Genomic DNA, 57671 nt, shown 5'->3' on the forward strand with positions numbered 1-57671 from the left:
GGTAATAGCTGTGACAATAATACCAGAATAACCTGCTCCAACCCAAATAATTATAATAGGTGCCAAGGCAGTTTTAGGAAGACTATTTAGCATAACTAGATATGGATCTAATACTTTTGCCCAAAAATCTGACCACCAAAGCCCAACGGCAACAACCATGCCTAATAATGTGCCTCCCAAAAAGCCTACTATAGTTTCAAACACTGAAATTCCCACATGATAAAATAGATTTCCTTGCTTAGTATAATTTAAAAATAGTCTCCATATTTGCGATGGGTAACTGGTTAGAAAGGTATCTATCCATTTAAAGTGTGCAGCTATTTCCCATAAACAAAGAATTAAGACTAAAATACTTATTTGAGTTAATAATATATTTCTATTTTTCCTTTTTACACTAATTAGGTAATTCTCGTGCTCTTCAGAAATATTTTTATTAGACATGAACATCCAGCTCCTTCCATATTTTATTGAAATAGTGTCTAAACTCTGGAGCTTCTCTACACTTCAGCGGTGTTCTACATCCATCAGGACAAGTTAGATTTATATCAATTATTTCCTTAATATGTGCAGGTCTCTTTGAAAGAATAACTACCCTATCTGACAAACTAATGGCTTCAGCTATATCATGAGTTATCAATAGACAAGTTTTTTTCTCTCTTTTTAATATAATTCCAATTTCATCTGCTATGGCAAGTCTTGTCTGATAATCTAAAGCAGAAAAAGGTTCATCCAGAAGAAGTAAATCAGGCTCTAGTAAAAGAGTTCTAATAAGAGCAACTCTTTGTCTCATGCCTCCTGATAATTGGCTTGGATAACTATTGATAAAATCACCTAATCCATAATTTTCTAGCATTTCCTTTGCTGCTTTGTAATCTTCAGGAGTTAATTTACCTTGAATCTCCAGTCCAAGTATTACATTTTGCATAATAGTTCTCCACTCTAAGAGTTGATCTTTTTGAAACATATAACCGATATTTCTATTAGATTTAGTTACTTTCTTGCCATTTATCAGGACACTTCCGGTACTTGGCTGGATAAGCCCAGCTATTATTGAAAGTAAGGTAGATTTTCCACATCCACTTGGTCCAACTATTCCAACGATTTCTCCCTCTAATATATTTAAATCTATATTTTTAATAGCTACAGTTTCTCCCTCTAGGCTGTGGTAAGTCATTCCAATATTTTTAATTTCTACTATAATTTTCTCATCCATAGTATCCCTCCCAAAAGTAATATATAGTACTTTATTGTATTCTCAAGCAAAGGAATATGTGAGATTACAAAAAAATATTAATTTTGTAGAAAGTAAGAAAAGATGATATAATATTGCAGTAATAATCTTAAGGGGGAATTATTTTGCATCAGTACAAAGGAAAATTGATTATACATACAGGATCTATGTTTTCTGGCAAAACTTCTAGTCTAGAAAAGGACATAAAAAGATTCAATATAGCAGGATATAAAACTGTAGCTTTCAAGCCGGCAGTAGACACTAGATATCCTAAATCTGAAATAAGAACGCATGATAATACAACATTAAATGCAGTAATGGTAAACAATATATCTGAAATATATGAATACTGCAGGATTCACAATCCAGATGTTATAGCTATAGATGAGGTACAATTTTTAGGTGGTAAAATAGAAGATATAGTGAAAGCTATCACTAAGTTTCTAGAAAAGGATGTAACAGTTGTATTAGCAGGTCTGGATATGGATTTTAGCGGACAGGCATTTGAAATAGTAAAGGAATTAATGCCTATGGCAGATTATCTATATAAACATCATGCAGTATGTGCTAAATGTGGAACAGATGCTTGGGTGAGTCATAGAAAGACTAAAGCACAAGAAAGAATAGTTATAGGAGCAACAGATGAATATGAGCCTCTTTGCAGAAAATGCTTCCTAGAAGAACAAAATGATTAGGTGAGAGAAGATATGGAAAGATATATAAAATTTGAACCTTCAAAACAGCCACTATATGATGAATATAATAAGGATTATATGTATTTATTTAATGAAGACAGACTTATGGTAGAAGTTAAGGATGGAGAGTATACTATACCTAATAGAGAAGGCTTAGAGAGATTTAAACCACATATAAACTATCTACAGTGTTTAGGTGCTTATAATGGAATAAATTGTTACTGTGGCGAAATAGAAGAACTTACAGCAGATAATTATAAGTTTATAGATTTGAGGGCATACTCGAAAAATATAAGTCACGACGATTTTTTAATATCAGCCAAAGCACTACTTTTACTAGATTATGTGAGGACTAATCAAAGATGTGGAATTTGTGGTTCTAAGATGATTATGAAAGTTAGTGGAAATGATAGAGCTATGATCTGCACAAACTGTGATCATATGGTATGGCCTAAAACGGCACCTGCAATAATCGTAGCAATTACCAAAGAAGATAAACTACTATTAGCACATAATAAAATGTTTCCAGAGGGAATGTATAGCATATTAGCAGGGTTTGTTGAGATGGGAGAGACATTCGAGGATTGTGTAAAGAGAGAAGTATTCGAAGAAACGGGAATAAAAGTGCATAATATAAAATACTTTGGTTCACAACCTTGGCCATTTCCAAATTCAATGATGATAGGATTTACAGCAGAATATCTTGAAGGTGAGATAAAGGTAGATAATGATGAAATAGTTGATGCAAAATGGTTTTCAAAAGAGGAAATACCAGGAAAATATAGGAAATCTATTAGCATTAGCACAGAATTAATAGAGTGGTTTTTGAATAGGTAAGCTAGAAGGAGACAGAGTACATTTCTTCTGTCCTTTTGATGATTTTGTTGATTTCTTATTGAAAAACTAGATAAGCTATGGTATCATTTAATTAATTAAAATAATATAAAAGGATGGAAATTGCAATAATGAGAATATAATTCACTTAATTTAAAGGAACAATTTGAGCTTAGAAAAATAATACCTATTTGATAGGTTTGTTTTTGGTGTAAAAATGTTCTGAAGTGGATTATTAATCGTTTATTATTTATTTAAATTAACCATGCTATTTGGTTGGTTTATTCCTTTTTGTAATAATAAAAGATATTTAGTCCCTTCAGATTTTAGGAGGGATTTTTTTATGTTGATTTTAGATATTAATAATTTAAAAAAATATTATGGATATAGGCTTATATTAGATATTAAAGATTTAAAAGTATATTCAGGTGATAAAATAGGTTTAGTTGGGCTAAACGGATCTGGAAAAACCACATTACTAAACTTAATTTCAAAAGAAATCAATCCTGAGGAAGGAACAATTAGGACCACCATGGAACCATTCTATATTAAACAGCTAGAAGACAGCCCTAATAAAGAAGTAGATAAGGAGTATATGAGTAAATTTGGGCTAAAAGATAAAAATGAGCAATTTATGAGTGGTGGAGAATTGACTAGATTAAAAATTGCTAAGTTCTTGACTGATGATAGAAAATTTCTTCTTGCAGATGAGCCAACTTCCAATCTTGATTTTGAAGGAATAAATTTATTAATAGAAAAATTATCTAAATTTGATGGAAGTATGATTATCACTTCTCATGATAGAGATTTACTAGATAAAGTATGCAATAAGATAATAGAAATCGAGGATGGAAAAATTAAAATATATGAGGGCAATTATTCTGACTATAAAGCTCAAAAAGAACTAGAGAAAAAGACTCAAGAACTAGAGTATGAGAAATATATTAGAGAAAAGGAGAGATTGCAGAAGGCTCTAATTGATACAAAACAGAATTTGGAGAAAATTAGAACGACACCTAAAAGAATGGGAAACTCAGAAGCAAGACTCCATAAGATGGGGGGGCAGGTAAATAGGAAAAAACAAGATAATAAAGTTAAAGCAATAGCTAAAAGAATAGAAAAATTAGAAGTAAAAGATAAAGTGAAAGAACTAGAAAAAATAAATCTAGATATTAGAGGTAAAGAGATTTTTTCAAAAATAGTAATTGAAGGTAAGGATATTACTAAGGCTTTTGGAAAGAGAATATTATTCAAGAACTCAGATTTTCAAATATATAATAAATCCAAGGTAGGATTAATTGGTGATAATGGTACTGGAAAGACTACATTATTGAAAATGATACTAGAGAATGCACCTAATATTAATATCTCTAAGAAAGCCAATATAGGCTATTTTAGTCAAAATTTAAATATTCTAGATGAAAATAAAAGTATAATAGAAAATCTTCTTGAATTAAGTTGTCTAGAGCAAGAGGCAAGAGATATTTTAGCAAGATTTCTATTTAAGAGGGACGATGTATACAAAAAGGTTAGTGTGTTAAGTGGTGGAGAAAAAGTAAAAGTATCTTTGGCAAAAATACTATTGAATAATTTTAATATATTAATATTAGATGAGCCAACTAATTATTTGGATATATATTCAATTGAAGCGGTAGAAGAAGCTTTAATAGATTATGATGGTACATTATTATTTGTATCACATGATAGGAGATTAATTGAAAAAGTAGCAGATACAATAATGGTAATTGAGAATAATAAAATCAATACATTTCAAGGAACTTTCAATGAATATAATAATAAAGCTTTAGTTAATGATTCTAATGACAAAGATTTGCTCTATAGGAGGGCAATATTAGAAAATAAACTAAGTGAGGTAATAGGACTTCTTTCTATTTCCAAAAATGATGAAGAGAAGGAGAAGCTTGATTTAGAGTATCAAAAAATATTGAAGGAATTAAACGAAATTAAATAAAAGGAGACAGAGAAAAATATAGAAAATCTATTAGCATTAGTATAGAACTAGTAGAGTAGTTTATAAATAGGTAAAGACGGAATAAAATATTTCCGGTTTTTACCTATTTATTATTAATTAGGACCTTGTATTAGGTAGGATAGTATATAATATAGTCAACAATATTTAATAATATAAAAATACAGGGGGGATATTGGTGAATAGAAATTTTGTTGTTTCATTAATTTTATTGTTTATCTTAATTGTCATTATTGCAACTGGATGTAATCAAGCAAAAACTTGTATAGCTAGAGATATAAGCTTAATGGAAACAATAACTGAATCGAAAAATTCTATTAATGTTTCTGTTGATCCAAGAATAGAGCTTTTGTCTATTGTTCAAATTTTAAGTAATTATCCAGAAAAATTTCCAACGCTAATTACTAAAGAGAAATTTGATTACAAAGATAAAGTAATGGATTATTTTGGTGAGTTTAAAGAACATAAGGCAATAAAGACTTTAGAAGGAATGATGCCAGATTTTAGCTATGATGTACCTCCAGGACTGATGCTTTTTATGGATAAAAACTTTAATGTTAGAGAAGATGTTGAATTGACAGAATATATAATTGAGAGGGCTGATGGAAAAAATAATATAAATGAATTATTTGAATCTCTTAAAGAGTTTTGTATAGATACCAATTTTATTGATTTCTTCAATGATAATAGTAATTATTATAATAGAATAATTAATAGCACTCTTGAATTAATTCCTTCTGATTCTAATATTATCGAAGATTTAGAAGAATACTATGGAATGAAGCAGAAAAGTTATAATGTTGTATTAGTGTCTCTATATGGAAATGGAGCATTTGGACCTAACATTGACACTAAAGAAGATGATACAGAAATATATAGTGTTTTAGGTTGTATCGGGATTGATATGATGGACCTACCAATGTTTGGTGGTTGGAGTTTCTTTACTGGATTACAGCAACATGAATTTAGCCATTCATTTATCAATCCTATAACAGACAAAAATCATAATTTGGCTTATTCTTACGAAGAATTATTCATACCGATAAAAGGCAAAATGAGAAGTATGGCATATACTAATTGGAGCACTTGTCTAAATGAACATATAATTCGTGCACTAACGTCAAGATTTGCCTATCATGAAGATAATCTTGATGGAATTAGAGCTCTTGAAATGGAAAAAGAAACTGGTTTTATTTATGTTGAAGCCCTATTTAATAAACTAGAAGAATATGAAAATAATAGAGATAAATATTCTACAATAGAAGATTTTTATCCAGAGCTTCTAAAATCATTAGATGAATTTATGGATAAAAACTAAAAATTTAAAACCTACGAAAGTGAGTTTTTTATACGGAATAAGTTGTGTATTTAGTTTTAATTTCACCTCTTTATGTTATAATATTAATATTAACTAAGAGCGAATCTAAAACACCAAGGAGATGTAATAGGATATGAAATATGTAACTAGTGATATACACGGCAGATTAGATAGGTTAAAGAAACTTATTGAAACTATAGAGCTTCGAGAAAATGATATACTCTATATAATTGGAGATTTAGTAGATAGAGGGGAAAAGCCTATTGAAACTATCGAATTTGTCATGAATCATCCACAGATAGAAGTAATTATGGGAAACCATGATGAGATGATGCTCTATGCATTAAAGTATAAAGATGAGAAACAAATAGAAAGATGGGGGAGAAATGGATGTGAGCCTACTATAGAAGGCTTTTCCAAAAGAACTTTGGAGGAACAAGAAAATATATTATCTTATATAGAAGGGTTACCATATTTTAAGATAATAGATAACAAATATTTACTTATTCATGCTGGATTTGAACCTTCAAGATTATTTGAACATATGATAGACAAGCCTTTAAAAGATGCTTTGATTGAACAAAAAGATAGACTTGTTTGGGTAAGAGATGACTTTATAAAGAATAAAGCCTTAGATAATCTAATAACAGTATTTGGGCATTCTCCTAGAATATATATAGATAAGTTATTTGAAAGAGAGTCGAAGTTACCTTATGAAATTTGGATTGATAATGTTTATAATGATAAAATAGGTATCGATACGGGCAATTGCTATGAAGGTGGTAGAATGGCCTGCCTGAGGTTAGATGATCATGAGGTATTTTATATTGAATAGTAGCATACTCTATTTATATTGAAAAAACAAGAGTGCTGTTTAAGCACTCTTGTTTTAATCATTTATAACAAACTGTATCGTTTTATCATTCTCATAACTATATCCGATAGCAGAATCTACCTCTATATCAGGAGGAGTTTGTACTTCCTCATTTATAGTTCCGTCTCCATTTAAAGCTAATAGACTACTAAACCTTATTACTATACCACTATTAGGTAAAGAGAAGAACAATGGATCAATTCCAATCCCATCTCCACCAGTAGTTGTACCTACTAGAGTTGCAAGACCACTATCCTTACAGAAAGCAGCAAAACTTTCTGAAGAAGAATATACACCTTTATCTACCAATAAATATATTTTTCCATCAAAATCTATAGGGTTTTTTGGTTGTATAGTTCTGTTGGATATGTGATAATAATCAAAATCCATCTTTATTTCTTGAGGGAAATTTTCTAAGATATTTTTATCTAATTTTGATATTGGAGATTGTTTCATCCCTCTTGCTTTATAGAAAGGTTTTCCATAGTTACCCCTTGTGAAGATATAATTACCTACAGATATTTTTTCCTTGGTTAAAGGTTCTATAACATTTTTCATCCAATATAGATCATCGCCACCACTATTACCTCTAATGTCTATTATTAACTTATTATAATCTTTGACTTCTTCATAAAACTTTCTTATTTCTTTTCCGTCTTCTTCAACTCTTTCACCGTTCATTTGACTAATCTTCAAATAAGCTACCTCATCAGGTATAATAATGTCTGAATGAAAAGCAGGGGCATTAGAGCCAAAAAATCCTTGGCTTTTTATATTTTCAAATTCATCTTCGTTAAATCCATACCATTTTAGAACAGTTTTGTCTTTAAAGACTTTAGACCAAGGTTTGTTAGATTTTTTATATTTAGGATTTGTGTATACAGTATAATACCATTTAAAGCTTTCTTTATCTATCACATGGGTATGACCATTGTTTAAATCTTTTACTATAGCAGATATATTATTCATAAAGATTGTATCATTATTGGAGTTTTCAACCAATTTTATATACTTTTCTTTTTGTTCTAGCCAATTAATACCATTAACTCTTTCATTAACCTTTAAAAAAGGATAATTCTCTGAAATGATTTTATACAGATATTCAAAATCTTCTAATCTATCTTCCATAGATAATGTTGTAGAAGTATCTGTAGTATTTGCTTCTTTTGCACATCCAATTAGGCTACTAAATATTAGTGTAATTAACAAAGAATATACTAAAAACCTTTTGCTAGTAAACTTCAAAATTATCTCTCCCTTTTGAATCTATATATTTTATTCAGGGGAAGCTCATATGCAAATGAGTCCCCTTTATATGAATTTTCTTGTATTTCTATCTTTATCTGAATTCAACATCTCCAGATGAAGTACTAATATCAATAGATTTTTCCCCTGAACCTATTGTAGCTCTAAATCTGCCTTTTTCATTTTCTTTTATATTCATATCTACGGATGAACTGAAATCGCCAGAAGAAGCTGAGCCTTTTATATTATAACTGGCATCATCACTAAGGTTGATGGAAACATCGCCAGAACTAGTAGAGATTTTCATATTTCCACTTACTTTCTCATTACCTAAAGAAATATCTCCAGAACTGGAAGTTACACTGATTTCACCTATAAATTTATCTAATTCGATATCACCGGAAGAAGTAGATAATTTTAATGATTTTCCTTCTAAATTTTCTAATTCCAAATCACCAGAACTAGAGGAGATATTTATATCTTTTCCAATTAAATTCTTCATATAGATATCTCCAGAAGAAGTAGAAGTATTAAAATCATCTTTGAATGATTTAGGTACAAATACTTCTAGAACAACATCAGATTCTACAACTGAATAACTATTGACGTTTGATTCAAGTTTAATATTTAGCTTATTAGATATTTTTTCAACTTTTAAACTAGGTACTACATTAGTCCTCATTTTGCCATAATAACGAACACGAACATCGTCTCTATCCTCTGAAGTAACTTTAACATCTATAAAGGGAGAAGAGACAACTATATTATTTATTCCGTCTATTTCAGCTAATTTCTCTTCATCAATTGTTTCCCATTTTACATCTTTAGAATTCATTCCAAACCAACCCCAATTCCAATTGTTGTCAATATTAACTCTGGATTTACCATTTTCATTAAATTTTATCCCGTCCCATCCAATTCTGACTTCATCTCCGCCATCATCTACCTTTATTCCATTCCATCCTATAGATACATGTTCATTTCCATCCCTAATTTCGATTCCATCTGTACCTATCTTTACTATCCCATCCCTAGATCTAATATTTAATAAATTGCCAGACTTAGAACTTACAAAGCTATAATTATCATTATATCTTAGGGACAAAAAACCTACTCCAAGAGCAATTAAAGCAACAGCTACTAAAATTGGAACAAATTTTCTCATATTCATTTTTGAAACCTCCTATTTATTAATTGTTTCTACATTCCATTTAATATATTTCATTACAAGTTTATAAAATCCTTTTGTTAGATATACTGACAGTATTATTCCCAATGCGCCTAATGCAAGTAACCCTATACCGAATGATATAGAAGTAAGTATGTGAGGTGATGGTATTGGAGTAAAAATAGTAATTGGAAATCCAAATAAAATTACAATTCCACCGATTACACAACTAACAGAAACGCCATATAATCCAATTAATAAGGCTACTAGAGACATAAAAGGAGCAATTACTACCACTAGGTTAAATCCTATTAACAATAATGTGACCAACAGTTTTCTTGTAGTATCATTGGAGGAATCTGTATTATAACTATTTCTATTATAGTTGGGTCTATACATTGTTCTATAATTACTAGCTACTTCTCTAGGATCTCCTAATTCATTAGATATTTCTTCTTCTGATTTGCCTTTGGAAATACCTATATCAAAATGTTCATTATAGTCTGATAGAATATCTTCTAACTCATCTGTAGGTAAACCTTGTAAAGATATTCTTAATCTATCTAAATATTCTTTTTTACTCATGATAACTCACCCCTTAATATGCTATTTACTCCATCAATAAAACTCTGCCATTCTATTTCTAATTCCTCATAAACTTCCTCGCCTCTATCAGTCAATTTATAGTATTTTCTCGGAGGACCCTCTTGAGATTCCTCTAGATAAGTAGTTACATATCCTTCGGCTCTAAACTTTCTAAGTAAGGGATAGATAGTTCCCTCAGAAATATTTATATATTGTGAGATATGTTCAACCAACTCATAACCATAAAAGTCTTTTCTATCTAGCAAGGAAAGAACACAAAGCTCTAAGACACCTTTTTTAAATTGAATATTCATAAGCTTCTCTCCCTATTATTATATATTGACTATAGTATATCATATGCTACCTTTTAATACAAGGTACTAAAATAAAAAAATAATGATTAAATAGGCGATAAATATAAAGGATGAAAAAGACAGGAGAAACATCTCCTGCCAGCTAAAAACTTAATTCTTCTCTATGAACGCTTACGCTTAATATTATTCCTATACAAATCATATTAGATAATTGGAATGTACCACCATGACTGATAAATGGCAATGGGATTCCTGTTATAGGCATGAGACCCATAGTCATTCCAATATTTTCCCATATATGGAAGAGAAACATGGCTGTAAATCCTACTATCATTAAAGAACCGAACAAATCTTTAGATTTTCTAGCTATTAAAATAAATCTACTAAGTAATATAAAATATAGAAAAATAAGCCCAAGTCCTCCCATAAGCCCAAGTTCTTCTCCTATGACAGAAAATATAAAGTCTGTTTGTTTTTCAGGTATATAGTTAAATTGGGTCTGTGCGCCTTGAAATAAGCCTCTGCCAAAGATTTTGCCAGAACCAATAGCAATTTTGCCCTGATGGGCTTGGAGTCCCGAATCAGCTAAATCTCTCTCAGGGTCTAAGAAATTCAAAATACGATTTTTTTGATAATCACCAAGCTTAAACCATAGTAGAGGAAGACTAAATAGTCCAATTAAAAATGTATAGCCAATATATTTCCACTTGATTCCAGCAATAAATAACATTACAGCTATGAAAAAGATAAAAACCATAGCCGTACCGGCATCAGGCTGAAGAAGTATAAGAACAACTGGAGCAAAAGCGAAGGCCAATATTTTTAGCAAAGTGAAAGGATCATTTATATTTTCTTTATGATTATCTATAAATTTAGCTAAGGAAATAATTAAACCAATTTTTACAAATTCAGCAGGCTGAAAGGTTATAGGACCTACAGTAAGCCATGAGCGAGAACCCCAATCTTTATCACCCGTACCAAATACAAGAACGGCTATAAGTAAAATATTACATACTGCATAAATAGGTATATAAAGTTTCCCTAGAAACTCATAATCTAATAAGACTAATATAATAATGGCAACCAGTCCAATGATAGTAGCTATTCCTTGAGTCTTTACATATGACATAGTTTCTTTGCTTAGAGTTGCACTCTTTATCATAAGTAGACCATAGCCGCAAAGTAATAAAGTGGTTAAAAATAATATATAGTCAAATTTTTTATAAGCTTTCTTTTTAAAGTTGAACATTATACTACTTCCTTTCATCAGATAAGTTACCAGTAAAAACCAAAAATTCTCTATTTTCGCCTTAAATTCAATTATAACATATTTTATTCTTTTGAAATAGTTAAAAATAGGTGACAATATGGTATTATAATATATAAGAAAGGATGATTAGAATGTTAAATATTGGTTGCCATTTGTCTATTTCTAAAGGATTTTATAATGCAGCACTAGATGCAGTATCTATAGGGGCTAATACATTTCAATTTTTCACAAGAAATCCTAGAGGTGGTAAGGCAAAAGAAATTGATATGGAAGATATAAATAAACTTAAAGAGTTAATGATAGAGCATAAATTTGTACCACTTTTTGCTCATGGAGCTTACACTATGAATCTTGCTTCAGATAAGGAAGAAACTAGGGAATTTGCAAATATGATATTAAGGGATGATTTAGAAAGACTTAAGCTAATTCCAAATACCTATTATGTATTTCATCCAGGATCTCATGTAGGACAAGGGAGTGAAAAAGGTATAGAATTTATAGTAAACGCTCTCAATGAAGCAATAGATGAAGATAATGAGACAATAGTATTATTAGAAGGCATGTCAGGTAAAGGTACAGAAATAGGAAGAAATATGGAAGAGCTTAAATCTATAATAGATGGTGTGAAAAATAATAAAAATATTGGAATCTGCATAGATAGCTGCCATTTATATTCAGCTGGTTATGATATAGTCAATAACTTAGATGGGGTATTGGAAGAGATAGACAAAATAATTGGTATAGATAGATTAAAAGCAGTCCATCTTAATGATAGTAAGGTAGAGTTTGGATCTAATAAGGATAGACATGAAGTCATAGGAGAAGGCACTATTGGACTAGATGCAATAATAAATATAATCAATCACCCATTGTTAAGAAATTTGCCTTTTAATCTAGAGACACCAAATGAATTAGATGGCTATAAGAAGGAAATTGAAATGCTTAGAAGGGAATATAGATGAATTCATTAAATCAATATATAATTGATAAATCTAAGGAGTTAAATATAGATATCTGTGGTTTTACAGATTCATTACCATTAGATAAATTACAGGATTATCTTATCTATAGGGAAAAAATCAATATAAAAACTGAATTTGAGGAAAATGATATAGATAAAAGAATTGATCCTAAACTTACTATGCCTAATTGTAGATCTATTATAGTTGTAGGGCTTTCTTATAATGTAGATTATACTGAAAAGCCAGATTATCTATTAAAAGGAAAATTATCAAAATCTACTTATGGTATAGATTATCATAAAGTATTGAAACAAAAAATAGAGGAACTTATTCAAGAGATAAAAAAAGTTGTAGAATTTGAATATAAATATTTTGTAGACACTGGTCCCTTAATAGACCGAGAATTGGCAAAAAAAGCTGGCGTTGGATATTATGGGAAAAATTCTTCCATTATAAATGATGAATATGGATCATTTGTGTTTTTAGGTTATATATTAACTAATTTAGATCTAGAATTCAGCAAAGAAGCATCAAACAAATGCGGAGACTGTGATTTATGTCTAAGAGCATGCCCCACTGGTGCATTGGAAGGTCCTTATAAATTTAATCCTAAGAAATGTATATCATATCTAACTCAAACAAAGAATGATATACCTGTTTCCCTTCGGGAAAAAATGGGAATAAAAATATATGGATGTGATACCTGCCAATTAGTTTGTCCTAAAAATAAAGATATAAAAAAATCTAACCATAAAGAATTTATACCAGAGATAACTAGGGGGTATATGGATATAGAGGAACTGTTATCCATTTCTAATAGAGAGTTTAATAAAAAATATGGGGATATGGCTGGCAGTTGGAGAGGAAAGAACATACTAAAGAGAAATGCAATAATTGCCTTAGGTAATATGAAAAAAGAGGAAAATATACATCTTCTTATACCCATGCTAAAGGATTCTAACCCTATGATAAGAGAGTATGCAGAATGGGCAATAGTTAATATTTTTTTTAACAATTGTATCCACTAAATAATAAATATATGTTATAATAGAATTGTGTTACATATTAGAAAATTTAGGGAGGTCTTACTGTGTCTAATGTTCACGAATTAAGTTTTTTAAAAGAAAAAATTGAGGAATTAAAAAAAGATGGTGTTTATAGGACGTTGCCTGTACTAGGAACTCCAAGCCAAGCAGAGGTAATATTAAATGGAAAAAATGTTATAAATTTATCTTCAAATAACTATCTTGGATTTGCAAATCATCCTAGATTAAAAAGAGCTGCTATTGAAGCTGTTGAAAAATATGGTTGGCAGTCTCAGGTGCAGTTAGAACTATTATAGGAAATATGGACATTCATGAGAACTTAGAAGCCCTTATAGCTAAATTTAAAGGAGACGAGGCAGCATTCTTATATCAATCAGCTTTTAATTGTAATGCAGGTACTATTCAAGCAATAACAGAAGCAGGAGATATAATAATATCTGATGAATTAAATCATGCTTCAATAATAGATGGCTGTAGATTATCAAAGGCTTCAAAGGGTGTTTATAAGCACTCAGATATGGATAGCCTAGAAGCAGTATTAAAAGATGCTAGAGATAAATATAAGAATATCTTAATTATTACTGACGGTGTATTTAGTATGGATGGAGATATAGCAAAGCTCCTGAAATAGTTGAACTAGCAGAAAAATACGAAGCTATGACCTATGTAGATGACTCACATGGTTCAGGAGTATTAGGTAGAAGCGGAAGGGGTACTATTGACCATTTTGGATTACACGGTAGAGTAGATTTTGGAATGGGATGTCTTTCTAAGGCCATAGGTGTAATGGGAGGATATGTAGCTGGTTCCAAGACTGTATATGAATGGTTAAGTCATAGGGCAAGACCAGTATTATTCAGTACATCTTTACCACCAGCAGCTGTTGGAGCAATTACTGAGGCAATAACTATGCTGATGGAATCAACAGAATACACTGATAAGCTATGGGAGAATGCTAAATATTGGAAATCAAAGATTGGCAGTCTTGGATTTGACACAGGACATAGTGAAACTCCAATTACTCCAGTAATTATTGGAGATGAAGCAAAGACTATGGAATTCAGTAGAAAGCTACTTGAAAACGGAGTTTTCGTATCAGGTATTGTATTCCCAACAGTTCCAAGAGGAACAGGAAGAGTTAGATGTATGGTAACTGCGGAACACACAAAGGAACAGCTAGACAGAGCAGCAGCTGTATTTGAAAAAGTAGGAAAAGAAATGAATATATTAAAATAATTGAAAGGGAGAGATATTCTCCCTTTTTCTTTTATAATCCAATAAGAAAGTTCTTATTTATTTATTTTATTTAACTTAACTAGAACTTGCTATGACCCTAATGAGTTTTAAGCAGATTGCCGAAATCTTTGATTTCGTATAAGTCACTTATGCAATGGTCAAAAAAGGCCTCTTTAATATAATAGGTTTTTTATAGAAGATTTTTTTACATAGAATAAGATAAAGGGTAAAATATATACTATAGAGGTGATACTAGTGATAATAGGAGCTTGTAGGGTTAAACTACTAATATATGAATCAAATTCTCTGAAGGATAAAAGACATACTATAAAAAGCATAATAGGAAGGATACAATCAAGATTCAATGTTTCAATAGCAGAGATAGATTTAAATGATAGTTGGAGATCATCTATAATTGGATTTGCTTGTGTGACAAATGATACAAATCTTGCTAACCAAATTTTGTCAAATGTGATAAAATTTATAGATGAGGATGGTAGAGTGGAAATATTAGAATATCAAATAGAAATATTGTAGGTGAGAAAATGAAAAAGATGTTATCAAAAAAAGAAATAAAAATAGTCTTAGAAAAACTTATGGAAAGATTTCCAGATGCAAAGGCAGAATTAGATTTTACAAATTCATTTGAGCTCTTGATAGCAACAATTCTATCAGCGCAATGCACAGATGTTCAAGTGAATAAGACTACATCAACTTTATTTAAAGAGCTTAAAACACCAGAAGATTATATAAAATTATCTGAAGAAGAACTGGGAACAAGAATTAAATCCTGTGGATTTTATAAGACCAAGAGTAAGAATATCTTAGAGACATGCAAGCTTCTTATAGAAAATCATAATAGTCAAGTTCCAGATACTATGGAAAAGCTGACTACTTTACCAGGTGTAGGTAGAAAAACTGCTAATGTAGTCTTGTCTAATGCCTTTGATACTCCAGCAATTGCTGTTGATACTCATGTTTTTAGAGTAGCCAATAGAATAGGATTGGCTAATAGTGCCAATGTCCTAGATACAGAAAGAGATTTAATGGATAATATAGAAAGAGAGATGTGGTCAAAGGCTCATCATTTATTAATTTTTCATGGAAGAAGAATTTGTAAGGCTAGAAAACCCTTATGTGATATATGCCCAATAACTGATTATTGTTTTTATTATAAAAAAGAAGTTAAACAATAGGAAGAAGGTGGTATTGTGAGAGATGAATTAATATTTTCTTTAGACATTGGAACTAGAACTATTATAGGGATAGTAGGAGAATATACTGAAGACGAAAGATTTAAAGTGTTAGCTTATTCCATAAGGGAACATAAGAAAAGAAACATGTACGATGGTCAAATTCATGACATTGATGGAGTAGTAAAGTTAGTTAAGGAAATAGTATTAGAATTAGAAGAAAAGACAGGTGAAAGACTAAAGGTTGTATCCATAGCTGCTGCTGGTCGGGCTCTTAAGACTCATAAAATTAGGATAGAAAAACATATTGATGGCTTAAAAGAGATAACTAAATTTGATGTGGAGGCCCTAGAATTAGAGGCAATACAAAGGGCACAGGATGAAATAAATGAAGTAGAAATAAATAAGCACTTTAAATATTATAGTATAGGATATACTGTATCAGATTATTATTTAGATGAAGATAGAATTGAAAAGTTAGAAGGTCATAAGGGAGAGAGAATAGGCGTAGAACTTTTAGCCACATTCCTGCCTCAAATAGTTATAGAAAGCTTATATTCTGTAATTTCGAGGGTGGGGTTAGAGATAGGGAGTATTACTCTTGAGCCGATCGCTGCAATTAATGTAGCTATAAAGAAAGAGTTAAGACTTCTTAATTTAGCACTGATAGATATTGGTGCAGGGACATCAGATATTGCTATTACCAAAGATGGGCAAATTACTTCCTATGCTATGACTTCCACTGCAGGAGATGAAATAACTGAAAGACTAGCAAAGGCATATTTACTTGATTTTAATAGTAGTGAAAAGCTGAAAGTAAATCTAAGCAAAAAAGAAGAACATGAATTTGTAGATGTAGTAGGCATGCAATATAAATTAACTACTACTGAAATAGTAAATACCATAATAGATATAATTGAAAAGATTGCAGCAGAAGTATCAGAAAGAATACTTGAATTTAATGGAAAATCACCAAATGCAGTATTTTTAATTGGTGGAAGTAGTCAAATGCCTATGTTAAAAGAAAGCATTGCGGAAAAACTTGGATTACCAAAGGAAAGAGTTGCCATAAGAGATGCATCTATCATTGAAAATATAGAGGGGCTAGAAGAGGTTAATGGGCCGGATATGATAACACCTATAGGAATTGCAATAGAAGGCGCCCAAGATAAATATAAAAACTTTATAAAGGTAAATTTTAATGGCGAAGAAATTCGTATATTTAATACTGAAGACATAAAGGTGTCAGATGTTTTAATACTGACAGGATATAATCCCAGAGATTTGCTGCCAAAGAAATCTAATGATTTCATATATTATCTAAATGGAAAGAAGAGAATAATAAAAGGTAAAGAAGGGACTCAACCACAGATAATAGTAGATAAAGAACTTGCTAATTTAAAAACTAAACTTTATGATAAAGCTAATATAGAGATAATCTCTAGTGTAGTAGAACCTTTAGTTATTCCATATCTTTATGATGTAGTGCAAATGGACAAGTCAGTATATTTTGAAGAGAAAGAAATAAACCTTGTTAAAACTATCAAGATAAATGATGAAATAATAAACCATAATATTATTCTGAGTTCAGAAGTATATATTGAGGTTGAAGAAATAAAGACATTGGAAGAGTTAATACTAGAATATAAAAAAGACATATCTATAGATGAATTCTTGGTAAATGGAGCTAAAGTATTTCATACTTATCAATTGAAAAAGGGAGATGTTATTAAAAGAATAGTTGATATTAAAGAATATAATAATATAAGAGATAATGAAAAAAAGATTAAATTAGTAATAAATAATGAGGAAATGGAAATATACTATAAAAAGGATAAGTTTGTTTTTGTAGATATTTTCGACTATATAGATTTTGATTTATCTTCCTTAAGGGGAAAATTAATTCTGAAAGTAAATAATAGAGATGCAGAATACTTAGAAGAATTAAAGGACGGAGATAATATAAAAGTCTATTGGGAATAAAATATTAATACTCTGGGCTGGAGGATTTAAATGAAAAAAGGTGTATTGATTTTATTATTTGTTACTGTAATAGTATTAGCTATAGTTCTAGGATCTGGGACTTATATTTACAAGAATATCCTAAATATAGATACCATCTATAAAGGCGTAAGGATAGATGGATATGATGTAAGTAATAAAACGATGAAACAAGCCTTAGAGTATATAAAAGAGAAAAAAGAAGCAGAAATCCAGAAGAAGTCTATGAATTTAATATATAATGAAAATATATATAAGATTAGATTAAGACAATTAGGATTTTCATATAAATATGATGAAGCAGTTAATATAGCATTTCAGCTAGGCAGGGAAGGAAATTTCATTAAAAGATTGAGGGATATAGCCAAGATTAAATCTGGAGTAGAAATACCACTTGAATTCTTTTATGAAAGTACTAAGTTAGAAGAGGTGGCAAAAAACATTTCCCAAGAAATAAATAAGGAAGCTGTAGACGCAGTTCTCAATTTCAATAACGGTAAAATCACTGTAACAGATGAAACCGTAGGGAAGAGAGTATTAACAGATAAATTAATTGCAAAAATAGATGAAAATATTTATGAATTAAAAGACATAGAAATTCCCGTAGAAGATATACAACCACGAGTTAAAAAAAGCCTACTATCTAGAATAAATGGGGTAATAGGAGAATTCTCTACTTCTTTTAAGGGAAGTAGCAGTGGAAGAATACAAAATATTAAATTATCATCTAAAGCAATTAGTAATAAATTAATTTTACCAGGAGAAGAATTTTCATATAATAATACAACTGGACCTAGGTCTGCCCAATCTGGTTATAAAGAAGCGAATGTGATCATAGGAGGAGAATTAACGCCAGGTCTTGGAGGAGGAGTTTGCCAGACATCAACTACGATGTATAATTCCTTATTACTTGCAGATCTTACTATACTTGAACGTCATCCTCATTCTATACCAGCAAGTTATGTTCCTTATGGCCAAGATGCTGCAGTGTCATATGGTTATTTGGATTTGAAATTCAGGAATGATTTTGATTTTCCAATATATACTTATGCAAAAGTAGTGGGAGACAGAGTTAATATATATATATATGGAGATACAAAGACAAAAAATTATAATGTAAAGATAACTCCAGAGATTATTGAAACGATTCCTCCTAAAACTGAAAAAATATATGATGCAAAATTATCACCAGGTACTACAATAGATATACAAAAAGGCAGAACAGGATATAAAGTTAAGACTTATAAATCTATAATAAAAAATGGGAAAGTAGTATCTAGAACACAGATTACTGTAGATCATTATAGGAAAAAAGATTATATATATAAAGTTGGGCCTGCCTTACCAGCTAGTACTATAATAGAAGAAGAAAAAGATATAATAGAAAGGTGAGTTGCAAATTGACAGAACAAAGTGAACTATTTGACAAAAAGGTAGAGTGCCCAATCTGTAAAAAAGAATTTTCGACTAAAAAAGTAAAGACATCTAGACTAAGGCTTTTAAAAAGAGATGAGGATTTTTTAAATCATTATAGTGCTGAAAATCCCATAAAATATAGTATATTCGTATGTCCTAACTGTGGATATGCTGCATCCGAAAATAAATTCAATGATATAAAAAAAGATCAAATTGGAATAATTATAGATAACATATCATCAAGGTGGAATAAAAGAGACTTTGGTGGAATAAGAGATTTAGACGAGGCAATAGAATCCTATAAATTAGCATTACTTGCTGGAACATTACTTAAAGCTAAAAAATTGGAACAAGGAAATATTTGCTTAAGTTTAGGTTGGCTATATCGTCTAAAGGAAGAAAAAAATGAAGAAGTTAGATTTTTAAAATTAGCTAGAGACCAGTTTATAGAAGCATATAATACAGAGTCCTTGTCAGGTACAAATATGGATGATAGTAAGCTATCTTATTTAATAGGAGAATTATCAAGAAGGTTAAGCGAAAAAGAAGAAGCTTTATCTTGGTTTAATACATGTTTAAACCTTGCTTCCACAAGGATGAATCCTGCATTAAACGATATGGCTAGAGAACAATGGAGATTAGTGAAGGAGATGTAGTGGACAAGTCAGTTATAAATAGAACAAGAAATACAATAAAAGTTACTTTTAGAGAATATAAAAGTAACTTTTATATTCATATGTTATAATAGGAGTAATCACTTTATATCATTCAAAATGGAAAGTGATATTAGGAAATACAATAAATATCGATATTAAAGAATTTTTTAGCAAGAATAAACAACAAGAAATAAGGAGAGGTAAATATGAGCCCTAAATATTACTCATTTGAATCACCCATAGGAAAATTAACAGTATATTTTACTGAAAAAGGAATAATAGCTCTTTCCTTTCAAGAAGAGGACAACCTTAAATATATAGAAAGATACTATGATACTCCTATTAAGGTAGAGGAAAAAGACTATAATTATCATGAGGAAATAATTAAATACCTAGAGGGAGAATTAAAGGAATTTACTATGCCAATTTCCTTTAAGGGAACTCCTTTCCAAGAAAGCGTGTGGAAGGAATTATTAAATATACCTATGGAGAGACAAGAACATATAAGGAACTTGCTGAAAAAATCGGGTGTCCTAAAGGACCGAGGGCAGTTGGTGGGGCATTAAATAAAAATCCAATAGCTATTATAGTTCCGTGTCACAGGGTTATAGGTTCCAATGGAAATTTAGTAGGCTTTGCTAGTGGAGCTGAACTAAAAGATAAACTATTGAAATTAGAAATGAATAACACCATATAAGTAAATTGAATATCCTGATATAAAAGCAGAAAGGAGAATAAACATGGACTATCCTATTGTTTTTATACCAGGACTTTTTGGTTCTATGGGTGATGATATAATAAAGGGGACTGGGGATTTTTCTTTTGGATTGGCAGAAAGGGTTTATAGACCATTTATTGAAATATTAAACTCTATGGGTTATGAAGAAGGAGAAAACTTATTTATTTGCTATTATAATTGGAAAATCCCTGTATTGGAGGCAGTAGATAGGTATCTAGTTCCTAATATAGAAAAATTAAAATTGAAGACAGGTGCGAGAAAAGTAATACTCATCGGCCATAGTTTAGGGGGACTGTTAGGGAGGGCATATATTAATTATTTTAATCCTTCCTATATTGATAAGCTAATTATGTTAGGAACTCCGAATTTAGGAAGTGTAGATGCGTATTGCTTCTGGAGTGGAGGAAAGCTTCCCTATCCGAAAATAGAGGATAATATTCTTTACAATGGACTAAAGCTTGGCTTTATACTTTATTATTATTTGTTTGAAAAAATAAATTATATAGAGGCTTTAAGAAACATATTTCCTGTTGCTAAGGATTTATTGCCAAGTTATAGATATGGAAATTATTTATTTTGGAAAGACAAAGGAGTAAAAAAAGAAATTTCCGTAGAAAATATGTCTATAAATAATTCATTTTTAAATACATTAGAAAAGGAATCTATAAATGAAGATAAATTATTTATTATAAGTGGAAAAGGGATTTATACAAATAAAGAATTTATAGTAGAACTAAAGGGAAAAGAAAAAATCAAATGGGAAGATGGAAAGCCTATAGAGGCATTTAAAACAAATTATGGAGATGGTACTGTAACTACAGCTAGCACATTAGGATATTTGGGCGGAAATAATATAATATTAGAAGGAAATCATACAGAAATTTTATATAAGTCAAAGGATTATCTATCATCAATTCTAAGCAAACCTATAACTAGGGAATTTAAAGACAGAGAAGTAGAAAAGGTATATATTATTTTAGTCGATAACTGTAACAAGATAAATATTAGGACTTCAATATCCAATGAGATATCCAGTCAGTATATGAATATTAACGATAATAGGGTTCAAGCAATAAATCTATCATACAATAGATACTTAGTAATGGTTGCAGGTAATAATAATTTAGATATTAAATTAGATATAAGTCCTACTGAGGTAAAAAAGCCAAAGGTATTTATGGCAATTATCGATAAAGACGGATTTATATTTGAGGATAACCCCTTGAAATATAAATTTTAATTTGATATTATTATTTTACAAAAGAATAGATTTATAGGTGTTCCATATCAATGGAACTTAAAAGGGAAAGTGGTGAGATACCACTACAGCCCCCGCTACTGTGATTGGGTACGAAACCAGCAAAAGCCACTGGGAAACTGGGAAGGTGCTGGGATTAGGATGATCCATGAGTCAGGATACCTGCCTATATTTAAGCCTCGGAGGGAGGGATGAGATAGATTATAAACTTATCCTTTATAAAAGGCATAAGTTTTTTTATTTATCTTTATAACTAAAAGAAAAAACGGGAGGTAAAAAATGAAGAAGTTTAGAAATATCGCATTATTTTTATCATTAATGCTAATAGCATTTACAATTGTTGGATGTACACCAAAGAAGGATTCAAATGAAGGATTAAAAGTAGAAGGTGTAGAATCACAAAACAAAGATGTAGGAGAAAAAACTCAAGAATTCCCAATAGAAATAGAAGATAACTTTGGTAATAAGGTTACTATGGAAAAAGAACCTATGAAAATAGTATCATTAGCACCAAATAACACAGAGGTTTTATTTGCCTTAGGCTTAGGAGATAGAATTGTAGGGGTGACATCTTATTGTGATTATCCAGAAGAAGCTAAGACAAAAGAAATAGTAGGGGATTTTACGGCTACTAATTTAGAGAAAATTATAGAGTTAAATCCAGACCTAGTATTGGTATACGGTGCTGGCAATAAGGAAGATAATAAGGTATTAAAAGATGCTGGGATTAAAGTTCTTGGATTTATGCCCGAAACCATAGATGCTGTGATGGAAGATATTGAAACCGTTGGAAAAGTAACAGGAAAGAATAAAGAAGCAAAAGAACTTGTTGAAGCTATGAATAATAAGAAAAACGATATATTGGAAAAAATAAAGGGGCAAGAAGAAGTGAGAGTATTTTATGAAATATGGCATGATCCACTACAGGCAGCTGGTAAAGGTTCCTTCATGAACGAGCTTATAACATTGTCAGGTGGAATAAATATTGCAGCAGATGAAAAAGATGAAAAGGGTGTAGAAATAGCTTATCCTCAATACGATTTAGAAAAATTAATTGAAAAAGACCCAGAAGTCTATTTAGCATCTCAAGATATGCCAGATAAAACTATTGAATCTATAAAGATGAGACCAGGATTCGAGGCTATATCGGCTATAAAAGATGACAGAGTATATGTATTTGAAGGTAATGAAGCAAATGTAGTGTCTAGACCTGGACCAAGAATAATTGAAGCATTGGAATTAGTGGCAAAGGCTATTCATCCAGAATTATTTAAGTAAAGTTGGGATTTTAATGAAAAAAAGCATAAATAAGGATAAATATGGTTTTATCCTAATAGTGTTGTTCTTAGTATTAATATTATCAATAGGTTTTTTCGCAGTAATAGGTACTGCCAATATTAGTTCTATAGATACCTTTAGGATTGTAGGCTCAAAACTACCTATTATAAAAAATATATAGATGTTTCAGATATAGAGAAATCTTATCAAACTATAATCTGGTCAATAAGACTTCCTAGAGTGTTATTGGGGATTTTAGTCGGTGCTAGTTTATCTATGGCTGGTACTGCATTTCAAGGAATATTTAAAAATCCAATGGCTGATCCTTATGTAATAGGCATATCATCGGGAGCAGCCCTTGGTGCAAGTATTGCAATAATATTAGGAGTTAATATAGCATTTATAAATATATCCACTATTTCGATTTTTGCCTTTATAGGTGCCTTGGCAGCAGTATTTACAGTATATAATATTGCTAGAATAAAGAACAAGGTTCCAGTTACAACCTTACTTCTAGCAGGTATTGCCATAGGCCAATTTTTAACAGCTATAATGTCCTTTCTAATGGTTATATATAGTAAAGATATGGCAAAGATTATATATTGGACCTTAGGTAGTTTAGCAGGTAAGGGGTGGGAGCCTTTAATTAAGATATCAATTCCTGTAATTATTTCAATGATTTTTATAAATTTTTTTGCAAGAGATTTAAATATTATGCTGACTGGAGAGGAGTCAGCTCAAAGTTTAGGAGTAGACGTAGAGAAAACAAAAATATATATATTAATATTGGGAACTTTTATGGTTTCCATGGTAGTATCTATAGCAGGAATTATAGGATTTGTAGGACTTATAATTCCTCATATAGTGAGGATTATACTTGGACCTGATAATAGAATAATTCTTCCTGCATCAGCATTTGTGGGCGGAATATTTATGGTATCAGCAGATACAATAGCAAGAACGATTATCTCACCTGTTGAAATTCCAGTAGGCATTATAACGGCTTTATTTGGAGGACCATTTTTTTTATATTTACTTAGGAAGAGTAAAAGATAGTGAAAATCAATTAACAAATCACAATTAACAAAGAACAAAAATCAATTAAAAGATTAATGATTTCAATCGTTAATCGTTAACTGTTAGTTGTCAATTGAATGGAGTGTTACCATGTATGCATTAGAAGTGAAAAACTTAAAATTTGGATATGCAAAAGATCTAATACTAAAGGATGTATCCTTTAGTATAGAAAAGGGGAAATTTATAAGTATAATAGGACCCAATGGCTCTGGAAAATCAACACTTTTAAAAAATCTCAATCGGATATATACTCCAAAAGGAGGAGAGATAGTTGTAGAAAGTGTTGATATTAACATGATAAAGGCTAAAGAATTAGCTAAGAAAATTGCATTGGTACCACAAAATACCATTATTGATTATGAATTTACCGTAGAAGATATAGTATTAATGGGTAGGCATCCATATAAGGGAAGATTTCAAAGAGAGGATAATAATGATTATGAAATTGTAAAGGAAGCCTTAGAGATGACTAATACATTTCATCTAAAAAATAGAATTATTACAGAGCTTTCTGGTGGCGAACGACAACGAGTTATCATAGCTAAAGCTTTAGCCCAAAATCCTTCTATTATCCTTTTAGATGAGCCAACTTCTCACTTAGATATAAATCATCAAATAGAGATATTAAACCTTTTGAGAAAATTAAATAGAGAGAAAGGAACTACTATAGTGGTTGTAATCCATGATATAAATCTAGCATCTAGATACTCTGATGAGGTAATTATGTTAAATGAAGGACAAATTGTTGGCATAGGAAGTCCAGAAGAGGTCATAACAAAGGAAAATATAGAATTTGCATATAATATAAAAGTTGTTATAGAAAAAATAAATATACTGATGCAATTTATTTAACTGCATTGTAATAATTATAATAAAGTGAAAAATCCTTTTTATTTAATTAATAGAAAGGGTTTTTTATAATTATAGGCAAGCTCTAGCTTGTTTTTAATATTTTAAAAAGAATTTTATATAAATAAATTTCAGAAAAGCTATTTCATATAGAAATTCTTTATTAACATCAAAGGAGATTTTGATATAAAATAACAATAAAAGTTGTTATTATTTAAATTTGTATTTTATTATTTTATTTTTTATGCTATATTAAGTAGTTGAGGAGTGAGAAAAATGAAATATAAATTAGTTGCTATAGATATGGATGGTACACTTTTAAATAGTAATAATCAGGTATCGGAAAGAACAAAAGTAATAATAGAAAAGGCAAAAAACAAAGGTACTCACATTGTTTTATCAACGGGAAGAGTATTAAAATCAGCTTTATCATACTCTAGGTCTTTGAATTTAAAAAATCCGATAGTTGCATGTAATGGAGCGATAATTGTAGATGAGAATGCTAATATTATATATAAAAAGCCTATAGATAATAGTTTAGTTAAAGAAATAGTAAATCTTGCTATGAAGAAAAATATCTATTATCATTTCTATGATGAGTCTAGATTTTATTCTCATGTTAAGGTTGATGAAGTGCTTCAATTTTATAATGAAGGCAATGGAAATACCATTATAGATATAAAGGTATTTCAAGATATAGAGGAAATAATCAAACTAAAGGATTTAAATGTATATAAGTTCTTATTTATTGATGATAATAGAGCGAAACTTCAAGATTTAAGAATGGATTTAGACAAGTTAGGAAATATAGGTACTTCTAGTTCCTGGGCTAATAACATAGAAGCTATGGGCTTAAATGTGTCTAAGGGAGAGGCTTTAAGGGAGTTATGCAATAGACTCAAAATCATGCCGGAAGAAGTTATAGCTATTGGAGATAGCGAGAATGATTTATCGATGTTGACATTTGCAGGATTAGGTGTGGCTATGGGAAATGGTGATAAATTCATAAAGAAAGAAGCAGACTATATTACAGACTCAAATGATGAAGATGGTGTAGCTAAAGTAATAGAGAAATTTGTATTAGAATAGGAGATGGTGACTTAATTATGGCACTACATATAGTACTTGTAGAACCAGAGATACCCTCAAATACAGGAAATATTGCTAGAACTTGTGCCCTTACAGGGACAGTGCTTCATTTAGTAAGACCTTTAGGATTTTCTGTAGATGACAAAGCTCTTAAAAGGGCAGGACTTGATTATTGGAATTTAGTAGAAATACATTATTATAATAGTTTTTTTGAAGTATTGGAAAAGTACCCTAATGGTGAATTTTATTATGCTACTACTAAAGCAAAAAATAATTATGCTGAAAATTGCTATAAGGATGAATCTTTCTTTGTATTTGGAAAGGAAACAAAGGGATTATCTAATGAAATACTAGATGGGAATCTCCATAAGGGTATTAGAATACCAATGAAGAGCAATATAGCGAGATCACTAAATTTAGCAAATTCAGTTAATATTATATTGTATGAAGCTTTAAGACAGTTAGATTTTCCCAATATAGAATAATATTTTATTTGATGATAATAATTGAATAAAATATGATATTATGTATTTAGAATAAATAGTTCAACAAAAGAATAAATAGGTCAATAAATTTGTCTAGGAGGTTAATTATGGATATAGCACTACCAGTACTTGGTGGACTTGGATTATTTTTATATGGAATGAACTTAATGGGAACAGGTCTTCAAAAAGCTGCAGGTGAAAAACTAAAGAAATTGATAGAAGTACTTACTAACAATAGATTAATGGGTGTTATAGTTGGTACATTGGTGACTATGGTTGTTCAAAGTAGTTCTGCTACTACAGTTATGGTAATAGGATTTGTTAATGCAGGTCTTATGTCTTTATATCAAGCAGTTGGTGTTATTATGGGTGCAAATATAGGTACAACTATAACTGCCCAGTTGATTGCATTTAATTTAACAGATTATGCACCCTTAGCAGTAGCTATAGGCGTGGGAATTTGGATTGCAACTTCCAAGAAAAAAGCTAAAAACATGGCTGAAATACTTATTGGGTTTGGTATATTATTTATTGGTATGGATATGATGGGGAGTGGATTGAAACCTTTAGCTGATTTACCAGCCTTTAGTAATATTATGGTTAGTTTAGAAAATCCTGTTCTTGCTATGTTAGTAGGTTTAGGTCTTACAACTATTGTTCAAAGCAGTAGTGCCTCTATAGGTTTATTGCAAGCATTAGCTGGGCAAGGCTTACTAAATATTAATGTTGCTTTTCCAATCCTTTTCGGTGACAATATTGGTACAACTACAACTGCTATGATATCGTCAGTTGGGGCAAATAAGACAGCAAAAAGAGCAGCTATCATACATTTTTTATTTAATTTAGTTGGTACAATTATATTTATGACTGTTTTAAAGACACCAATTCAAAATATAGTAACTAAATTGTCTCCAAATGATGTTCAAAGGCAAATAGCTAATGCTCATACTTTATTTAATCTAATAAATGTATTAATTCAATTGCCTTTTGCTGGACTACTAGTTAAGGCAGCTAAAGCTATAGTTCCAGGGGATGATAAGCTAGAAGGACAGGAAGCAAAATTCCTTGATTTCAGAATCATAGAAACTCCTTCTATAGCATTAGGTCAAGTAAGAAAAGAAATCGCTAGAATGGGTAGTTATGTAGAGGATAACTTAGGAAAAGCCCGAAGAGCCTTTGTGGAAGGGAAATATGATGAAATAGAACCAGCACTAGAGCAGGAACAAAAAATAAATAAGTTGCAAAGAGAAATAACTGATTATCTAGTAAGACTTTCAAATGCACCATTATCAGATGAAGAACATAATCAGGTCAATGTATTCTTCAATAATATAAATGATATAGAGAGAGTTGGAGACCATGCTGAAAATATAATTGAACTTGCCGAAGAAAGAATGGAGGGTAATCTTCAATTTACAGAGGAAGCTATAGATGAGCTACATGAGATATTTGGTAAGTGTCAGCAGGGATTTCAGAAGGCAATGGAAGCATTTAAGACAAATGGCGAAGCTTTAGCTAAGGAAGTTTTAGTTATAGAAGATGAAGTGGATGCATTGGAAACAAAAAATAGAACTAATCATATAGATAGATTAAATAAAGGTTTATGTTCAACAGGACCCGGAATAATATTTTTAGATGCTATATCTAATCTAGAAAGAGTATCAGATCACTGCTCTAATATAGCATTATATGTACTTGATAACTATAAAACAAAGCCTAGGAATATATAAAAAATATTAATATAAAAAGGGGTTGTATAATTATATTTTATATATTATAATGTTAATGAACTGTGAAAAAAGTATCAAAATATTACATTATCTGGATGACTAATGCGGAAGAGACCATGTTATATGGCGCCGAAGGAACAAGTTGATGGGTAGCCGATCCACAATGAAACTCTCAGGCAAAAGGACCGTATTGTGACAGAACTCTGGAAAGCGAAAAGCACCGAAGGAGCAATCCAAATATTGGAGAATCTCTCAGGTAAATGAACAGAGTAAGTAGGCCTACTTAGACCTATTTATTCTGTTTTTTTTATTCTTAAATAATTAAAAGAATTATTTTAAGCTACTACAAATATTTAAATTTTATATTGATTTTCTTAAATCGTTGAGTTTATAATTAGATTTATGTAATTGATAAAAATTATACTAGTTCTTCAATGAAAATGAATAATATTTTAAAATGGAATATTATCAATATAATTTGGCAAAAATGCCATATTAGAGAACTACATAAAAAAATATTTTCAAGGGAGGAAGACAAATGATTTATGATGTAATAATCATAGGAGCAGGTCCAGCAGGTTTAGCAGCAGGTCTATATGCATCAAGAGCAAGACTTAATACTTTGATTATCGAAAAAGAAGGCGAAGGTGGACAAATAAAGACAACTGACGAAGTTGCTAACTATCCAGGTTCTATAGAGCATGCTAGCGGACCATCTTTAATAGCTAGAATGGTAGATCAAGTTAATGAATTTGGTGCAAAAAGAATAATTGATGAAATCAAATCCGTAGAACTAGAAGGCAAAATTAAGGTTTTAAAAGGTGCAAAAGAAGAATATCAAGCAAAAACAGTTATTATTGCAACAGGTGCAACTCCAAGACCAATAGGATGTCCAGGAGAAAAGGAATTAACTGGCAGAGGAGTTTCTTACTGTGCTACATGTGATGCTGCTTTCTTCGAAGACTTAGAAGTGTTTGTAGTAGGTGGAGGAGATTCAGCAGTTGAAGAAGCTATGTATTTGACAAAATTTGCTAGAAAAGTAACTATCGTTCATAGAAGAGATGAGTTAAGAGCAGCCAAATCAATTCAAGAAAAAGCATTTAAAAATGAAAAAATGAATTTCATGTGGGATTCAGTTATCACTGAATTAAAAGGTGATGGTATACTTGAATCAATGATAGTTAAAAATGTTAAAACTAATGAAGAAACAGAAATATTTGCAGATGAAGACGACGGTACATTTGGAGTATTCGTATTCGTAGGATATAATCCAGCAACAAAATTATTTGATGGAATAATTAATATGGAAAATGGGTATATAAAAACTGATGATGATATGAAGACTAATATACCTGGAATTTTTGCTGCTGGAGATAACAGAGTTAAATCACTTAGACAAGTAGTTACAGCTACTGCAGATGGAGCTATAGCTGCTGTTCAAGCTGAAAAATATATAAACGAGCATTTTGAAGACTAATAAATAATGGCAGACTAGTAATGCTTAAAAATAATATTAGGAGGTATAATAAATGTTAGAACTTAATAAGGACAATTTTGAAGCAGAAGTATTACAAGCAGAAGGATATGTATTAGTAGATTACTGGGGACCAACATGTGAACCATGTAAAGCACTTATGCCACATGTTCACGCTTATGAAGAACAATATGGTGATAAAATCAAATTTACATCATTGGATATTACAAAAGCAAGAAGACTTGCAATTGGACAAAAGGTTATGGGATTACCTGTAATCGCTATCTACAAAGGTGGAGAAAGAATAGATGCAGTAGTAGCTGATGAAGCTACAAAAGAATCAGTTGAAGAATTAATTAAAAAATATATTTAATTAATTAAGGTTTTAATTCTGGGCCTTGAGCCCAGAATTGAGATATAGATACTTGCTAAAATAAGAGGAGGTGAATTTATGCGTCTGGAATTAGGCCATGTGCTAATTAAAGATGTTCAATTTGGTAATGAAACCAAAATTGAAAATGGGGTGCTAACTGTTAACAAAGAAGAGTTAATCAGTTTAATTAAAGAAGATGAGCACCTTACATCAGTAGACGTAGATATTGCAAAACCTGGTGAAAGTGTTAGAATTACACCTGTTAAGGACGTAGTAGAACCAAGAGTTAAAGTGGAAGGTCCAGGAGGTGTATTCCCAGGAATATTATCAAAGGTTGATGTTGTAGGTTCAGGAAAAACCAATGTATTAAAAGGTTGTGTTGTTATGACAACTGGTAAAATCGTTGGTTTCCAAGAAGGTATTGTGGACATGACAGGACCTGGAGCAGATTTTACTCCATTCTCTAAAACAATTAACTTAGTATTAAAATGTGAACCTGTAGAAGGATTAAAGCAACACGATCATGAGAGAGCAGTAAGATTCGCAGGATTTAAAGCAGCAGCTTATCTTGCAGAAACCGCAAAATTATTAACACCAGATACAGTAGAAGTATATGAAGTAGACCCATTCTTAAAAGGAATTGAAAAATATCCTAATCTTCCAAAGGTTGGATATGTTCAAATGCTTCAAACACAAGGATTACTTCATGACACTTATGTATATGGAGTAGATGCTAAGCAAATTGTACCAACTATAATGTATCCAACAGAAATTATGGATGGTGCAATTGTAAGTGGTAACTGTGTATCTGCTTGTGATAAGAATACAACTTACCATCAAATGAATAACCCAGTTATTCATGATCTTCTAGCTCAACACGGAAAAACGCTTAACTTTGTAGGTGTTATAATCACAAATGAAAACGTTTATTTAGCTGATAAAGAAAGATCATCAAACTGGACAGCAAAACTTGCTGAATATCTAGGACTTGATGGAGTTATAGTTTCACAAGAAGGTTTCGGTAACCCAGATACTGACCTTATAATGAACACTAAGAAAATAGAAGCAAAAGGCATTGATACTGTAATAATTACTGACGAATATGCAGGTAGAGATGGTGCCAGCCAATCTCTAGCAGATGCTGATCCTTCAGCTAATGCAGTAGTTACAGGTGGTAATGCTAATGAAATCATTGTATTACCAAAGATGGACAAAGTAATCGGGACTTTAGATTATGTTGACATTATAGCTGGTGGATTTGATGGAAGTTTAGCAGCTGATGGTACAATCACAGTTGAGATCCAAGCTATTACAGGTGCAACTAATGAAGTTGGTTTTAATAAAATGTCAGCAAAAGGTTTCTAATTTTATATAAAAATATATGCAAAAAAATTAAAATATAATACAAAAGATTAAAGAATATAACAAAGAAAGGAAGTGGCTAGATGTCAATTTTTAATGAAAACTCAAAAGTTATCATTATTGGAGACAGAGATGGTATACCAGGACCAGCTATGGAAGAATGTATAAAGACCACTCCTGCAGAAGTAGTATTTTCAGCAACAGAATGTTTTGTCTGAACGGCTGCAGGCGCAATGGACTTAGAAAATCAAAAAAGGGTTAAAGATTTAACTGAAAAATACGGTGCAGAAAATATGATCGTATTAATCGGTGGTGCAGAAGCTGAATCAGCAGGATTAGCAGCTGAGACAGTTACAGCAGGAGACCCAACTTTCGCAGGTCCATTAGCAGGAGTTCCGTTGGGACTTAAAGTATATCATGCAGTAGAACCAGAATTCAAAGAATCAGTAGATGCTGATGTATATGATGAGCAAATTGGTATGATGGAAATGGTTCTAGATGTTGATTCAATTATTGAAGAAGTTAAAGCTATGAGAGATGAATTTACAAAATTTTAATGATTAAATAAAATCCCGATACGAAATATATGAGAGGAGGGGAACAAATGGGGAAATTAAAAGTTGTTCATTATATCAACCAATTCTTCGCTGGTATAGGTGGAGAAGAAAAAGCTGACCACAGACCAGAAGTAAGAGAAGAAGTATTAGGGCCAGGTCTAGCTCTTCAAGCAGGATTCGGAGATAATGCTGAAATAGTAGCTACAGTTATTTGTGGTGATAGCTATTTTGGTGAAAATCTAGAAGAGGCTAAAAAAGAAGTATTAGCGATGGTTAAAAAATATAACCCAGACCTATTCATTGCTGGACCAGCATTTAATGCAGGTAGATATGGTGTTGCCGCAGGTACTATAACAGAGGCAGTGCAAAACGAATTAGGTATACCAGCTTTAACTGGTATGTATATAGAAAACCCAGGTGCTGATATGTTCAAGAAAGCAGTTTATGTAGTTTCCACAAGGGACTCAGCGGCTGGAATGAGAGACGCAGTTAAGAAAATGGTTCCATTAGCACTTAAATTAGCTAGAGGGGAAGAAATCGGTTCTCCAGAAGAAGAAGGATACTTAGAAAGAGGTATCAGAAAGAATTACTTCACTGATAAGAGAGGTTCTGAGAGAGCAGTAGAAATGCTTCTAAAGAAAATGGCTAAGGAAGAATACAAAACTGAATTCCCAATGCCAAACTTCGATAGAGTAGATCCTAACCCAGCAGTAAAAGATATTACTAAGGCTACTATTGCTATAGTAACATCAGGTGGGGCAGTTCCAAAAGGAAACCCAGACCATATAGAATCATCCTCAGCTCAAAAATATGGCAAGTATGATATTGAAGGTATCTATGATTTAAATGAAACAAACGGAGAAACAGCTCATGGTGGATATGACCCAGTTTATGCTAATATAGACTTAGACAGAGTTATCCCTGTTGACGTTCTACGTGACTTAGAAAAAGAAGGAAAAATTGGAAAACTACACAGATACTACTATTCAACTGTAGGTAATGGTACAGCTGTAGCGAATTCAAAGAAATTTGCTGAAGAATTCAGTAAAGAACTTAAAGCTGACGGCGTGGATGCAGTTATCTTAACTTCTACCTGAGGCACCTGTACACGTTGCGGTGCAACAATGGTAAAAGAAGTTGAGCGTGCTGGTATTCCAGTAGTTCACATGTGTACAGTAGTTCCAATTTCATTAACAGTAGGAGCTAACAGAATAGTTCCGACAATAGCTATTCCTCACCCATTAGGAGATCCAAAACTAGATCCTAAAGATGAGAAAGCTCTTAGAAGAAAATTAGTTGAAAGAGCATTAGAAGCTCTAACAACTGAAGTAACAGAGCAAACTGTATTTGATGTAAAAAAATAATTAATAAAATTTATAAAAGGGTGATTCTTCTTATCACCCTTTTATAAGCAAAGTTTCTAATAAGCATTAAAAGGAAACTTTGCTTGAAACTCATTTACGAAAAGTTTAAATTTAAAAATAATAAAGAAAAACTTTTCTATTCGTTATAAGCAAAGTTTCTAAAAAACAAAGTACATACCAAAATTTATGGAGGTGGACATATGAATTATTCAGTAGTAAAAGGAACATCTTATGTTTTGATGCAAGCACCAGATATGATTATTCACAATGGTACAACTCAAACAACAGAAAGATTATTACATCCAGATTCAGAATATTTAAAAGAGTTACCAAATCATATACGTAGTTATGAAGAATCAGTTAACTATTTACCAAACCAAGTATATATTGGAAATCATAAGCCAGAGGAACTTAAAACAGTTCAGCAACCATGGTATGATAAGGATGTAGCAGATGCAAAAAGAGATGGAAAGTTTGGTGAAATAATGCCACAAGATGAATTTATAGGTCTAATTAAAATAGTAGACGTATTTGATCTTGTGTTATTATCCAAAGAATTTACAGCACAAATTAAACCAAAATTAGAAGCTCATCCATTAATTAAAGATGAGTTTGTTGCAAAATTAAAAGATGGTGCAGAATTAGCAGATATTGAAAAATATATTAACGAGCAACATGCAGAACCACTATATAATGATAAAAAAGTAGTAGGTTGTGTAAAGAGAGCTCATGATGTAGATGTTAACTTAACAGCTCATGTTATGTTTGAAAACTTAGTTACAAAAGCATCAGGAGTATTAGCAGCATTACATTGCTTAGCTAAAAATGATTTACAACCTGAAGAAGTTGAATATGTAATTGAGTGTTCAGAAGAAGCATGTGGAGATATGAACCAAAGAGGTGGCGGTAACTTTGCTAAAGCAGTTGCTGAAATGGCTGGACTTACAAATGCTACAGGTTCTGACCTAAGAGGTTTCTGTGCTGCACCTGCTCATGCTATTGTGTCAGCAGCTTCATTAGTTCAAGCAGGAACTTATAAAAAAGTAATGGTAGTTGCAGGCGGATGTACAGCTAAATTAGGTATGAATGGTAAAGACCATGTTAAGAAAGGTATGCCTATATTAGAAGACGTTATAGGTGGATTTGCAGTTATAATAGCAGAAAATGATGGAGTAAACCCAGTTCTTAGAACCGACTTAGTTGGTAGACATACTGTAGGTACTGGTTCATCACCACAAGCAGTAGTTACTTCATTAGTTACAGCACCACTTGATAAAGCAGGATTAAAAGTAACTGATATAGATAAGTATTCAGTAGAAATGCAAAACCCAGATGTTACAAAACCAGCAGGAGCAGGAGACGTTCCAGCTGCTAACTATAAGATGATTGCAGCTCTAGGAGTTAAGAGAGGCGAAGTAGAAAGAACTGGTATAGATGCATTTATTGAGAAACATGGTATGGAAGGATGGGCACCAACTCAGGGACATATTCCTTCAGGGGCACCATATATTGGATTTGCTAGAGAAGCTATGTTAGCAGGTGAAATAAATAGAGCGATGATCGTAGGAAAGGGAAGTTTATTCTTAGGTAGAATGACTAATCTATTCGATGGTACATCAATAGTTATGGAAAAGAATACTGGAAAGTTAGATGAAGGTAAAGGTGTATCACAAGAAGAAGTTAGAACACTTGTAGCAGAAGCTATGAGAGATTTTGCTTCTCATCTACTTCAAGATTAGAGGTGATAATATGGCAGATAATAATATAAAAAGCATGATCGGTAAGGTATTTAACGATATCGCTGATGCTATGCAAACTGGCCAATTTGGAGAGAGAGTAAGAGTAGGTATTACCGTAGCTGGCTCAGAGCTAGGTATTGACAATATAGTTAAAGGTGCTGAAATGGCTCAAGCTAGAGACAATAGCATTGAAGTAGTACTAATTGGACCAAAAGTTGATTCAAAACTTACTCAATACAATGTTGAAGGTGAAGATGCTCAGCATAAGAAAATGGAAGAATTACTTGATAGTGGAGAAATAGGAGCATGTGTTACTATGCACTATAACTTCCCAATAGGTGTTTCTACTGTTGGTAGAGTAATAACTCCAGGTAGAGGTAGAGAGATGTTCTTAGCTACAACTACTGGAACATCATCACCACACAGAGTTGAAGCTATGGTTAAGAATGGTATCTATGGAATTATAGCTGCAAAAGCTATGGGAATAGAAAATCCAACTGTAGGTATCTTAAATGTAGATGGTGCAAGACAAGTAGAAAGAGCTTTTAAAGATTTAAGTAGTAAAGGATATCCTGTTAATTTTACTGAATCAGGAAGAGCAGATGGTGGCTCAGTAATGAGAGGTAATGATTTATTAACAGGTACACCAGATATAATGATAACTGATACTTTAACAGGAAATCTTTTAATGAAAGTATTCTCTTCATTTGCAACAGGTGGATCCTATGAAGCTCAAGGCTTTGGATATGGACCTGGTATTGGAGAGGATTATGATAGAACAATCCTTATTCTTTCAAGAGCATCAGGTACTCCAGTAGTTTCTAATGCAATTAGTTATGCTGCATCATTAGTAAGAGGAAATGTAACTAAAATTGCTAAGGAAGAATTTGAAAAAGCTAACAAAGCTGGACTTAAAGATATATTAAAAGGTCTTACAAAGGACACTAAAAAGGCTGAAGCTAAGGAAGAAGAAACTGTAGAAGCACCACCAGCTGAAACTGTAACTGGTACTATTAATGGTATAGATATTATGGAATTAGAAGATGCCGTTCAAGCTTTATGGAAAGCAGGTATCTATGCTGAATCAGGAATGGGTTGTACAGGACCAATAGTAATGGTAAACGAAGCTAAGTTAAACGAAGCTACCAAAGCATTAGCAAAAGCTGGTTATGATGTAGGCGAAGCTGATCCATGCTAGGACTAAAAGCTCCAAGGAAACTTGGAGCTTTTTCTTGCGAAGAATCTTTTATGATGTAATGACTTATCTTCAACAAGGACTTTATTGAGTATAAAATAGTTGTAATTTTGGCTAGGAAAGGTTATAATTAACTCAAAGACGCTAGTCGAATGAATTAATTAAGGGGGGTATAAAATGAAAAAAATATTAACATTTGCTCTGGCAATTATGTTAGTAGTTATGAGTGTAGCCGGATGTGGTAGTCAGAACACAGGTGGCTCAGGAAAAGGTGCTGAAATCGCACTTATTACCGATAAGGGTAATATTGATGACAAATCATTTAACCAAGGATCATGGGAAGGCGTTGTTGCCTTTGCAAAGAAAGAAAAAATTTCACATACTTATATCAAACCTGAAGAGGCCTCAGATGCTGGATATCTAGCAGCTATTGACCTTGCGGTAACAGGTGGAGCAAAGGTTGTAGTAACTCCAGGATTCCTATTCGAAGTTCCAATTTATGAAGCACAAACGAAATATCCAGATGTTAAGTTTATTCTTTTAGATGGGGCACCACATCCAGCTGATAGCAATACTGCAGAGATTAAAGAAAATGTTGCAAGTATATTGTATGCAGAAGAGCAATCAGGATATCTTGCAGGTTATGCTGCAGTTATGGATGGAATGACTAATCTTGGATTCATGGGTGGTATGGCAGTACCAGCTGTTCAAGCTTTTGGCTATGGGTATCTTCAAGGAGCTGAAGATGCTGCTAAAGAGCTAGGACTTTCTGATGGGGCAATAAAAGCAACATACCATTATACTGGAAACTTTGAAGAAAACGATACAAATAAAGCAACTGCTAAAACAATGTACCAAGAAGGTGCAGAAGTAGTATTTGCATGTGGTGGTGCAGTTGGTAAATCTGTTATGTCAGCAGCTAGTGAAGCAGGAGCTAAGGTTATTGGAGTTGACGTTGATCAAAGATATGATAGTGAAACTGTAATTACATCAGCAGCGAAAGGCCTTGCAGCTTCAGTAGTATCTGTTCTTGAGTCTATATATAAAACAAATAGCTGGAATACATTCTCAGGAAAAACAACAGTATTTAATGCAACTAACAATGGTGTAGGGTTACCAACTGTTGTAATAGGAGACGAGAAGGCAGATGCATTTGATAGATTCCAGTCCTTCAACAAAGAAAAATATGATGAAGCATTTGAAAAATTAGTAGATGGCAGTGCTGAACCTATTCGTAAAATTGAGGTTGCAGATGCATCAGGAAATGCAACTGCAGATGAACTTACTAATCAATTAAATCTTAAAAAAGTTGTAGTTACTACTAGGTAGTAAGAAAAATTAAATTACCTGCCATATTGGCTAAGCCTTATGCAAGTAAAGTTCTATTAATGGGGGAAGGCTAATCCCCCATTTTCTATCCCATTTTATATGGGAATTTTGGGGAATAAAAAAATATAATTGATAAGAAGAGGTTAAAGTGGAAAATTATATTGTTGAAATGCTTAATATTACAAAAGAATTTCCGGGTATTATTGCTAACGACAATATTACCCTAAAATTGAAAAGAGGAGAAATACATGCACTTTTAGGAGAAAATGGTGCTGGAAAATCCACCTTATGAGTGTTCTCTTTGGGCTTTATCAGGCTGAAAAGGGAGAGATAAGAAAGAATGAAGAGGTTGTTAAGATTAATAATCCTAATGACGCTAATGCATTAGGAATAGGAATGGTCCATCAGCACTTTAAGTTAGTAGAGATTTTTACTGTGCTTGAAAACATCATTCTTGGTGTTGAACCTAATAAAATGGGGTTCATAGAAAAGAAGGAAGCTAAGAAAAAGGTTATGGAGCTTAGTGAAAAATATGGTCTAATGGTTGACCCAGATGCTTTAATTGAAGATATTACAGTAGGAATGCAGCAAAGAGTTGAAATTCTCAAAATGCTATATAGGAATAATGATATTTTGATATTTGATGAGCCTACGGCTGTTCTGACTCCTCAGGAAATTAAGGAGCTTCTCCAAATTATGAAGGGATTTGCTAAGGAAGGCAAATCAATTCTTTTCATTACTCATAAACTTAATGAAATAATGGAGGTTGCAGACAGATGTACTGTTCTTAGAAAAGGTAAATATATTGGAACTGTAGATGTCAAGGATACAACCAAGGAAGAGCTTTCTAGAATGATGGTGGGCCGTGATATAAACTTTACTGTAGATAAAGAAAAAATGGAAACTGGAGAAGTGATTCTCTCCGTTAGGAATCTTACTGTAGCATCTAAAACGCATAAAAACAACGCAGTAAAAAATGTATCTTTCGATGTTAGGGCAGGTGAAATAGTGTGTCTTGCAGGGATTGATGGAAATGGACAGACAGAATTTGTTAATGCACTTACGGGACTTGAAAAGCCTAGTTCAGGCAGCATTACTCTGTGCGGTAAGAATATAACAAAATCGTCTGTTAGACAGCGATCTATAGCTGGTATGAGTCATATTCCAGAGGATAGACACAAGCATGGTCTTGTATTAGATTACAAACTGGAGGAAAATTTAGTACTTCAGAGATATTGGAAACCTGAATTCCAAAAGAGAGGATTTATAAAATTTGATGCAGTAAGGAAATATGCTGAAAGGCTTATAGAAGGATATGATATTAGATCAGGTCAAGGACCAATAACTATAACTAGAAGCATGTCTGGAGGTAACCAGCAGAAGGCAATAATTGCAAGAGAAATTGATAAGGAGCATGAGCTTCTAATAGCAGTACAACCTACAAGAGGATTAGATGTAGGAGCTATAGAGTATGTACACAAGCAGCTTGTTGCAAGGCGTGATGCAGGTAAAGCCGTATTTCTCGTGTCATTGGAACTGGAAGAAGTCATGAATGTATCTGACCGTATTCTAGTAATATATGAGGGAGAGATAGTGGGAGAGCTTGATCCAAAAATAACAACTGTACAGGAGCTTGGACTTTACATGTCAGGCGCAAAACGTGATATCGTAAAGGAGATTAACGATGCAGGATAATAATAGTTTACCTAATAAAAATAAATCTTATTTAAAAAATATAATACACAGTAGTGGGTTTTCTTCATTTTCATCGGCATTAATGGCTATTTTCCTTGGTTTAGTTTTTGGATTCCTTGTAATGCTCATTGCGGCACCGGGAAATGCATTAGCAGGATTTCAATATGTAGTCTTAGGTGGTTTTAATCGTATAGCTGATGTCTTTTATTTTGCTACTCCAATACTTATGACAGGTCTAGCAGTTGGATTTGCATTTAAGATGGGGTTATTTAATATAGGGGCATCAGGGCAGTATACAATGGGAATGTTTTTTGCTCTCTATGTAGGCTTCATGTGGAAATTGCCAGATAATATACATTGGATTGTAGCTATTTTAGCTGGGATGATAGGGGGAATGCTTTGGGGATTTATACCTGGAATTTTCAAAGCTTTAATGAATGTAAATGAAGTAATTACATCAATAATGTTCAACTATATAGGTATGTATTTGGTGGATATGTTAATTAAGGGGAATTCTGTTATGTATATATCTGACAAAACAAGAACCAAATATTTACCAGCAAGTGCTCAAATTCCATCTCTTGGTATTTCAGGTTCCAATGTAAACCTTGGTATAATACTGGCAATAATCATTGGGATTATTTTGTACATCGTACTTCAGAAAACCACATTTGGTTATGAACTTAAGGCCACAGGCTTTAATAAATATGCCAGTGAATATGCTGGGATGAAAGGTAAAACAAATATAATTATTACCATGACAATAGCTGGAGGTTTAGCAGGACTTGGAGGAGCCTTTGCTATACTTGCACCATCTGCTATTGCAGGAAGCAGCATGACCTATGAACCTATTAATATTATTGCTGCTAATGGATTTAACGGTATAGCTGTTGCACTTTTAGGAAACTCCCATCCTATAGGAATTATTTTTTCATCAGCTTTTATTTCCCATATACAGCGTGGAGGTACACTAGCAAGCCTTGTAGGCTATAAACCGGAAATAATAGATGTTGTCATAGCGGTTATTATTTATTTCTCAGCTTTTGCTATGATAATGAATTCAGCATTAGCTAAGTTTATTAAGGGACGACTTGAAAAGATGCATACTGCTCATGCATCAGAAGATGAACTAGAACACACTGATCTGGATAAGGTGTCTGATAATAATACAAAGGAGGCAGAATAATGGATACTATATATTACTTGATTCAAAATATGCTTCCTGTGGCAATGCCTTTGCTTCTTGTAGCATTGGGCGGTATGTTCAGTGAAATAGGTGGTGTAGTAAATATTGCACTTGAAGGAATAATGCTTTTCGGGGCATTCTTTGGGGCGTTATTTGTTTACTTTGTTCAAAATTCAGGGATAGATCCACAAACTGTTTTACTTTTAGGAATGTTAATTGCTGCAATTGCTGGTTTGATATATTCTCTGCTATTATCCTTTGCAGCAGTTACTATGAAAGCAGATCAAGTTATTACTGGTACTTCCCTTAATATGCTTATTCCTGCGGCAATTTTATTATTTTCAAAAATGTTCTTTAATAGTGATGGTATCACTACAAATATGAACTTTTATATTAGGGAAATACCTGTTTTAGGAAAGATTCCTGTATTAGGGCAGATGTTCTTCCAGAGAACCTATCTGACTGTTATGATTAGTTTTATATTTCTTATAATAGCAATTATCATATTCTATAAAACAAAATTTGGTCTAAGACTTCGAGCATGCGGAGAGCATCCTCATGCTGCTGATTCTGTAGGTATCAACGTTCATAGAATGAGATATGCAGGTACTAGTATTTCTGGAATTTTAGGTGGAATTGGGGGATTTTTCTACTCAGTTGGAGTTATGGATGGAAATGTAAATGGACACACGGGAGTAGCAGGATTTGGATTCTTAGCTTTGGCAGTAATGATTTTTGGACAATGGAAACCAATAAGAATTTTTCTTGCAGCTATGTTCTTTGCATTTTTAAGAACATTAGCATATTCAGTTTCTCTGATACCTTTCCTAGCTAATCTAGGAATTAATCAAACTTACTATAAAATGCTTCCATATTTGGCTACAATGATAGTACTAGCATTTACCTCAAAAAAATCAAGGGCACCTAAGGCAGAAGGTATACCTTATGATAAATCTCAGAGGTAGCAGAATATAATTTAAATAACTAAAAAATAATAAAAAAAATTTAGAAGACAAGGTTGATATAAAAATTCCTTGTCTTTTTATTTTGTACTTTGTCGAATATTTGGTATAATATAGTTAAGACTATATATTAGGAAGGTTGAGCTGGATGAGACTTAGCTATGATTTAACTCTTGAACAGTCACAAAAATTAATAATGACACCAGAACTAAGGCAGGCTATAGAATTGCTTCAATTTAATAGTCTGGAATTAAAGGAATATATAACTAACGAAATGGAACAGAATCCTATGCTTGAGTCATTAAGTTCTTCTGAGGAATTTGAAAACTTAGATAAATATGCTAATGACAATGATGTAGACTGGAAGGAATACTTAGAGAAGTACGACGATATTAGCTATAGACCCCAAGTTGATAAAAATATAAAGGAATATAATTATGAATCCTTTGTTTCTTATGAACCCACATTAAAAGAGCATTTAATGTCACAGCTAAGTCTTATTCCTCTGGATAATAAGGAACATAAAATTGGCGAGAACATTATTCAGAATATTGATGAAAATGGTTATTTAAATATTTCAACAGAAGAAATTGCAAGCTTTATGAAATGCGAGAAAGATGAGGTTGAAATAGTATTAGATATTATTCAAACATTTGAACCAGCAGGAGTCGGTGCAAGAGATTTAAAGGAATGTTTATTAATTCAAGTAAGAAATAAAAAGGATGCTACTAACTATATTATTATAATAATTGAAGACTATTTAGAAGATCTTGGCTATAATAGAATACAAAAAATTGCTAAAGAACTGAATCTTGACTTACAGCAAGTTCAGGATGCCTGTGACTATATAAAGCGATTAGAGCCTAAGCTTGGTAGGTCTTTCAGAGGAAACAATGAAGAAGTAAGATATATTATTCCAGATGCTGAGATCCAATTAATAGATGGAGAATTTGTTGTGGTCATAAATGATGTTACAGGTCCTAGGCTTAACATAAACAATTACTATAAAGGATTAATGAAGTCAGGCGGAGATAAAAACACTATAGATTTTCTTAATGAAAAATTTAACTCTGCAATGTGGATTATTAGAAGCATAGAGCAGAGGAGAAACACGATTAAAAGGGTAATAGAATCTATATTAAAATTTCAAAAAGATTTTTTTATTGAAGGAGAAAAGGCACTAAAGCCTTTAACATTGAAAGATATAGCTGACGATATTGAGATGCATGAGTCAACCATATCTCGAGCAACCAATGGAAAATACGTGCAAACTCCTAGGGGACTGTTCGAACTAAAGTATTTCTTTTCCTCTGGGATATTAGGGGAAGAGGGAGATATATCATCCACTAGCATTAAGGTTACATTAAAAGATATTGTAGATGGTGAAGATACTAAGAAACCTTATAGTGATCAAAAGATATCAGACTTATTAAAAGAACAGGGTATAAACATTTCAAGAAGGACTGTTGCAAAATATAGAGATGAATTAGGCATACCTTCATCTTCAATGAGAAGAAGATATTAATTTGAAAAAAGGATATTTACTTATTGCATAAAAAATAAATATAATATATACTATAGGTGGTGGAATTTATATTCTACCATTTCTTTAATACAACCGGGACAAATAATACATATGTGGGTCGAAAAATGACCAGTTAAGCAATTAAAACTTCTTACTATGAGGTGATTTAATGGAAATACTAGAATTATTGAAAAAGATAACACCAGAAATTATTGAAATAATTGAAAAAAGATATCTTATTTTAAGGGCTATTTCCTATAATCAACCTATAGGGAGAAGAGCTTTGTCAGGAGAATTAGGATTTAAGGAAAGAACTATAAGGGATGAGGTAAGTATACTCAAAAATCAAGGGCTGTTAAATATAGATTTAATGGGTATGTATATCACTGATGATGGAAAAAAAATATTAGAAAATTTACACTCAATCTATGGTAACCTAAAAGGTATCCCAAAGCTAGAAGAAAGATTACAAGAGATATTAGGAATAAAGAAAATGATTATAGTACCTGGAAATTCTGCGGAAAACAGTATGGTTCTGAAGGATATGGGTAAAATTACATCTAGAGTACTGAAGAATATCATTCAACCTAAGGATATAATTGGTATAACTGGTGGAAGTACAATGGCAGTAGTAGCTGAGGAGATTACTCCTGATAATAAATCCAGAGACATAATGGTTATACCTGCAAGGGGAGGTCTGGGACGTGAAGTAGAGACTCAATCCAATTCCATAGCAGCAAAATTAGGACAGCAGTTAGGTGGGTCATATAGATTATTATATGTACCAGATGGATTGGAAGAGAAAGCCCTAGAACTTATGTTAAAAAATGAAGAAATCAGAGAATCTATGGAAATGATAAATAATATGAATACTCTTGTATTTGGAATTGGCAGAGCAGATACCATGGCTAAAAGACGAAATCTATCTGAAGAAAGAATAGAAGAATTAATTAATAAGGGAGCAGTAGCAGAAGCTCTTGGTCATTATTTTGATATTAAAGGAAACGAAATTTGGGAATTTAAGACCATTGGATTATCTCTTGAAAAGTTTAAATCATTAAATAATGTTATTGGAGTTGCAGGGGGAGAGGAAAAGGCAGAATCCATAATCTCTGTATCTACTTTGAACTCAAATATGACATTGATAACAGATGAATCTGCTGCAGAAAAGATATTGGAAATTGTGAATGAAGCTACAAAGTAGCTAAAAATATAAGAACTAAAAAATACAAATAAATAGGAGGAGTTTTTTATGGCAATGAAAGTTGGATTAAGTGGATTTGGTAGAATTGGTAGAGATGTATTAAGAGCTTATGCGGAAAATGGTGTGGATGAATTTGAAATAGTGGCAATAAATGCATCAGGTAGCTTAGAAGATTTAGCCCATTTATTTAAATATGATACTATGTATGGAAAATTTAATGGTACATTAGAAGTAGCAGAGGATGGATTTATTATTAATGGTAAAAAGATTAAAGTTGTAGGTCATAGGGACCAGCTGAGATACCTTGGAAAGACTTAGGAGTTGAATTAGTAATTGACTCAACTGGAGCATTTAGAGATAGATCGGGCTTATCTAAACATATTGAAGCAGGAGCTAAAAAAGTAATTATAACTGCTCCAGCTAAAGATGAAGATATTACTATAGTATTAGGTGTTAATGAAGATAAATATGATCCAGCTAATCATCATATTATTTCAAATGCATCTTGCACAACAAACTGTTTGGCACCAGTAGCTAAGGTAATATTAGAGAAGTTTGGTATCAAAAAAGGTTTAATGACTACAATCCATGCTTATACAAATGATCAACAAATATTAGACAAGAGACACAAGGATCTTAGACGTGCAAGAACAGCAGCACAAAATATTGTTCCTACAACAACAGGGGCTGCAAAGGCTGTAGCATTAGTGCTTCCAGAATTAAAAGGAAAACTTAATGGTTTCTCAGTAAGAGTGCCAGTGCCTACAGTTTCCATGGTAGACGTAGTATTTGAAGTAGAAAAACCAGCTACAGCAGAAGAAATCAATAAGGCATTAAAAGAAGCTAGTGAAGGTGAATTAAAGGGAATATTAGGTTACTCAGATGAGCCGTTAGTATCCTCAGATTATATTGCTGACCCTCGTTCATCAATAGTAGATGGTTTATCAACTATGGTTATTGACAATATGGTTAAAGTAATAGCATGGTATGATAATGAGTGGGGATATTCTGAAAGAGTAGTAGACCTTGCAAAATTAGTAGCTAATAAATAGGCATAAATGATATAAGGTCGGGCATATTTGCCCGACTTCATCAAATTATTATTAAGTCAGCAAATATTGGTGATGGGGGGATTTAAATGCTAAATAAAAAATCATTAAAAGATCTAGACTTTACAGGGAAAAAAGTATTGGTTAGATGTGATTTTAATGTGCCAATGGATGGAAATGGTAAAATTACGGATGATATAAGAATAACATCTTCACTACCAACTATAAATTATTTAATTGAAAAAGATGCTAAGATTATACTTATGTCACATTTAGGTAGACCAAAGGGAGAAGCAAATAAAAAGTATTCATTGAAAGCAGTAGCAGATAGGCTAACAGAACTACTTAACAAAGAAGTTATATTCGCAGAAGATGATAATGTTGTATCTAGTGCGGTGAAAAAACAAATAGATGCTATGGAAGATGGAGATGTTTTATTACTTGAAAACACAAGATTTAGAAAAGAAGAAGAAAAGAATGAAGAAAACTTCGCAAAGGATTTAGCATCATTAGGAGATTTATATGTAAATGACGCTTTTGGAACTTCTCATAGGGCTCATGCATCTAATGTAGGTGTATCCACCTATTTACCTTCTGCTGTAGGGTTTTTAGTGGATAAAGAGATATCTGTAATGGGTAAGGCTTTAGAGTCACCTGAGAGACCTTTTGTAGCCATATTAGGTGGTGCAAAGGTATCAGATAAAATAGGAGTAATAGAAAACCTTATAAATAAGGTAGATACCATAATAGTTGGTGGCGGAATGGCTTATACTTTCTTAAAGGCACAGGGATATGAAATTGGTAAATCCTTACTGGAAGAAGATAAGATTGAGCTAGCAAAGGAACTATTGCAAAAAGCAAAAGACAATAATGTCAAATTAATGTTGCCAGTAGATGTAGTAGCTGCGAGAGAATTTAAAAATGATACTGAATTTAAGACTGTTAAAATAGATAATATATCCGAGGATATGATGGGATTAGATATAGGTGATGAATCTATAAAATTATTCTCAAACCTAATCAAAGAAGCGAAGACGGTAATCTGGAATGGACCTATGGGAGTATTTGAAATGGAAAACTTTGCAAAGGGTACAGATGCCATTGCAAGAGCTATGGCGGAATCAGAAGGTATAACTATAGTTGGTGGTGGAGATTCAGCTTCAGCAGTTGAAAAATCAGGCTATGCAGAAAAAATGACTCATATTTCAACAGGTGGAGGAGCTTCCTTAGAATTTCTTGAAGGAAAAGTTCTACCAGGAATTGAGGCAATATCAGACAATTAACAATGCACAATGCACAATTAGGGAAGCAGCCGAAGGTCGCAAATAAAAGACCCAAAAGCTAGACCCCAACAATTGTGAATTGTGAACCGTGAATTGTGCATTGAATAAAGAGGGGGTAATGTTAATGCGAACTCCTATAATCGCAGGAAATTGGAAAATGAATAATACAATAAGTGAAGGACTACAATTAGTGGGAGGAATAAAATCCCACAATTTAAATCAGGACGTAGAAGCAGTTCTTTGTGTACCCTTTACTATTATCCAAGATGTAAAAAAAGCTGTAGAAAATACTAATATAAAACTGGGTGCCCAAAATATGCACTGGGAAGAAAATGGAGCCTTTACAGGTGAAATTTCTCCAAAGATGTTAAAGGAACTAGGGGTTGATTATGTAATAATTGGCCATTCTGAGAGACGTCAATATTTTAATGAAACAGATATTACAGTAAATAAAAAAATAAAAGCTGCTATTTCCCATGATATTAAGCCAATAGTTTGTGTAGGAGAGACTTTAGAGGAAAGAGAAGCAAATATAGAAAAAGATGTGGTCAAGTCTCAAATCTTAAAAGCTTTTGAGGGAATAGAAGAAAAAGACCTAGATAATATCGTAATTGCATATGAACCGATCTGGGCTATAGGTACAGGCAAGACTGCTTCATCAGATGATGCAAACGATATGATCCTTTTTATAAGGGAAACCATAGGGGAAAAATATGGTGAAAAGAAAAATGTAATTAGAATTCAATATGGTGGATCTGTGAAGCCAAGCAATATAAAAGAATTAATGGATAAATCTGAAATAGACGGTGCCTTAGTTGGAGGAGCTAGTCTAGTTGCTCAAGATTTTGTAGATTTAATAAATTTTTAATTGGAGGATAATATGGTTAAAGCACCAGTTATGCTAATAATACTTGATGGTTTTGGTATAGGAAAGGAATATAAAGGCAATGCCGTTACATTAGCTAATACACCAAATATAGATAGGTTATTTAGAGAATATCCAAATACTATTCTGGAAGCAAGTGGCTTAGCAGTTGGTCTCCCAGAAGGACAAATGGGTAATTCAGAGGTGGGGCATTTAAATATTGGCTCAGGGCGTATAATATATCAGGATTTAACTAAGATATCTAAGTCTGTAGCAGATGGCGATTTCTTCGAAAAAAGAGAATTCTTAGAAGCAATAGAAAATGCTAGAAAGAATAATTCTAAAGTTCATTTAATTGGATTAGTATCATCAGGCGGAGTTCATAGTCACAATACACATTTATATGCGCTGTTGAAACTAATGAAAAAACAGAATTTTAATAATGTTTATATACATGCAATATTAGATGGCAGAGATGTATCACCAACTGCAGGTAAAGCAGATATAAAAGAGCTAATGACCAAAATAGATGAAATAGGTGTAGGAAAAATAGCGACTATATCTGGTAGATACTATGCTATGGATAGAGATAAGAGATGGGATAGGACGAAGCTAGCCTATGATGCTTTTACTCTAGGCAAAGGTAATGAAAATGATAATCCAGTATCAGTCATAGAGAAATCCTATAATGAAGATATTACAGATGAATTTATTATTCCGACTATTATAAAAGAGAATGATGAGCCTGTTACAACTATAGATAATAATGATTCAATTATATTCTTTAATTTTAGACCAGATAGGGCTAGACAAATTACTAGAGCTTTTGTAGATGAGAATTTTGAGGGATTTGAAAGAGAGAAAAAAGTAAATACCTTTTATGTCACCATGACAGAATATGATAAAACCATAGAAAATGTAGAAGTGGCTTATACAGATGAATCACCTAGAAACACTTTGGGAGAATATATTAGCAATAAGGGATTATCTCAACTTAGAATTGCTGAAACTGAAAAATATGCCCATGTAACATTTTTCTTCAATGGAGGCATAGAAGAACCTTATGCAAACGAAGATAGGGCATTGATTCCATCTCCAAAGGTGGCGACCTATGATTTGCAGCCAGAAATGAGTGCCATAGAAGTAAAGAATGAAGTATTAAATAGATTAGGAATGGATAAATATGATTTAATCATATTAAACTTTGCAAATCCAGATATGGTAGGTCATACGGGAGTAGTATCTGCCACAGTAAAGGCTATAGAAACGGTAGATAGCTGTTTAGGAGAAATAATAGAGCTCCTTATAGAGAAGGGTGGTAAGGCACTAATTACAGCAGACCATGGAAATGCAGAAATGCTAATAAATGAAGATGGTAGTCCTGTAACATCTCATACAAGTAACAAGGTACCATTAATTCTTGTGGGATATAAGGATGTAGAACTACAAGAAGGTATTCTGGCAGATTTAGCGCCAACTATATTAGAACTGATGGGGCTAGAAAAACCAGAAGAAATGACGGGGAAATCAATTATAGTGAAAAATTAATAGTGAATAGTGAATAGTTTCGGGTAAGGACTTTAAGGTTTTAAACTATTAGTTATTCACTCTTCACTATTCGCTAAATATAAGGAGGAGTTAAATTTGAGTATAATAGTAGATGTTTATGCAAGAGAAGTATTAGATTCAAGAGGCAATCCTACAGTTGAAGTAGAAGTATGGACAGAAGATGGTGCTTTTGGAAGAGCTCTAGTTCCATCAGGAGCATCTACAGGTGCATTTGAAGCTGTAGAGTTAAGAGACGGAGATAAAGGAAGATTTCTAGGCAAGGGTGTTATGAATGCCGTAGATAATGTTAACAATATAATAGCAGAAGAAGTAATAGGAATGGATGTGTTTGAGCAAACTGCAATAGATAAATTGATGATTCAATTAGATGGTACACCCAATAAAGGAAAACTAGGTGCTAATGCAATCCTTGGAGTATCCCTAGCAGTAGCCAGAGCAGCGGCAGATGAATTAGGAATGCCTTTATATCAATATGTAGGTGGAGTTAATGCTAAAACATTACCGGTTCCTATGATGAATATACTAAATGGTGGAGAACATGCTGATAATAATGTGGATATTCAAGAATTCATGGTAATGCCTGTAGGGGCAAAAAGCTTTAGAGAAGCTCTTAGAATGGGTGCAGAAATATTCCACAATCTAAAGTCTGTTCTTAAATCTAAAGGTCTAAATACAGCAGTAGGTGATGAAGGCGGATTTGCTCCAAATTTATCTAGTAATGAAGAAGCATTAAAAACTATAGTAGAAGCTATAGAAAAAGCAGGGTATAAACCAGGGGAAGAAATAGCGCTGGCACTAGATGTAGCAGCTACAGAAATGTATGATGAAGAAAAGAAGGTTTATAATTTAGCTGGAGAGGGCAGAATTCTTACTGTAGATGAGATGATAAATTATTATGAGGAATTAGTAAACAAATATCCGATTATTTCCATAGAAGATGGTTTAGCTGAAGATGATTGGGATGGATGGAAACAGCTGACAGAAAGATTAGGGAAGAAGATTCAATTAGTGGGAGACGATTTGTTTGTTACAAATACTGAGAGATTGAACAAAGGTATAGACTTAGGAATTTCCAATTCAGTATTGGTTAAATTAAATCAAATAGGTACATTAACTGAAACATTAGATACAATTGAAATGGCAAAGATAAATGGATATACTGCAGTTATATCTCATAGATCAGGTGAGACTGAAGATACTACTATAGCAGATTTAGCAGTAGCAATGAACGCAGGACAAATTAAAACAGGAGCTCCTTCAAGAACGGATAGAGTGGCAAAATACAATCAATTACTTAGAATAGAAGATATGTTGGGAGAAGAAGCAATTTATAAAGGAAGAAAAACATTTTATAATATAAAGAAATAATATTTAGATATAAAAAGATTCTATTGCATGCAATAGAATCTTTTTATATCTAATAGGAAAAATTTGCTTTTTTTATTTCTCATTTGGGAGCTTGCTATGACCCAATGAGTTTTAAGCAGATTACCGAAATCTTTGATTTCATCCAAGTAGCTTAGGCAGTGACCCAAAAAAGGCTTCCTTATAATACTTATTTAGAAGCCTTTTTTATATTTAAGAGAAGATTTAGAAACAAATAAGAGGACTTAAATTTGACAATTCATATTGCCTATGATATATTCTACTTAAAATTTAATATTTTATTCATTGGTATAATCTTATATATAAGATTATTTAAAAGGGAAGTTCGGTTTAAATCCGACACGGTCCCGCCACTGTGATAGATAGAGCCTTGCAGATGCCACTGTATTTAAAGTATGGGAAGGCGTAGGGTTTGTTATTCTTAAGTCAGGAGACCTGCCAATGAAAAAAACGCTGTTTATTACTCACGCGGATGAGGAGGTGTTATTTATAAGGTAGATTAAATATTTATTCTACTCTATTGATAATATCCTTTCTATTGCAGAAAGGTTTTTTTGTTTTGGAATATTTGTCTTGTAAAACTAAGGAAGCTGTAGATAACACTGGCGCTAATGTTTCTATAATATATGTTCCGGCAAAGTTTGCAGCAGATGCTATATTGGAGGCTGTGGATTTAGAATTAGATATGGTAATCTGTATTACCGAGCATATTCCTATAAAGGATATGGTAATGGTTAAAAGATATATGGAGGGTAAGAAGACCAGATTAATCGGGCCTAATTGTCCTGGGATTATAACACCTGATGAGTGTAAGATTGGTATTATGCTCGGATATATACACAGGAAAGGAAGAATAGGAGTTGTATCTCGTTCTGGTACTTTGACATATGAAGCAGTTCATCAACTATCACAAAAGGGAATAGGACAATCAACAGCCATAGGAATTGGAGGAGATTCTGTGAATGGAACAGATTTTGTCGATGTATTAAAGGCTTTTAACGAGGATGAAGATACCGATGCTGTAATTATGATTGGAGAAATAGGAGGAAATGCAGAAGAAAAGGCAGCTTTGTGGATTAAAGAAAACATGAAGAAACCAGTAGTGGGTTTTATAAGTGGAAAGACAGCTCCTAAGGGAAAAAGAATGGGGCATGCAGGAGCGATTATCTCGTCAGGTAAAGGAACTGCAGAAGAAAAAATAAGGATAATGAATGACAGCGGAATATATATGTCACAATCACCTACGGCTATAGCTGATACTTTGATTAGGGCATTAAAGGATAGTAATCTTTGGAGAACTGAATATAAAGATTGATATTAAAAGTTTATTTTTATAATTAGATAGAGAAGTTTAATAGTTAATACTCTAAATCTATTGTTTAAATCCCAAATATGGTATATAATGGAATCAATCTGAATATTAATTGCTTAGGTTCTTTATATAATAATGATTAAAAGACAATCATGTGTAAATCATGAACGGTCCGGCCACTGTAAATGGAGAGCGATCTTTTAATATACCACTGGAAATATTTCTGGGAAGGTAAAAGAGAGCAACGACCCATAAGTCAGGAGAACTGCCTAAGTAATATTTTTCATTAGCCTTCCGGGATTGAGGCAAGATGTAATAAGTATGTGTATTTGTATATAATTATACTTAGATAAAATGTCTTAATCTCTAGAGGTTAGGACATTTTTATTATTTTAGGGGGGAGCTGATCTGCAAACATGAATGATAAAAGTTTTAACTTAAAGCTTACAGAGAGGGAAAAGAACCTTATAGAACTAATAAGAAATACGGAATTTGGAGAAATAAAAATTATAATCCAAAATAGTGAGCCCATAAGTTGAAGAGTTAAAAAGATCGATAAAATTATAGAATATGCTGACCAGAAAACTGGAGGCACTACTTATAAGAGGTAGTGTTTTTTTATTTTTGTAGGGATTTAATTGAAAAATTCCAATACACGTTATATTAACCTAGTATGGAGGTGGTAAGATGAATAGAAATATCATGAAAAAATTAATTCTTTTTATCATTTTAATTACATTAGTGATTCCTTTAACAGGATGCTTTTCAGATAAGGCTGAGGGAGCAGGCAGTAACGGAGATTTGGAAATAGATTATCTTGTAGAGAAAAAAGAAGATAAAGAAAATTTAAAAGCAACTTCTTTACTTGCACAGATGAGAGAAAAATTATCACCAAAAAATGAGGTCGAAACTGAAATTCAAATAGAGGAAGAAGATATAGTTCAGCAGGATAAAAAAGAACTGTCATTTTGGGAGAAGTTAAGACTAAAGAATTCAGAGAGAGGAAAAGATGAAGAATTAGACCTTGTATCGAAAATAAAGGAAGAAGAAAAAGACAATGTTGAAATAAAGCCAACAGAAAACAAGAAAAAAGACAGCTTCCTTGAGCAAAATATAAAGGTGAAAGAAGACAAAAAGGAAGAAGAAAAGAAAAAAGAAGAAAATAATACTAAGGATAACGAGAATAGACAGGAAAATGAAGACAAAGAGCCAGAGGAACAAAAATCAAAGGTAAATACAGTAACCCTTACTATACGCTGTGATACTGCTGTGAATAAAGAGATGCATAAGGACCCAAAGTTTAAAGGATAGTACCTCCCAGTGGAGTTATCTTATCTACAACTACATTTAAAATAAAAGAGGGGGATACGGTATTAAATGTATTAGAAGCTGCAAGGGATAAATATAAAATACAGATGAGATATACCGGTACCAAAGAATCAGCATATGTGGAAGGGATAAATAATCTTTATGAATTTGACGGGGGCCGCTGGAGTGGATGGATGTACTGTGTAAATGGCTGGTATCCTAACTATGGGGCTGGAGTCTACGTATTACAGTCAGGAGATGTAATAGAGTGGAATTATACCTGTGATTTAGGTAAAGACTTAGGTCAAGATTGGTTAATGGGAAATTAGATAAGAGGAGAATATAATGTCTTTTATTGAGTTGAGGAACATAAAGAAGGAATTTAAAATAGGGGAAAATATTGTAAAAGCTCTTGACGGAATTAATCTATCTGTTGAAAAAAAAGAATTTATCAGCATCACTGGACGTTCAGGTTCAGGAAAGTCAACATTGTTAAATATTTTAGCTGGATTGGAAAAATCAACGGATGGAGAGATTATAATTGAGGGAGAACATATTGAAAAGATGGGAGAAGGACAGAGAATAAGGTTTAGGCGTGAAAATATAGGATTTATATTTCAGTCGTACAATCTATTGTCTCAATATACTGCCCTAGAAAATGTAGCTCTCCCTCTGGCATTAAAAGGAATTGAACCAAAGGAAAGAATTGAGAAAGCTAGGGAAATGATGAAACAGGTTGGAATAGAAAGCCATGAAAATCATAAACCTAATGAGATGTCCGGAGGGCAGCAGCAAAGAGTTGGAATTGCTAGAGCATTGATAACAGTTCCTGCTATTGTACTTGCAGACGAACCTACAGGTAATTTAGATACTAAAACAAGTATAGAAGTAATGGAATTATTAATTAATCTTTTTAAGGAAAAGGGGACTACCTTCTTGCTAGTTTCCCATGATGAAGTAGCTAAAAATTATACGGAAAGAACGATTAATCTACTAGATGGCAAAATAGTAGACATTGAATAAATATTTAGGGGGACAATGTTAATATGAAGAAAAAACAATATCCAATTCTTTGTCTTATACTAGCAATTCTGATGATGGCAGTTACGTCTAATGTCATTTGGGCAGATACAACTACAAAGCCTGTTGTTAATCAAGATAAGGTGGAAGGAGCAGATAAGAAGGCAATAGTAATTGCAGATACAGGTGCATCTGCCGCCTCTGGAAAACCAGGAGAAACTATCACTATAGAACTTCCTCTAGCAGTAAACAGAGAATATCTACCAACAAGAAAGTATGTACTTAGAAATATTACAATAGAACCGGTTATACCCATAAAGCAAGAGGATATGAAAAAGTGGCCTTTTCAAATAAATCAGACAAGCTATGTAAAAAAAATGGAAGATATGACCTATGGAAGTATGGCAGATGTATTTTATAGCTTTAAAATATCTGAAACAGCAAACAAAGGACTTTATCCTATTGCATTTTTAATAAATGCAACAGTATGGAGATTAGATGATATAAATGGGACCAATATAAAGGAAGATGTAGAATTTCAGATTGTGACCTATGTAAATGTACTGGAAGATGGAAGTCAATCACAAAAGATTAATGAATTAGGGGCATTGTCAATAGCAGCAGTTGATGAGGACGGTGCTATAATACCTGCACCCTCGGGAAATGCAGGACAGAGAGTAAAGCTTAGACTTCCCGTTGTAAATAATGGAGGGAATCTATCAAATATCAGTATAACTCCTGTGATATCTACATCATTAGATGAATGGCCCTTTGTAGTAGAAGCTGTAAACTATGGAAAAAGCCTGCCAGATATGAAACACGGAGAAATAGCCTTCTTAGAATACGACTTTAAAATATCCCCTAATATTTCCGAGGGAGCGAAACCGATTAACTTCAGAGCAACATATAAAGAAAATGACGTATATATGGAAAGTTTATTTTCGGCATATATCAATGTGGCAAAGGGAAAACCGGAGATAAAGGAACTCCCTGATTCTGTGCCTAAATTAATAGTTACAGGCTATAGCACAGAACCGGAAATAATATATGCAGAGGATGAATTTCAGCTGATCTTAAACTTACAAAATACTTCTTATAATTCAACTATAAAAAATGCAGGTATTGTATTGACCTTAGAAGAAAATAGTATCATGCCTGCTAAAGGGGAGAGCGATACCAAATATATAAATTCATTGAAGCCAAGAGGAACTACCAGCTGTACTTTTAAGCTTAAGGCATTACCTACAGTCTTAAATCCTACTTCTACAATTGCAGTTACTATGGATTATGAAAATGAAAAGGTGGTAAAGGGAACCGCTGCTCAAGGAATAGTAATTCCCATTAAACAGAAAATGGAGGTATCAGTAGAAGAACCTATAATCTATGACGAAGATACTGTCGTAGGAGATCCGATGGCTGTAAGTATGGCAATTGTAAATAAAGGAAGGACTAAGGCATTTAACCTAGAAATTGATATTGAAAGTGAAGATATTCTTATGTTTGAAAAATATTATGGAGGGGATCTGATACCTGCAGGTAAACATAGTGCAGATTTTCAAATTATTGGAGGGAAAACAGGAACTTTGACAGGTGATTTTGTAATAACCTATGAAGACGTAGATGGAGAAGTATTTGAAGAGAGAAAGCCCTTCCAGGTGGAAACACTTATTGAAACCTCTGACAAGGATAAAATAATTCAGGAAGAAATTCAGCAGCCTAAAAAGAATTTAGTATTACCTTGGGTGGGAGGAACAGGAGGAATCGCAGCTATTGTTTTGGGATATTTATATAGATTTAAATGGAGGAAGAAGTAATGAGGTTTTCAGATTTTTTTCGTATGGGATTTATAAATCTAAGGCGAAGAAAAGTGCGAACTATTTTAACAGCTGCAGCCATGGCAGTGGGAGTAGCCTGTATAGTGGTACTTATATCAATTGGAATTGGCTATAACCAAACATATCAGGAGTCTATCTCCGAAATGGGAAGTCTGACTAAAATAGATGTAACTCCTCAAAGGGAAACAAAGGGAAAAGTAGCTTTATTAAATGATAAAGCAGTATCAGCATTTAAGAAGTTAAATGGAGTGGGGGCTGTGACTCCCGTTGTACAAGTAGTTCCTTATTTAAAAAGTGGGAAGTATGTGGCTCCTATTAGATTATATGGAATTGACCTGACAACAGCAGAAAGTTTTCAGATAACTCCATTGAAAGGAGAATTACCCCTAAAGTACCAAGCTTGTACCTCAGATTATATTGACAGATGATGTAGCAGATTCCTTTGCAGACCCTCAAACATGGGAGCAAGTTAAGGATATGAAAAGCAAGCCCTTGATAGACCCTATGAATAGAAACATTAAATTAACTTTTGATTACAATACATTATCAGGACAATATACAGAAGGGGAAGACGGTAGAGCAGTACCAAGTGGAAATATCTATAGAATAGAAGTTACAGGAATAACTAGCATGCAGAATTATACATACTCTACTTCCGGATTTATACAGCTTAAAATATTAGAGGAATTAATAGAGGGCAATACGGATTTTTTACCACCTTCCAATACAGCCAATGATATGAAGAATATAAAGACCTATCCACTGGTATGGATAAAAGCAGATGATATAAAAAATGTACAGGGTATTACAGATGTAATAAGAAAGGCTGGATTTGAAACCTATTCCTTAAACGATATGCTAGAATCGGTAAAAAAACAATCAAGACAGATTCAAGGGATGTTGGCGGCAATTGGTGCAGTAGCACTTTTAGTAGCTGGTATTGGAACAGCCAATACTATGATGATGGCAATCAACGAAAGAACTAAGGAAATAGGCATACTCAAGGTTTTAGGAACTGATCTGGGAGATATAGTAAAGATGTTCTTAGTAGAATCTGCAATAATAGGAGTTATAGGAGGAACCATAGGACTTTTTGTTAGCTTTATACTACAAAGACTGTTGCCAGTACTATTGAAGGAGATGGAAGTCCTTTCTATTATACCAATTTGGTTAGCAGGAGGAGCGGTGATATTTGCAGTATTTGTAGCGGTAATATCTGCGCTGGGACCAGCAATAAATGCTATGAGAGTCAGTCCCCAAGTGGCCATAAGCTGAATAAGTAGCGATTTGGTTAAAGTGTAGTTTATTATAACTAAACCAAAAGATTGGAGGTGCATAAAGGAATAGAGAATAACAGGGAACTCACATCCTTAGGAAAGACACAAAACAATTGTTTTATGAAATAGGTTCATAAGATAGAGAAAAAACTTATAAAAAGAAAGGGGATAAGAATATGTTTAAGAACAAAAAAAGATTATTAAGCCTTATACTAACCTTAGTATTAGTATTGGGAATGAGTGTATCATCATTTGCGGCAAAT

The 57671-nt window shown here is 32.4% G+C and carries 56 protein-coding genes, 2 pseudogenes and 4 riboswitches (1 of these 62 running past the window's edge); of the genes and pseudogenes, 51 read left to right on the forward strand and 7 right to left on the reverse strand.

The features are described 5' to 3' along the window. Together CIW83_RS08605 and CIW83_RS08610 are read right to left on the reverse strand one after the other, a co-directional pair. A partial coding sequence (locus tag CIW83_RS08605; RefSeq protein ID WP_369819385.1) for an ABC transporter permease occupies positions 1-441 on the reverse strand: 441 nt, incomplete at its 3' end. Continuing rightward, positions 434-1213 (reverse strand): ABC transporter ATP-binding protein, encoded by a 780-nt coding sequence (locus CIW83_RS08610; protein ID WP_094900439.1) that lies wholly within the window; start codon positions 1211-1213, stop codon positions 434-436. The genes CIW83_RS08610 and CIW83_RS08605, both read right to left, overlap by 8 nt. 143 nt (positions 1214-1356) lie before the next feature. Between CIW83_RS08610 and CIW83_RS08615 the strand changes: the two genes are divergently transcribed. From CIW83_RS08615 to CIW83_RS08635, 5 genes are all read left to right on the forward strand, one after another. After that, entirely contained in the window at positions 1357-1926 is a 570-nt protein-coding gene (locus tag CIW83_RS08615) for a thymidine kinase (RefSeq protein WP_094900440.1), read from the forward strand. A gap of 12 nt (positions 1927-1938) precedes the next feature. Then, positions 1939-2763, forward strand: coding sequence for an NAD(+) diphosphatase (gene nudC, locus CIW83_RS08620; protein WP_094900441.1), 825 nt, complete (start codon positions 1939-1941; stop codon positions 2761-2763). A gap of 340 nt (positions 2764-3103) precedes the next feature. After that, entirely contained in the window at positions 3104-4732 is a 1629-nt protein-coding gene (gene abc-f, locus CIW83_RS08625; protein WP_094900442.1) for a ribosomal protection-like ABC-F family protein, read from the forward strand. 196 nt (positions 4733-4928) lie between these two features. Then, positions 4929-6068 carry a DUF4932 domain-containing protein gene (locus CIW83_RS08630; protein ID WP_094900443.1) on the forward strand — a complete coding sequence of 380 codons (1140 nt, stop codon included), beginning with the start codon at positions 4929-4931 and terminating at the stop codon, positions 6066-6068. Positions 6069-6201: 133 nt separating this feature from the next. Continuing rightward, positions 6202-6903: a fructose-bisphosphatase class III gene (locus CIW83_RS08635; RefSeq protein WP_094900444.1), complete on the forward strand. Its 702-nt coding sequence runs from the start codon at positions 6202-6204 to the stop codon at positions 6901-6903. Positions 6904-6957: 54 nt separating this feature from the next. On the opposite strand, the gene CIW83_RS08640 is transcribed toward CIW83_RS08635, so the two are convergent. The 5 genes from CIW83_RS08640 to rodA all read right to left on the reverse strand — a co-directional run bounded on the left by CIW83_RS08640 (position 6958) and on the right by rodA (position 11503). Then, a complete protein-coding gene (locus tag CIW83_RS08640; protein ID WP_094900445.1) occupies positions 6958-8187 on the reverse strand; it encodes a S41 family peptidase in 1230 nt (409 codons plus the stop codon). A gap of 94 nt (positions 8188-8281) precedes the next feature. Next, positions 8282-9358, reverse strand: a complete 1077-nt coding sequence (locus CIW83_RS08645) for a DUF4097 family beta strand repeat-containing protein (RefSeq protein ID WP_094900446.1) — start codon at positions 9356-9358, stop codon at positions 8282-8284. 12 nt (positions 9359-9370) lie between these two features. Then, a complete protein-coding gene (locus CIW83_RS08650; protein ID WP_094900447.1) occupies positions 9371-9940 on the reverse strand; it encodes a DUF1700 domain-containing protein in 570 nt (189 codons plus the stop codon). Further along, on the reverse strand, positions 9937-10254 hold the full coding sequence (locus CIW83_RS08655; RefSeq protein ID WP_094900448.1) for a PadR family transcriptional regulator: 318 nt from the start codon (positions 10252-10254) through the stop codon (positions 9937-9939). The genes CIW83_RS08650 and CIW83_RS08655 overlap by 4 nt, the downstream gene beginning before the upstream one ends. Before the next feature lie 142 nt (positions 10255-10396). Beyond that, the gene (gene rodA, locus CIW83_RS08660) at positions 10397-11503 is read right to left on the reverse strand and encodes a rod shape-determining protein RodA (protein WP_094900449.1); all 1107 of its coding nucleotides are present in this window, start codon (positions 11501-11503) and stop codon (positions 10397-10399) included. 152 nt (positions 11504-11655) lie between these two features. Between rodA and CIW83_RS08665 the strand changes: the two genes are divergently transcribed. From CIW83_RS08665 to CIW83_RS08870, 46 genes and pseudogenes are all read left to right on the forward strand, one after another. After that, positions 11656-12486 carry a deoxyribonuclease IV gene (locus tag CIW83_RS08665; protein WP_094900450.1) on the forward strand — a complete coding sequence of 277 codons (831 nt, stop codon included), beginning with the start codon at positions 11656-11658 and terminating at the stop codon, positions 12484-12486. Continuing rightward, complete coding sequence (gene queG, locus CIW83_RS08670; RefSeq protein WP_094900451.1) at positions 12483-13514, forward strand: tRNA epoxyqueuosine(34) reductase QueG; 1032 nt, start codon at positions 12483-12485, stop codon at positions 13512-13514. Before CIW83_RS08665 ends, queG begins: the two co-directional genes overlap by 4 nt. Positions 13515-13576: 62 nt before the next feature. Next, a complete protein-coding gene (locus CIW83_RS23670; protein WP_235601271.1) occupies positions 13577-13828 on the forward strand; it encodes a hypothetical protein in 252 nt (83 codons plus the stop codon). Continuing rightward, positions 13795-14163 carry an aminotransferase class I/II-fold pyridoxal phosphate-dependent enzyme gene (locus CIW83_RS24310; protein ID WP_255374321.1) on the forward strand — a complete coding sequence of 123 codons (369 nt, stop codon included), beginning with the start codon at positions 13795-13797 and terminating at the stop codon, positions 14161-14163. Before CIW83_RS23670 ends, CIW83_RS24310 begins: the two co-directional genes overlap by 34 nt. A gap of 26 nt (positions 14164-14189) precedes the next feature. Next, positions 14190-14768: an aminotransferase class I/II-fold pyridoxal phosphate-dependent enzyme gene (locus tag CIW83_RS24315; RefSeq protein ID WP_255374322.1), complete on the forward strand. Its 579-nt coding sequence runs from the start codon at positions 14190-14192 to the stop codon at positions 14766-14768. A gap of 255 nt (positions 14769-15023) precedes the next feature. Further along, positions 15024-15305: a DUF503 domain-containing protein gene (locus CIW83_RS08680; protein ID WP_094900452.1), complete on the forward strand. Its 282-nt coding sequence runs from the start codon at positions 15024-15026 to the stop codon at positions 15303-15305. Between the two features lie 8 nt (positions 15306-15313). Next, positions 15314-15964: an endonuclease III gene (gene nth / locus CIW83_RS08685; protein ID WP_094900453.1), complete on the forward strand. Its 651-nt coding sequence runs from the start codon at positions 15314-15316 to the stop codon at positions 15962-15964. A 15-nt stretch (positions 15965-15979) separates the two neighbouring features. After that, positions 15980-17944, forward strand: a complete 1965-nt coding sequence (locus CIW83_RS08690) for a cell division protein FtsA (RefSeq protein ID WP_235601272.1) — start codon at positions 15980-15982, stop codon at positions 17942-17944. A gap of 30 nt (positions 17945-17974) precedes the next feature. Then, the gene (locus CIW83_RS08695; protein WP_094900455.1) at positions 17975-19354 is read left to right on the forward strand and encodes a VanW family protein; all 1380 of its coding nucleotides are present in this window, start codon (positions 17975-17977) and stop codon (positions 19352-19354) included. Between the two features lie 8 nt (positions 19355-19362). Continuing rightward, positions 19363-20034: a DUF2225 domain-containing protein gene (locus tag CIW83_RS08700; RefSeq protein ID WP_094900456.1), complete on the forward strand. Its 672-nt coding sequence runs from the start codon at positions 19363-19365 to the stop codon at positions 20032-20034. 206 nt (positions 20035-20240) lie between these two features. Then, on the forward strand, positions 20241-20600 hold the full coding sequence (locus CIW83_RS24850) for a hypothetical protein (RefSeq protein WP_201259746.1): 360 nt from the start codon (positions 20241-20243) through the stop codon (positions 20598-20600). Then, positions 20495-20731 carry a methylated-DNA--[protein]-cysteine S-methyltransferase gene (locus CIW83_RS22780; protein WP_201259747.1) on the forward strand — a complete coding sequence of 79 codons (237 nt, stop codon included), beginning with the start codon at positions 20495-20497 and terminating at the stop codon, positions 20729-20731. The genes CIW83_RS24850 and CIW83_RS22780 overlap by 106 nt, the downstream gene beginning before the upstream one ends. A gap of 43 nt (positions 20732-20774) precedes the next feature. Further along, on the forward strand, positions 20775-22013 hold the full coding sequence (locus tag CIW83_RS08710; RefSeq protein WP_094900457.1) for a triacylglycerol lipase: 1239 nt from the start codon (positions 20775-20777) through the stop codon (positions 22011-22013). An 18-nt stretch (positions 22014-22031) separates the two neighbouring features. After that, positions 22032-22216, forward strand: a riboswitch (cobalamin riboswitch). Between the two features lie 94 nt (positions 22217-22310). Further along, on the forward strand, positions 22311-23309 hold the full coding sequence (locus CIW83_RS08715) for an ABC transporter substrate-binding protein (RefSeq protein ID WP_094900458.1): 999 nt from the start codon (positions 22311-22313) through the stop codon (positions 23307-23309). 13 nt (positions 23310-23322) lie between these two features. Continuing rightward, complete coding sequence (locus tag CIW83_RS22785) at positions 23323-23490, forward strand: hypothetical protein (RefSeq protein WP_201259748.1); 168 nt, start codon at positions 23323-23325, stop codon at positions 23488-23490. Positions 23491-23555: 65 nt separating this feature from the next. Beyond that, positions 23556-24365 carry an iron ABC transporter permease gene (locus tag CIW83_RS08720; RefSeq protein WP_235601273.1) on the forward strand — a complete coding sequence of 270 codons (810 nt, stop codon included), beginning with the start codon at positions 23556-23558 and terminating at the stop codon, positions 24363-24365. A 111-nt stretch (positions 24366-24476) separates the two neighbouring features. Continuing rightward, on the forward strand, positions 24477-25238 hold the full coding sequence (locus tag CIW83_RS08725) for an ABC transporter ATP-binding protein (protein WP_094900459.1): 762 nt from the start codon (positions 24477-24479) through the stop codon (positions 25236-25238). A 273-nt stretch (positions 25239-25511) separates the two neighbouring features. Next, positions 25512-26324: a Cof-type HAD-IIB family hydrolase gene (locus tag CIW83_RS08730; protein WP_094900460.1), complete on the forward strand. Its 813-nt coding sequence runs from the start codon at positions 25512-25514 to the stop codon at positions 26322-26324. Positions 26325-26341: 17 nt separating this feature from the next. Then, the gene (locus tag CIW83_RS08735; RefSeq protein ID WP_094900461.1) at positions 26342-26809 is read left to right on the forward strand and encodes a tRNA (cytidine(34)-2'-O)-methyltransferase; all 468 of its coding nucleotides are present in this window, start codon (positions 26342-26344) and stop codon (positions 26807-26809) included. Positions 26810-26916: 107 nt separating this feature from the next. Further along, entirely contained in the window at positions 26917-28539 is a 1623-nt protein-coding gene (locus CIW83_RS08740; RefSeq protein WP_094900462.1) for a Na/Pi cotransporter family protein, read from the forward strand. A 95-nt stretch (positions 28540-28634) separates the two neighbouring features. After that, positions 28635-28737, forward strand: a riboswitch (glycine riboswitch). Positions 28738-29077: 340 nt separating this feature from the next. Beyond that, positions 29078-30016: a thioredoxin-disulfide reductase gene (gene trxB / locus CIW83_RS08745; protein WP_094900463.1), complete on the forward strand. Its 939-nt coding sequence runs from the start codon at positions 29078-29080 to the stop codon at positions 30014-30016. Between the two features lie 52 nt (positions 30017-30068). Then, complete coding sequence (locus CIW83_RS08750) at positions 30069-30386, forward strand: co-chaperone YbbN (RefSeq protein WP_094900464.1); 318 nt, start codon at positions 30069-30071, stop codon at positions 30384-30386. Positions 30387-30464: 78 nt separating this feature from the next. Next, positions 30465-31751 carry a glycine/sarcosine/betaine reductase component B subunit gene (locus CIW83_RS08755; RefSeq protein WP_094900465.1) on the forward strand — a complete coding sequence of 429 codons (1287 nt, stop codon included), beginning with the start codon at positions 30465-30467 and terminating at the stop codon, positions 31749-31751. A gap of 80 nt (positions 31752-31831) precedes the next feature. After that, positions 31832-32305 (forward strand): glycine/sarcosine/betaine reductase complex selenoprotein A, encoded by a 474-nt coding sequence (gene grdA, locus CIW83_RS08760; RefSeq protein ID WP_094900466.1) that lies wholly within the window; start codon positions 31832-31834, stop codon positions 32303-32305. A gap of 47 nt (positions 32306-32352) precedes the next feature. Next, the gene (gene grdB / locus CIW83_RS08765) at positions 32353-33669 is read left to right on the forward strand and encodes a glycine reductase complex selenoprotein B (RefSeq protein WP_094900467.1); all 1317 of its coding nucleotides are present in this window, start codon (positions 32353-32355) and stop codon (positions 33667-33669) included. 200 nt (positions 33670-33869) lie between these two features. Beyond that, complete coding sequence (gene grdC / locus CIW83_RS08770; RefSeq protein ID WP_094900468.1) at positions 33870-35408, forward strand: glycine/sarcosine/betaine reductase complex component C subunit beta; 1539 nt, start codon at positions 33870-33872, stop codon at positions 35406-35408. Positions 35409-35418: 10 nt separating this feature from the next. Further along, positions 35419-36606: a glycine/sarcosine/betaine reductase complex component C subunit alpha gene (grdD, locus tag CIW83_RS08775; RefSeq protein WP_094900469.1), complete on the forward strand. Its 1188-nt coding sequence runs from the start codon at positions 35419-35421 to the stop codon at positions 36604-36606. A gap of 174 nt (positions 36607-36780) precedes the next feature. Beyond that, entirely contained in the window at positions 36781-37932 is a 1152-nt protein-coding gene (locus CIW83_RS08780) for a BMP family protein (RefSeq protein WP_094900470.1), read from the forward strand. 169 nt (positions 37933-38101) lie between these two features. Then, a pseudogene (locus CIW83_RS08785) lies at positions 38102-39627 on the forward strand (ABC transporter ATP-binding protein). Beyond that, entirely contained in the window at positions 39617-40813 is a 1197-nt protein-coding gene (locus tag CIW83_RS08790) for an ABC transporter permease (RefSeq protein WP_094900471.1), read from the forward strand. Before CIW83_RS08785 ends, CIW83_RS08790 begins: the two are co-directional and overlap by 11 nt. Then, on the forward strand, positions 40813-41778 hold the full coding sequence (locus CIW83_RS08795) for an ABC transporter permease (protein ID WP_094900472.1): 966 nt from the start codon (positions 40813-40815) through the stop codon (positions 41776-41778). Before CIW83_RS08790 ends, CIW83_RS08795 begins: the two co-directional genes overlap by 1 nt. 145 nt (positions 41779-41923) lie before the next feature. Next, positions 41924-43300, forward strand: a complete 1377-nt coding sequence (gene rpoN / locus CIW83_RS08800; protein ID WP_094900473.1) for an RNA polymerase factor sigma-54 — start codon at positions 41924-41926, stop codon at positions 43298-43300. A gap of 169 nt (positions 43301-43469) precedes the next feature. Then, positions 43470-44504 (forward strand): sugar-binding transcriptional regulator, encoded by a 1035-nt coding sequence (locus CIW83_RS08805; RefSeq protein ID WP_094900474.1) that lies wholly within the window; start codon positions 43470-43472, stop codon positions 44502-44504. Between the two features lie 48 nt (positions 44505-44552). Then, positions 44553-45556, forward strand: a pseudogene (gene gap, locus CIW83_RS08810) (type I glyceraldehyde-3-phosphate dehydrogenase). A gap of 86 nt (positions 45557-45642) precedes the next feature. After that, positions 45643-46836 carry a phosphoglycerate kinase gene (gene pgk / locus CIW83_RS08815; RefSeq protein WP_094900475.1) on the forward strand — a complete coding sequence of 398 codons (1194 nt, stop codon included), beginning with the start codon at positions 45643-45645 and terminating at the stop codon, positions 46834-46836. 124 nt (positions 46837-46960) lie between these two features. Next, the gene (gene tpiA, locus CIW83_RS08820) at positions 46961-47704 is read left to right on the forward strand and encodes a triose-phosphate isomerase (RefSeq protein WP_094900476.1); all 744 of its coding nucleotides are present in this window, start codon (positions 46961-46963) and stop codon (positions 47702-47704) included. A 12-nt stretch (positions 47705-47716) separates the two neighbouring features. Next, entirely contained in the window at positions 47717-49249 is a 1533-nt protein-coding gene (gene gpmI / locus CIW83_RS08825) for a 2,3-bisphosphoglycerate-independent phosphoglycerate mutase (RefSeq protein WP_094900477.1), read from the forward strand. 96 nt (positions 49250-49345) lie between these two features. Then, complete coding sequence (gene eno, locus CIW83_RS08830; RefSeq protein ID WP_094900478.1) at positions 49346-50638, forward strand: phosphopyruvate hydratase; 1293 nt, start codon at positions 49346-49348, stop codon at positions 50636-50638. Between the two features lie 287 nt (positions 50639-50925). Further along, positions 50926-51114: riboswitch (cobalamin riboswitch) on the forward strand. Between the two features lie 101 nt (positions 51115-51215). Continuing rightward, positions 51216-51971, forward strand: coding sequence for a succinate--CoA ligase subunit alpha (gene sucD / locus CIW83_RS08835; RefSeq protein WP_255374326.1), 756 nt, complete (start codon positions 51216-51218; stop codon positions 51969-51971). 98 nt (positions 51972-52069) lie between these two features. Further along, a riboswitch (cobalamin riboswitch) is annotated at positions 52070-52256 on the forward strand. Between the two features lie 399 nt (positions 52257-52655). Further along, entirely contained in the window at positions 52656-53279 is a 624-nt protein-coding gene (locus tag CIW83_RS08840) for a hypothetical protein (protein ID WP_094900480.1), read from the forward strand. Positions 53280-53320: 41 nt separating this feature from the next. After that, positions 53321-53605 carry a DUF4430 domain-containing protein gene (locus CIW83_RS22800; RefSeq protein ID WP_255374337.1) on the forward strand — a complete coding sequence of 95 codons (285 nt, stop codon included), beginning with the start codon at positions 53321-53323 and terminating at the stop codon, positions 53603-53605. A gap of 16 nt (positions 53606-53621) precedes the next feature. Continuing rightward, positions 53622-54299, forward strand: a complete 678-nt coding sequence (locus tag CIW83_RS08850) for an ABC transporter ATP-binding protein (RefSeq protein WP_201259753.1) — start codon at positions 53622-53624, stop codon at positions 54297-54299. Between the two features lie 23 nt (positions 54300-54322). After that, on the forward strand, positions 54323-56110 hold the full coding sequence (locus CIW83_RS08855; RefSeq protein ID WP_094900482.1) for a hypothetical protein: 1788 nt from the start codon (positions 54323-54325) through the stop codon (positions 56108-56110). After that, complete coding sequence (locus CIW83_RS08860) at positions 56110-56559, forward strand: ABC transporter permease (RefSeq protein ID WP_158220062.1); 450 nt, start codon at positions 56110-56112, stop codon at positions 56557-56559. The genes CIW83_RS08855 and CIW83_RS08860 overlap by 1 nt, the downstream gene beginning before the upstream one ends. Then, complete coding sequence (locus CIW83_RS08865) at positions 56549-57406, forward strand: ABC transporter permease (protein ID WP_094900484.1); 858 nt, start codon at positions 56549-56551, stop codon at positions 57404-57406. Before CIW83_RS08860 ends, CIW83_RS08865 begins: the two co-directional genes overlap by 11 nt. Positions 57407-57584: 178 nt before the next feature. Then, on the forward strand, positions 57585-57671 hold the 5' portion of the coding sequence (locus CIW83_RS08870) for a DUF4430 domain-containing protein (protein ID WP_094900485.1). 759 nt of this gene lie beyond the right edge of the window; the window shows 87 of its 846 coding nt (coding positions 1-87); it begins with the start codon at positions 57585-57587; its stop codon lies off the right edge, out of view.

Source organism: Tissierella sp. P1, from assembly GCF_002266425.1.
Taxonomy (GTDB): domain Bacteria; phylum Bacillota; class Clostridia; order Tissierellales; family Tissierellaceae; genus Tissierella; species Tissierella carlieri.

Bases quoted from the DNA above. Each gene is read 5' to 3' on its own strand.
- trxB (WP_094900463.1), top strand. From the start codon at position 29,078: ATGATTTATGATGTAATAATCATAGGAGCAGGTCCAGCAGGTTTAGCA.
- CIW83_RS08645 (WP_094900446.1), bottom strand. From the start codon at position 9,358: ATGAATATGAGAAAATTTGTTCCAATTTTAGTAGCTGTTGCTTTAATT.
- CIW83_RS08710 (WP_094900457.1), top strand. From the start codon at position 20,775: ATGGACTATCCTATTGTTTTTATACCAGGACTTTTTGGTTCTATGGGT.
- CIW83_RS08655 (WP_094900448.1), bottom strand. From the start codon at position 10,254: ATGAATATTCAATTTAAAAAAGGTGTCTTAGAGCTTTGTGTTCTTTCC.
- CIW83_RS08650 (WP_094900447.1), bottom strand. From the start codon at position 9,940: ATGAGTAAAAAAGAATATTTAGATAGATTAAGAATATCTTTACAAGGT.
- CIW83_RS08740 (WP_094900462.1), top strand. From the start codon at position 26,917: ATGGATATAGCACTACCAGTACTTGGTGGACTTGGATTATTTTTATAT.
- CIW83_RS08780 (WP_094900470.1), top strand. From the start codon at position 36,781: ATGAAAAAAATATTAACATTTGCTCTGGCAATTATGTTAGTAGTTATG.
- gpmI (WP_094900477.1), top strand. From the start codon at position 47,717: ATGGTTAAAGCACCAGTTATGCTAATAATACTTGATGGTTTTGGTATA.
- CIW83_RS08805 (WP_094900474.1), top strand. From the start codon at position 43,470: ATGGAAATACTAGAATTATTGAAAAAGATAACACCAGAAATTATTGAA.
- queG (WP_094900451.1), top strand. From the start codon at position 12,483: ATGAATTCATTAAATCAATATATAATTGATAAATCTAAGGAGTTAAAT.
- CIW83_RS08665 (WP_094900450.1), top strand. From the start codon at position 11,656: ATGTTAAATATTGGTTGCCATTTGTCTATTTCTAAAGGATTTTATAAT.
- CIW83_RS08695 (WP_094900455.1), top strand. From the start codon at position 17,975: ATGAAAAAAGGTGTATTGATTTTATTATTTGTTACTGTAATAGTATTA.
- abc-f (WP_094900442.1), top strand. From the start codon at position 3,104: ATGTTGATTTTAGATATTAATAATTTAAAAAAATATTATGGATATAGG.
- rpoN (WP_094900473.1), top strand. From the start codon at position 41,924: ATGAGACTTAGCTATGATTTAACTCTTGAACAGTCACAAAAATTAATA.
- CIW83_RS08750 (WP_094900464.1), top strand. From the start codon at position 30,069: ATGTTAGAACTTAATAAGGACAATTTTGAAGCAGAAGTATTACAAGCA.
- CIW83_RS08795 (WP_094900472.1), top strand. From the start codon at position 40,813: ATGGATACTATATATTACTTGATTCAAAATATGCTTCCTGTGGCAATG.
- CIW83_RS08855 (WP_094900482.1), top strand. From the start codon at position 54,323: ATGAAGAAAAAACAATATCCAATTCTTTGTCTTATACTAGCAATTCTG.
- nudC (WP_094900441.1), top strand. From the start codon at position 1,939: ATGGAAAGATATATAAAATTTGAACCTTCAAAACAGCCACTATATGAT.
- CIW83_RS24315 (WP_255374322.1), top strand. From the start codon at position 14,190: ATGACCTATGTAGATGACTCACATGGTTCAGGAGTATTAGGTAGAAGC.
- CIW83_RS22785 (WP_201259748.1), top strand. From the start codon at position 23,323: ATGAAAAAAAGCATAAATAAGGATAAATATGGTTTTATCCTAATAGTG.
- CIW83_RS08730 (WP_094900460.1), top strand. From the start codon at position 25,512: ATGAAATATAAATTAGTTGCTATAGATATGGATGGTACACTTTTAAAT.
- tpiA (WP_094900476.1), top strand. From the start codon at position 46,961: ATGCGAACTCCTATAATCGCAGGAAATTGGAAAATGAATAATACAATA.
- CIW83_RS08850 (WP_201259753.1), top strand. From the start codon at position 53,622: ATGTCTTTTATTGAGTTGAGGAACATAAAGAAGGAATTTAAAATAGGG.
- CIW83_RS08790 (WP_094900471.1), top strand. From the start codon at position 39,617: ATGCAGGATAATAATAGTTTACCTAATAAAAATAAATCTTATTTAAAA.
- rodA (WP_094900449.1), bottom strand. From the start codon at position 11,503: ATGTTCAACTTTAAAAAGAAAGCTTATAAAAAATTTGACTATATATTA.
- CIW83_RS08715 (WP_094900458.1), top strand. From the start codon at position 22,311: ATGAAGAAGTTTAGAAATATCGCATTATTTTTATCATTAATGCTAATA.
- CIW83_RS08755 (WP_094900465.1), top strand. From the start codon at position 30,465: ATGCGTCTGGAATTAGGCCATGTGCTAATTAAAGATGTTCAATTTGGT.
- CIW83_RS08635 (WP_094900444.1), top strand. From the start codon at position 6,202: ATGAAATATGTAACTAGTGATATACACGGCAGATTAGATAGGTTAAAG.
- pgk (WP_094900475.1), top strand. From the start codon at position 45,643: ATGCTAAATAAAAAATCATTAAAAGATCTAGACTTTACAGGGAAAAAA.
- CIW83_RS08860 (WP_158220062.1), top strand. From the start codon at position 56,110: ATGAGGTTTTCAGATTTTTTTCGTATGGGATTTATAAATCTAAGGCGA.
- grdC (WP_094900468.1), top strand. From the start codon at position 33,870: ATGAATTATTCAGTAGTAAAAGGAACATCTTATGTTTTGATGCAAGCA.
- grdD (WP_094900469.1), top strand. From the start codon at position 35,419: ATGGCAGATAATAATATAAAAAGCATGATCGGTAAGGTATTTAACGAT.
- CIW83_RS24850 (WP_201259746.1), top strand. From the start codon at position 20,241: ATGAGCCCTAAATATTACTCATTTGAATCACCCATAGGAAAATTAACA.
- CIW83_RS08725 (WP_094900459.1), top strand. From the start codon at position 24,477: ATGTATGCATTAGAAGTGAAAAACTTAAAATTTGGATATGCAAAAGAT.
- nth (WP_094900453.1), top strand. From the start codon at position 15,314: ATGAAAAAGATGTTATCAAAAAAAGAAATAAAAATAGTCTTAGAAAAA.
- CIW83_RS08610 (WP_094900439.1), bottom strand. From the start codon at position 1,213: ATGGATGAGAAAATTATAGTAGAAATTAAAAATATTGGAATGACTTAC.
- CIW83_RS08840 (WP_094900480.1), top strand. From the start codon at position 52,656: ATGAATAGAAATATCATGAAAAAATTAATTCTTTTTATCATTTTAATT.
- CIW83_RS08735 (WP_094900461.1), top strand. From the start codon at position 26,342: ATGGCACTACATATAGTACTTGTAGAACCAGAGATACCCTCAAATACA.